This is a genomic window from Streptosporangium amethystogenes, from assembly GCF_000721075.1.
In the GTDB taxonomy this organism is placed as follows: domain Bacteria; phylum Actinomycetota; class Actinomycetes; order Streptosporangiales; family Streptosporangiaceae; genus Streptosporangium; species Streptosporangium amethystogenes.
The window spans coordinates 1-57,671 of the sequence record NZ_JOEQ01000005.1 but is presented as its reverse complement, the minus strand read 5'-3'; the positions used below and the strand labels follow the sequence as shown (position 1 = coordinate 57,671).

Genomic DNA, 57,671 nt, shown 5'->3' with positions numbered 1-57,671 from the left:
TCTTCTTCACCCCCTTGTTCAGCCGGTCCAGCGCCGTGACGTGCCGTTTTTGAGGTCGGCGAGGAAATCGGCCGGATCGCGGGGCTTGGAGAGCGCCTCGTAGTGCACATCTCGATTGTCCTCAAAGTCGGCGGGCAGATCCCGGTCGGGGTTGCGCCGGCTGTTGCCGCCCTCCACCCAGATGAAACCTCCGCCCGGCCTTTAGAAGCTCTGGTGCCCCCGGTCCTTCTGCTCACTCCCCACTCTGCTGGAGGGAGTCGAGACGGGTCATCTCGTCCGCTGAGAGTCGCAGGGCGCCGGCGGCCACGTTGTCGGTCAGGTGGTCGGGGTCGCCGGTGCCGGGGATGGCCAGCACGTGTGGTCCGCGCTGCAACGTCCAGGCCAGCCGGACCTGCGCGGCCGTCACGCCGTGCGCGCGGGCGATGGCGAACACCTCCTCGCTGTCGGTGACGCCGGCACCCGCCTCGCGCCCGGCACCGGCGATCGCGAAGAACGGTACGAACGCGATCCCCTGTTCCCCGCAGGTACGCAGGAACTCGTGGTCCTCGGGCCGCGCGCCGATGCCGTAAGCGTTCTGCACACAGACCACCGGCGCGACGGCCTGGGCCTCGGCGAGATGTGCGGGCGTGACATTGGAGACGCCCAGGTGCCGGATCAGCCCGGCGTCGCGCAGCTCGGCCAGCGCACCGAAGTGCTCGGCGATCGAGCTGGGCGCCAGGCTCCGCGAAATGCGCAGGTTCACCACGTCGAGGTGGTCCCGGCCGAGCTGGCGCAGGTTCTCCTCGACCTGGCCGCGCAGCTGCTCCGGCCTGGCCCACAGCCACTCACCCGACGGATCCCGGCCCGGCCCGACCTTGGTGACGATGACCAGATCATCGGAGTACGGCGCCAGCGCGCGGTTGATCAGCTCGTTCGCCGAGCGCAGCGCGGAGAAGTAGAAGGCCGCGGTGTCGATGTGGTTCACCCCGAGCTCGACCGCGCGGCGCAGCACGCTGATCGCCTGGCCGCGATCGCTCGGGACGCTGTTCCCGAACACCGTGCCGCGCTGCGCCAGACGCATCGCGCCGAACCCGATCCGGTTGACCGGCAGGTCGCCGAGCTTGAAGCTGCCCGCGGCCGCGGCGGTGATCGTCTTTGCGGTCATCGAATCTCCTTGAGCGTGGAGACCCCCGCCTCCAGGTGTGAGGAGAAGGTCAAGGTCGAAGTCTGCCAGCTCCATCGACGGGACAGGGCTTCGCTGATCCCATGCTCCCGCTCATCTTGGCGCTGCGGGAGATGGCTGTGTCCGCCCCCAGATGCGGTGGGAGTCCGGTACGGGATAAGCGGTGTCGGTGGGGGTGATGTCCCAGATGCGGGTGGAGCCGAGCCGGGTGTCGAAGGGCGGCCAGCCGGGATCGCCGGTAGCGGCGAAAGCGGTCCATGCGGTGCGGATCCGATGGGACAGGGCGGCGAAGCCGGCGGGGGGCGGGGTGCCGAGGAAGCGGGCGGCGTAGCGGGTGTGCGGCAGGCCGAAGACGAACGGAAGGTCGATGCCGTGGGCGGCGCCGATCGGTCCTTGCCAGGCGAAGTCGTACAGCCAGGTGCGGCCGCCCGTCCTGGCGTGTGCTTCGGCGGTGAAGGTGGTCGGCATGCGCACCAGGGCGTCGGACATCAGCGTGGTGAACAGTTCGGTGATGGTGCTGTCGGGGTAGGCGGCCCGATAGGCCGGGGCGGCGTCGGGGGCGAGGCCGAAGCTGGTCGCGACGGCCGCCAGGTCGATCCGCGCCGGGTCGGCCGGGGACGGGAACCCGCGGTATTCGTCGTGGGTGAAGCCGCAGAGCAGGTCGATGTGGCGGGCACGCCCGTCGGCGAGAGCCTGCCAGGGAGGTGCGGTGACCAGGTCACCGTCGATGACGGGAGCGAACGCGCCGCCGGGGCGCCCGCCGGTCAGCTGGGCGTCCGGCACTTCCAGGAGGGTTTGGGCGGGCAGCGCGGCCAGAGCGTCTCGGGTAGGGGCGGTGCCGACGGCTGCCGCGAGCCGTTCGGTGACCCGCTGGGCTTCGGGGGCGCCGAGGTGGCCCGCGGGAAGGCTCTGCACGATGCACCGCCGGAACAGGCCGGCGGCGGCCGGCGCTGCGGCGAGCAGGGCGGCGGACGCGCCGCCGGCGGACTGGCCGAAGACGGTGACGTTGCCGGGGTCGCCGCCGAAAGCGGCGATGTTGTCCTGGACCCAGGCGAGCGCGGCGAGCTGGTCCAGCAGGCCGCGGTTGTCGGGTACGCCGGGCAGGTGACCGAAGCCCTCGAATCCGGTGCGGTAGTCGAAGGTCACGACGACCACTCCGGATCCGGCCAGGACCGAGCCGTCGTAGTGCGGCATCGCCGCGGCGCCGTGAGTCCACTGGCCACCGTAGATCCACACCATCACCGGCAGGCGCGTGTCCCCGGGGGCCGGGGTCCAGACGTTCACCGTCAGGCAGTCCAGGCCGTCGCCGGGCTGCCACACCGCCGGAGCCCCCGGCGCCGGCGGTCGTTGCGGTGGCGCGCCGCCGAAAGCGTCGGCCTCCCGTACTCCGTTCCAGGACGCGGCCGGTCGCGGCGGCAGGAAACGCCGCGCGCCATCGGGTGCGGCGGCGTACGGGATGCCCTTGAACGAGACGACGCCCTCGCGGGTACGGCCGCGGACCAGACCTTGCTGGGTCTGCACCGTGTCGTGCATGTGTTCCTCCTGAGCAAGGCCCCAGGCATCGATCGGTTCTGGGGCATGGTCGGCATCGAGGCGTTTTCCGTCAGCGCAGGGACTGCCAGGCGCCGGTAGGGCCGTCCTTGGCGAGCTTGGTGAGCAGGCAGTGCAGGGTCTGCTGCTCCTCAGAGGTGAGCGGGCCGAAGAACTCCGCCGAGGCCTGCTCGCTGAGCCGCTCGACTTCCCGGACCTTGTCCAGGCCGGCAGGAAGGATGTGCACCTCCATCGCGCGGCGGTCGCTGATGTGCGGCCGACGCTCCGCCAGATCCATTGCCTCCAGCTCGTTCACCAGGGTGACCATGACGGGCTTGAACACCCTCAGCCGGTCGCTCAGCCGAGCCTGGATCATCGGGCCGTGCTGAATCTGGGTGAGCACGCCCAGGTGCTGTGGTTTCAGCCCCACCTGCGCCGCGACCTGCTCATAAGCCTCGCGAGCGTGGGCCGCGACCCAGTTCAGCAGGAAGCCGGTCCACCTGGTCAGAGATTCGGGCGGTCCATCCGCGGCTTCAGCCTCAGATTCGTTAACGTTCATAACGTTAATCACTTTAACGTTTTTCGCGAGGAGCAGCCAAACCGCACTGAGGCCAACGCCGGCCCGGCCAAGCTGTGGACCAAGCAGACCCCCGTGGTGATCGAGGCCTCGCCAACCCCACCCTCCCCGCAAACGGTCGCCCCGGGAACGATCTTGGACTCAAGGGATCAAGCCGCCGGCGGCACGATCCGCACGCCGTTCAAGCGCCATCGCCATCGCCGGGCACCCCGGAGCTGTACACCGACGCGCAGGTCACAGCCTGAACCTGCCCCAAGATCGCCCGAACCTGAACGGCTCAGGGCTTTGGCGTACCGGATCGGTCTGCCGCAGCCTGTGCGATTCGACCTTCTCCCACGAGCTACAGTCCGGACCTTGCCAGGTGGTTCGATCGCTACGAACAGCCGTCAACGCGCGTGCGGGATCACGAAGCACTCATGCGGGGAGTCCAGCCAGGCCGCGCGGATCTCCTCACCGGTCACCCGGCCCGCCAGGACGAACGCCGACGAGATGCTCGCCTCGATCGACTCGCCGTTCTCGTCCAGCTCGAATCTCAGCCCACTCATGAAGGGATCCAACGCGGTGATGTCCGTCCCAGCGCGGAGTTCGGGGAAGGTGAAGGTGAAGGTGAGTCTCACCTTCATCGCGCCGTTCACCGCGTAGCCGATCTCATGATTGCCGCCGATGTCCCAGCTCACGCTCAAAGCCCGGCGGCCGTCCGCGGAGAGTCGCATGAGGTTTTCTTCGAGCACGACGGCAAAACCCGCCACCTGAAGGATCAGCGTCCACGCCCCGGCCCGCCCGGCCAGGATCACGCCGTCACCGTACTGGATGTCCAGGTCGTCGCAGACCCCGGCGAGGAGGCATGGGGAGGAAGTCAAGGTCGAAGTCCGCCAGCTCCTGAGCCGTGGCCACACCGCGACCGGAGTTCGGGCAATCCCGGACCGCGTGAAAGGGCCTATGCGGCGCAGAACTCGTTGCCTTCCGGGTCCAGCATGATCCACCAGTGTCCGGCGGGCCCCTTGTTCACTTCGCGGACGCGGGTGGCGCCCAGGCCCTCCAGCCGTGCCGCCAGCGCGTCAAGACCACCGGGCTCGCTGTGTACGTCAATGTGCAGACGGTTCTTGCCGGATTTACTCTCGGGTACGTCCTGGAAGAGCAGACGTCGCCCGCGGCCGACGCCGCTGGTCTTGTCGAACGGGTCCTCGGGGTGGCGGATCGCGGCGTAGCCACGGAAGACCTTACGGCCGTGATGCTCGGTGACCGCTTCCTCGCCGATATGGCCGGCGGCCAGCAGTTGCTCGATGAGCACGCTGGGATCTTCCACTTCGTAGCCCAGTGCAGCGGCCCAGAAGTCCGCGAGCGCGGGTGCGTTCGTACTGTCGATGACCAGTTTCCAACTCAATGCCATGTAACCATTAATACTGGTTACATGGCATTCACCGCAACCCAGGGCCATCCGGCCTGCCGCTCAGCCTCGGCGAGCATGTCTTCATCGGGGCCGGTGCCCGGCCGCCTCGGTGAGGAACCGCGCCATAGCGAGCGTCACGGCGCCCGGCCCGCAGCCAACGTCGAGGAGTCGGCCCCGGCCGTCCAGGGCCGTGGCCGGCGTGCCGAGACGTCCGCACCTGAGCCACCGTAGACAATTGGTAAGTTTCTTTACAATAATGAGGGACCGCGCACCCCCCATCATCGCGGCCGCCAGTCCTGCGCCGCGCCCGCCAGAGCCCGGTCTCCGGGCTGGAGAAGGGTTATCCACATGACGCGAATACCGCGCCCGCTCGTGCTGGTCGTCTCATTACTGCTCGCGGCCCTGGGGGTCCTGGTCATCCAGACCTCGGCCCGCGCGGCCAACCTGCTCGCGAACCCGGGCTTCGAAACCGGCGCCCTGTCACCCTGGTCCTGCACCGGCGGCCTGGGATCCGTGGTCGCCTCCCCCGTCCGCTCCGGCACGAAGGCGCTCGCCGGCGCCGCCGACTCCTCCAATACCGCCCGGTGCAGCCAGTCCGTGTCAGTCCAGCCGAACACCGCCTACACGCTGACCGCCTGGGTCCGTGGCGGCTACGTGTACCTCGGCGTGAACGGCGGCGGCTCCACCTGGACCTCCTCGCCCTCGGCGTACAGCCGGCTCACGGTCCCCTTCACCACCGCGGCCAACCAGACCACCGCCGTGGTCTACCTGCACGGCTGGTACGGCCAGGGCACGTACTATGCCGACGACGTCAGCTTCGACGGTCCCGGAGCCACGCCCACTCCCACGACCTCGCCCACGGCCAGCCCCACGCCGACGGTCAGCCCCACGCCCACGGCCTCTCCCACCCCGACGCCGACGGGTGACACGACGTGCCCGGTGAAGTCGAAGCCCGCGGGGAAGGTCCTGCAAGGTTACTGGGAGAACTGGGACGGCGCGGTCAACGGCGTGCACCCGCCCTTCGGCTGGACGCCGATCACCGACCCCCGCATTCGCCAGCACGGCTACAACGTGATCAACGCGGCGTTCCCGGTCATCCGCTCCGATGGCACCGTGCTGTGGGAGGACGGCATGGACGCCACCGTCAAGGTCGCCACCCCGGCCGAGATGTGCCAGGCCAAGGCGGCAGGCGCGACGATACTGATGTCCATCGGCGGTGCGACCGCGGGCATCGATCTCAGCTCCAGCACCGTCGCCGACCGTTTCGTCGCCACCGTCGTGCCGATCCTGAAGAAGTACAACTTCGACGGCGTCGACATCGACATCGAGACCGGCCTCACCGGCAGCGGCAACATCAACCAGCTCTCCGCCTCCCAGGCCAACCTCATCCGCATCATCGACGGCGTGCTCGCCCAGATGCCGCCCGACTTCGGCCTGACCATGGCACCCGAGACGGCCTACGTCACCGGCGGCAGCGTGACCTACGGCTCGATCTGGGGCGCCTACCTGCCGATCATCAAGAAGTACGCGGACAACGGCCGCCTGTGGTGGCTGAACATGCAGTACTACAACGGCAGCATGTACGGCTGCGCCGGCGACTCCTACTCCGCCGGCACGGTGCAAGGCTTCGTCGCCCAGACCACCTGCCTGAACGACGGGCTGGTCATCCAGGGCACCACGATCAGGATCCCCTACGACAAGCAGGTCCCCGGCCTGCCCGCCCAGCCTGGCGCCGGCGGCGGATACATGTCGCCCTCACTGGTCTCCCAGAGCTGGAACAGCTTCAGCGGCAATCTCAAGGGGCTGATGACCTGGTCCATCAACTGGGACGGCTCGAAGGGCTGGACCTTCGGTGACAACGTCAAGGCGCTGCAGGGCCGCTAGGGTGCGCCGTCAAAAGGATCCAGGTCGTACGAGATCATGTCCGGGTGATTCGCCGTCATGAACTGACCGATGAGAGTTACTCCCGTCAGGGCGGTCGAGCCGCCCTGACGGGAGTAACGATCGCCGGGTACTGAACGGCATCGCGTGGAAGATCCGTACCGGTTCGCCGTGGCAGGGCTGCGGTGAGACGGCGGCGAGGCTCCCGGCCGGAACATCGGATCCTGGTTGACCACGGCCATGATCTCAGCCGGCACCCGGTGGTTCCGGGTGAGGTTCTCAAGCCGCCAGCGCCCAGCCGCCGGGTGACGCCGTGGACGTCTGACCGCTGCCGTTGGCATGCTTCACCCCGTGACCACGCTGGAAATGGTGGCCGAGTTCGGTTTGACCGGAAAGATCGGGCCGCTGCGGTCGCTAGATCCCCTCCGCGGCTCTGGCGGTGGCGGCAACGTGCTCATCGGCGGTCATACCGAGGTTGGGGTCGTGTCGGTTGAGGTCGTGCTGGTCGTCGGCCCACCGCCGGTAGTCCCGCCGGACGGTGAGCTCGTCGGAGTCGACAGTGCGGGCGATGTCGGCCCAGGTGACCCCGGCCAGCAGCGCGTGGTGGACGTTGGCGGGATGGCGCACGGTGCGTGCGATGCACTCCGCCAGCGCCAGCAGTTCGATGTGCTCGGCCACGGTGAGCGAAGGACGGTCATCGGCTCCATGCCGGGCGGGGTCATAGATCCCTCGGGCCACCAGCTCGATCCGGGCGCGAGCCGACGCGTGCCTGGCGGCCAACTCGTTGTAACGCTCCAACTGCCGGCTGACGGGCATGTCGTAGCGAGCGTCGCGCCAGGTCGCGATGTGCTCAGGCATGGTCATGACGACTCCTCCAGAACGGTCGGGTGTCGGCTTCAGGGGGTCACCGATGCGGCGAGCCACACTTCAGCGATCATGCCTCAGGTCTGTGGGACGAATGGGCGGATATCTCAGATCGCTGGGACTGCCTCGCATCCAGCGAGACCGGCTTCCGCCCGTTTGCGGACGGCTCCTCGTCATCCACCGACAGGACGGAGCCCCGGCCCCCCTTTTCTGTGGGGGGCCGGGGCTCCGCTGTTTCGTTTGGTCAGTTGTTCGGGTTGTTGTGGTAACCGCTCCCGCTGCACACGTCGGCCACGCGTGGTTCGCTGCCATGACCGGTGGTGGACTGTCTTGCCCAGCAGCGAGGGATCGGCGATGCGTCGCAGGTCAAGAAGTACGCCGAGCGGCCCAAGACCGAAATGATCGTGAGCCGGGCCAGGCGGCCTGTCAGTCGGTCGCCTACCTCAGCGCGGCGACCTCGTCGTCGTTTCAGGGTGTGCCGAACCAGGTGGAGAGCGCTTCGCGCAGCGCGGGCGCGGCGGTGTCGGCAGGTTCGTCGAGGGTCGCGGCCCAGGCGATGTGGCCGTCCGGGCGGATCAGCAGGGCGTCGGTCGGTCGATCATCGGTTTTGGCGGTGTGGATGTCGACGCGATGCCGCCAGTCCCGGGCGGCCTGGCGGAGGTCTGGGCGGTCGGCGAGGTCGAGCAGAACGGGCCGGGCGGGGTGCATGAGTTGCGCGATGCCGGTGATGCCCTGGTCGGTGTGCAGGGGGAGGCTGGGGGCGAAGGTGCCGGTCAGCGGATGGTGGCCGGTGCCGGGCATCGGGTAGCGGATGTCGGTGCCGGCGACCAGGGCTCCCATCCGGCGCAGCGGTTGTTCGTCGGTGAGCAGTTCGGAGAAGACATCTCGCAGTGCTTCGGCGGCCGCGTCGTGTCCGCGCCGCAGGGCCACCTGGGCGCGGGTGTGCAACATGGTGCGGGCGCCGGCGAGGTGGCGTTCGTCGTGATAGGTGTCCAGCAGGTCGGTCGGCGCCCAGCCCTGCAGGTTGGCGGCCAGCTTCCAGGCCAGGTTGACCGCATCCAGCATGCCGGCGTTGAGTGCCACGCCGGTGGCCGGGAACAGGTGCGCCGCATCGCCGGCGAGCAGGATCCGCCCCTGGCGGTAGCGTTCGGCCTGCCGGGCCTTGAAGGTGAAGCGCGACAGCCGGATCGCCTCTCCCACGGGCAGGTTCACGCCGAGCACGCGGCGGATGCTGTCCTGGAGTTCGGCGACGGTCGTCGGGATATCGTCGTCGTAGTCGGTGCTCTCGTCTTCGATGGTGTAGAGGGAGACGACCCTGGAGTCAGGCGAGGAGCCGACGCCGAACAGGCCGTGGTCCGTCCGGGTGAAACCCGCGCGGATCATGCCGAAGCCGGGCACGTCGAGATCGCCATTGCCGAGCACGGTCACCGTGTCGGGCAGGCTGACCTGGGCCAGCCGGTTGACCTCCGGATAGGTGGTGCCGGGGAAGCCGATGCCCGCCCAGTCACGCACCCGGCTGCGCGCGCCGTCGCAGCCTACGAGGTATCGGGCGCCCACCTGGTACGGCCCGTCGGGGCCGCGCACGTCCACTCTCACTGCGGCGTCGTCCTGGCTCACCCCGGCCACCTCGTGTCCCCGGCGGATGTCGACACCGAGTTCGGCGGCGCGGTCGTCGGGCAGCCGCTCAAGTTGCTGCTGCGGTAGCGGCAGAGCATGCAGTGGCGGATCTGCCAGCTGGGTGAAGTCCAGGTGCACCCCGCCGAACGGGAAGCGAGGAGCCGGAGCAGGGCCGGTGCAGGCGGCTTCGAATCGTTCCAGCAAGCCGCGATAGCGCAGCAGCTCCAGGATCTGCCCACCCAGGCCCCCGGCCTTGGGGATATCCCGGCGCCGCGGCTGCCGCTCCAGCACCAACGGCCGCACCCCGGCCAAACGCAGTTCAACGGCCAGCATGAGACCGGTCGGCCCGGCCCCCACAATGATCACATCGGCGTTCGTCACTGGTCACCCTCCTCGCAGGCTTTCGTCGCGTCCTCGCGCGGCCTGATCGTCAACAACATGTCCAAAGGTGCCGGCCTCGACCGGCGACCGTGCGGCAGGACCACCACCGCCGGTCCGCCCGTGCCCGAGCGGTGCAGCGGCAGGCGGCGTCCGCCCACCTCGTGAAGCTCATCCAGCGGCGGCGCTGCCAGGCTGGGGTTGCGATGCCTCATGTCGAGGTCCCTCAGCCTGCGATGTCGGCCACGGTGGAGGTCGGGGTGCTGAGGATGCCGTCGAACGCGTCGAGGACGGGGGTGTGCAGGTAGGCGCTCTGGATCCGGATGCGGTCGGGGCCGGGAATCTCGTGGTGCGCCTGGCGGAGGTCGGCGATGCTGATCCCCAGGTCGGCGTCGGCGAAGGCGGCTTCGATGCTGCCCGGCTCGGGCGGCTGTAGCGGGGTGTTGTCGATGGCGAAGCCGAAGCGGGCGTTCTCATCGGGGCGCATGTCGGCGGTGTGTCCGGTGATGCTGGTCAGGGCGAGGGCGACGTAGTCATCGCCCAGGGAGTTGTGCAGGTGCTGTCCCATGGGGAGCCCGGTGAGGTGGCCGTTGAAGGAGACCGGCGTTTTCTGGATGTGGGCGTTGTGGGCCGCCAGCACGATGCGGGTCCCGGGGTCCAAGCGCTCCAGGTGCCACAGGATCGACTCGGCCATGTAGACGTCCCGGGCCGAGGTGTCGGCGGTCAGGCCGTTGCCGGCGTACAGGCCGGCCATGGCGCGAAAGCCGTAGTCGGCGTGGCAGGCGGCCTCGAGGCGACGCCGGGCGATGTCATAACTGTGCTGGTCACTCCGGGAGACGTACAGCGGTGCGACGGCGCGGAACCGGATGAGCAGGCGCGTCAGGGTCGCGCTGAGGGCGTCCTGCTCGACGGTGGCCAGGCGGGTCCAGGCCGGTGCGGCCGCGGCCGCGGAGGCACCGGCGAACGATTCGGCGATCCGCATCGCCGTCTGGATCGCCGGGAGGGTCTCGGGGTCGACCTGGCGCAGGTAGTCGGCGACCGGGGCCAGGGCGGGAAGCAAGGATCCACCGGCCGCCGGGATGTCGATCCCGGCGAAACGGACCGGCATCGCGGCTGTGGCGTTGTGCCGGCGCATCCAGCGCAGCGGCTCATCGATCCCCACCGGGATCGCCGCGGCGAGATGGGCCGACAGATCATCGTTCGAGCCCTCCCCTTGAGCCCAGGCGTCCAGAGGGAAGCCTTCGCTGAGGCCGTACTCGAAGGCCAGGACGGTGAAGCCGCAGCGTTCGACCAGGAACCGCAGGATGCGCCGGCGCATGAGCGAGAACTCGGTGATGAAGTGGGAGTTCTCACCGATCGCGACGACGCGCGCGTTACCGACGAGCTCGCGCAGCGGCTCCAGGTCATCGAGCGGCGCCTCAGGGTCGAGGTGGGTGAGCGGGGCGGCATGGGCGCCAAGCCAGCCGGCGAATGAGGCGTGGTGGGACGGAGCAGGCATGCTGACAGCTCGATTCTGGTGTCGAGGGTGAATCAAACGACGGGGTGGGAGCGCGGATCACCGCACGCGGGGCGCCACAGGAGCTCGGCGGCACAGCGGTGAAGCCGCCGGGCCGCCCCGGGCTGCCGACTGTCCGGCGCCAGGACTGTTGAGCGGTCCGTCGCCCCGCCTGACGGCCGGCCTGACGTACCCCTACACCTGCGCGGAGACCGCCTTTTCCAGCTCGTCGACGCTGCCGGACATGATCGTGCGGACGTGCTCGGTGATGAGCTGCAGCGGCCAGTCCCACCAGGCCAGGGCCAGAAGACGGTCGATGTCGGCCTCGCTGTGGCGGCGGCGGATGAGCCTGGCCGGGTTACCGCCGACGATGCCGTAGTCGGGCACGTCGTCGACGACGACGGAGCCGGAGGCGATGATCGCCCCGTGGCCGATGCGGACACCGGGCATCACCATGGCCCGGTAACCGATCCAGACGTCGTTGCCCACCACGGTGTCGCCCCGTCCGGGCAGGCCGGTGATGAGGTCGAAGTGCTCGGCCCAGGAGCCGCCCATGATCGGGAAAGGGAACGTCGAGGGGCCGTCCATGCGGTGGTTGGCGCCGTTCATGATGAACCGCACGCCCTCGCCCAACGCGCAGAACTTCCCGATGAGCAGTTTCTCCGGCCCATAGTGGTACAGCACATTACGGGTCTCGAAGGCAGTCGGATCGTCCGGATCGTCGTAGTAGGAGAACTCCCCGATCTCGATCAGCGGCGAGGTGACCAGCGGCTTCAGCAGCACCAGACGCGGCTGCTCGGGCATGGGATGCACCACTGCCGGGTCGGCGGGAACGGGCATCACAAATCATCTTCTTTCCGGAGAAGTGGGGTTGGGAACGTCAGGTCTCATTGCCTTGACATCGTGCACGTTGAGGCAGGACACGCCGCCCTCGGCGGCCGCTCTTCATCACATCGGCACGTACCGTGCCGATGTGATGATGCCCAAACGGGCTTTTACTGTCAAGTACGGCACGTACCGTACCGATAAGGTGACGGCATGACGGACACACCTCATCGTCGCGGCGCCGACCGGACCGAGGCCATCATGCGGACCACACTGGAGCTGGGCCAGGAGATCGGCTACGCCAAACTGAGCATTGAAGCGGTCGCGGCCCGCGCCGGCGCCGGCAAGCACACCATCTACCGCCGATGGTCATCCAAGGGAGCCCTGCTGCTCGACTCGCTCTTGTCGCTGAACGAACCTGGCCTGAACTATCCCAACACCGGCGACGTCGTCGCCGACCTGCGCACGCAGATCTACGCGGCCGTCGACCTGCTCGCCGGGCCGCCCTTCGGTCCCTTGTTCCAGGCCCTGATCGGCGAGGCCCAGCACGATTCCCAGGTCGCCGCCGCACTCAACGAGCGCTTCATCGTCCCGCAGGCGGACAAGACCGTCGCCCGGCTGAAGGCGGCCCGCGAACAGGGCCAGCTGTCGTCCGGCTTCGACCTCGACCTGGCAATGGCGATCCTGTCCGGCCCGCTGTACTTCCAGCTCCTGATCACTCAGGAACCACTGACCCATGAGTATGTCGACCGGATCCTCAACGTCCTCTTCGCCGGCATGGGACCTCAACCACAACCCTGAGATACGAGTGCTTGTCCGGCCCGCCCGCTCTGCCGGACCGGCCAGGGCAAGGTGGCCTGATCGGCCTGCGGCATCGGCTTCACCCGCACGGCGATCTTCACAGGGAAGATCGTATGATCGATGTCACCACGCTGGGAGCCGGCCCCCGACGTTCGCAGGGGCCGTACGGTCGTTTACCCCCTCTGCGCACACGTGGTCTTCACACCCGGGTGCCGGGCCGTTCACCGACGAAATCCTCACGTGGTGCGAAGAGGTCATGCGGGCCTTCTACGCCGACTTCGAGACCGAGCCGGTCGAGTTCAACGGTGAGCGTGATCACGTGCACCTGTTGGCGCGCTGCCCGCCGAAGGTCTCCCCCTCCAGGCTGGTCGGCTCCCTCAAGGGCGTGTCCGCCCGGAGATCGCGATCCGCGAACGGCCATGCGTCCAGCGCGCGCGGCATGGCCGGTGGCGTGAGCTCCGCGGTGTGCAGCACGCCCAGCCGCCGGGTGGCACGGGTCAGGGCGACGTACAGGTTGTTGAGCCCGCGTGGCGACTCGGCGACGATCAGGCCCGGCTCGACCACCAGCACCTCGTCGAACTCCAGGCCCTTAGCCTGCCTGACGTTCAGCACGACGACGGGGCGGGGCGCGTCGGGGTCCTCACCGACGGACGCTTCCGGCACCCCCGCCGTGATCGCGAGGCCGAGCGGTTCCAGCAGCGAGTCCGGCGTGATGACCGCCAGCCGCCGGTCGGTCAGCCCGGCGGCCTCGATGGCGATGACCTCGATCAGCCGGTCGGTGAGTTCCTCCGGCGGCACGCGGAGCCTCCAGGGCTCGATGCCGCTCTCCCGTACCGAGACGGGCGCCTCAAGGCCTGCGCCGATCTCCGCCAGCACATCGGCGGCGACGGCCATGATCTCGGCCGGCACCCGGTAGTTCCGGGTGAGGTTCTCAAGCCGCCAGCGCCCCTTGACGTAGGGGTCGAGCACCCGTCCCCACGACAGGGTGCCGGCCAGGTCCCCGCTCTGCGCCGTGTCTCCGACGACGGTCATCGACTTGGTCGGGCATCTCCGCATCAGCAGCCGCCAGGCCATCTCCGACAACTCCTGCGCCTCGTCGACGATCACGTGGCCGAATGTCCAGGTCCGGTCGGCGGCCGCGCGCTCGGCCGAGGTGCGGTGGTCCGCCTCCTGGTGCCGCTCGGCGAGCGTGTCCGCGTCGACCAGGTCGTTGACCGTGAGTATCTCGGCCTCCTGGTCGTCCTCCAGATCGGTGGCCCGCGAACCCATCGCGACGTCCAGCACCCCCTGGGCGTAGGAGACCCGCTCACGCCGTTCGTACTCCTGCCGGATCCGCTCCGTCCAGGTGTCCTCACCGAGCAGTTCGGCCGCCTCGTCCAGCAGCGGCACATCGGCGGGCGACCAGCCGCCGCCGGGCTCCCGCAGCAGCAGCGCCCGATCCTCGGGGGTGAACCCCGGTGCCGCGGAGGCGATGCGATCTGCGGAGCCGAACAGGTCGGTGAGCAGCCGCTGCGGCGTCAGGTCGGGCCAGAGCTCATCGAGTGCGGCCAGGACCGCCTCGTCGGTGAGCATCTCCCGCCGGATGCCCTCCACCTGGTCGTCGTCCAGCAGGAGCTCACCGTCGAACGGATCGGTGCCGACGCGTTCGGCGTACTGCTCGGCGAGGGCCCTGCTGATCTCCCGGACCACGAGCGGTCTGGCCGGATTGTGCGGGGACAGCGAGCCCCGCGCCAGATCGCGCGCCCGCTCGCAGGTCCGCCGATCCAGGCGCAGCGTCTGTCTCTCGTACTCCACCTCAAGATGGTCCTCCGGTACCCACTCGCGGTCGCGTACGGCGGCGGCGACCACCTCGGCCATCGCCAGCCGCCCCTTCACCTCGGCGGTCTCGGGCGTCTCCGATCGTTCCGCGGTCACCCCGGGATACAGCCCGCCGACGGTCGACAGGAGCACGCTCGTCTCGCCCAGCGCGGGAAGCACGTTCCCGATGTAGCGCAGGAACGTGGCGTTCGGTCCGATGACCAGCACCACCCGCCGCGCCAGCTGCCGTCGGCGGGTGTAGAGCAGGTAGGCCGCACGGTGCAGTGCCACCGCGGTCTTTCCCGTCCCGGGTCCCCCCTGCACGACGAGCACTCCGGTGTGCTCGGACCGGATGATGCGATCCTGCTCGGCCTGGATCGTCTGGACGATGTCGGACATCCGGCCGGTCCGGCCGGCGTTCAGGGCGGCCAGCAGGGTGGCCTCGCCCGCCAGCCCCTCGTGCCTGGCCCCTGCCGCGGATTCGAGGTCGAGCAACTCGTCATGGATCTCGATCACCGTGCGGTCGCGGTCCTTGATGTGCCGGCGCAGCCGGACGCCCTCCGAGGTGACCGCGGTGGCGAGGTAGAACGGGCGGGCGGCCGGTGCCCGCCAGTCGATGAGCAGCGGGGTCGTGTCCTCGTCGTCCTCGGCATCGCCGAGCAGGCCCATCCTGCCGATGTGGCGGCGCTCACCGTCGAGCATGTCGAGTCGTCCGAAGCACAGGCCGTGTTCGGCCGCGTTGAGCCGGGCGAGGCGTTCGGCGTAGGCGGCGTGCGCGGCGTCCTTCTCGACACGCGCCTGAGCGGTGCCACCGGAGGCCGCGAGTACCTGCGTCAGCCTTCCGGTGACGTGTTCGCGGAGCTCGTCGAGCCGGTCGTACAGCATCGACACGTACTCCTGCTCCGCACGCAGCACCTCGTTTGACAACGACACTCCTCATGGTACAATGAACCGACAGATGTGTGTTTTCTGTGGCTACAGGTGGCCAGTAGCGTAGCCTCTGTCGGCACACCCGTCCAACCTCTCCCGCACACGTCGTCAGACAGCGCCCCTTTCCCGCGCCCATACCGCGACCACGCGTGGACGATCAAAACGGCTTGAGTAATTGGACTGTTTGATATTCGGTCGCATTTATTCCGCTAATCGCATTCAGCCTCTTTGGGAGAAAAGAGGCCAAGCTCTGGGCGGAGTCTCCGCAGGTTGCCACCGAGTTCGTTGACGCGTCCGGGCGACAGGCCGGTGAACAGGGACACATTCGGGCCGGGCGGCTTCGAACCGGCCGAACAGCTGGGACGCGGCGGGTGGTGCGGCCGGCTCCAACCGGACGCGACAGCCGGGTAGCCCGAGGGGATCGCCCCCTCGGGCTACCCGGTCAGCGGCCTCAGCCCCCGATCGCGGGCATGCTCTCGGGAACGGTCTCCGCCGCCGCGTCCGGTCTCGGAGCCGCGAGAAGCTTCACCAGGTGGTCCGCGATCGCGGAGATGGTGGGCTGCTGCCACAGCAGGGTCGCGGGGAGACGGCAGCCGAAACGCTTCTCCAGGCGCCGCCGGACCATGATGGTCATCACCGAGTCCAGCCCCTGCTCGACAAGGGGACGCCGGATCGCCAGATCCTCAGGGGACAGCCTCATCACGGCCGCGATCTCCGCCCGGATCTCGGGCAGGACGCGCTCACGCAGGTCCTCGGGCGCCAGGCCGGCGAACGACTCCGCGGGCCCCCGGAGATCCTCCTCGGCCGAGGCGGGCGCGTCGATCACCGGATAGCGGAGTCCCGCGAGGTGTCCCACCACCCGGCCGTCCACGTCGGCCAGGAGCACCCGGACGGTGTCGTCGGCGGCCGGGTCCACGGCCGCGTTGATGATCATCGTCAAGGGTGGCGTGCCGGTCAGCACCACCTCGTCGATGTGCACGACCATGCGCAGCACCGGATCGCCGGAGAAGACGCAGGGCGCCACGGACATCGCCGCGTCCAGCGCCGGCGCCCAGCTCCCCGGTTCCCCGGTGCGGGCGGTGCGGACAGTGGCCCGCAGCACGCCGTCCCCGCTCAGCAGCGTCTCGATCGTCCAGCCGAAGCCCGTCGAGGGCACGCCGACGGTGGCCAGCCGCTTGTGCACGAACCCGGGATCGATCGGGGTGAGAGCCCCGCCGTCCGGCAGCACGTCGGGTTTCACCTGACCCGGAGCGGCCACGTCCGCGGTGACGTGCACCAGCCAGGCGGGTTCGGGCTCGTCGGGGCCGGCCGGTGTACGGGCCGCGAGCCGTACCGCTGGAGGCTCGTGCACGACCTGGATCTGCCTGCGCTCCGCTGTCATCAGCGGATGCATCATCTCCAGGTCGGTGAGCGTGACGTCCTCGTCCTCGACCGCGTGCAGGAACGTGTTGACCAGCACGGCGGCGGGCACGATCTCGACCCCGTTGAGGGCGTGGCTGCCCGGGTAGGGCCGGTTGGCGTCCTCCAGGCTGGTCCGCCACACCCGGGTCCGGCTGCCCGCGAGGCTGGCCCCGGCTCCGAGCAGGGTGTGGGAGTGCACGTCGTGCCCTCGGTTGTCGTCCTCGGTGTACGCCTCGCGCCAGTGACGGCGGTGCTGCCAGGCGTACGGCGGCAGATCGGCCAGGCCGCCGGACGGCTGCAGCCGGCTCCAGTCCACATCGACGCCGTGACAGTGCGCCGTGCCCAGCGCGATGAGGAAGGTCGGCGGCTCCGGCTGGTTCCGGCGCAGTGACGTGCCGACGAACACGTCCTCGAACCCGTTCTCCGAGAGCGTCTCGGTCACCGAGTGCGCGACCACGGGGTGGGGGGAGATCTCCAGGAACATCCGGTAACCGTCCTGTGCCGCGGCCGTCGTCGCCGCGGCCAGCCGCACGGGATCCCGGAGGTTCGCCGCCCAGTACGCGCCGTCCAGGACGGGCGTCGACCGGGGATCCGCCAGCGCGGTCGTGTACATGGGGATGCGAGGTGCCCCGAACGAGAGATCGGCGGTGGCGGCGGCCAGTTCGACGGCCAGAGGGTCCATGTGCGGGCTGTGGAAGGCGACATCCGACGCCACCCGCCGCACCACGATGCCCTCGGCCGGCCACTCGTCCAGCACCGCCTCGACCGCGGCGACGTCACCGGACAGCACGGTGGAACAGGGGGCCGACGAGATCGCGGCCACCAGGTCGGTACGGCCGGCCAGCCTCTCCGCCGCCTCCTCGAAGGACACCTCGACCATCACCATGGCCCCCTTGCCCTCGGCCTGGCGCAGCAGCCGGGAGCGGCGGCAGATCAGGCGGGTGCCGTCGGCGACACTCATCGCGCCGGCCGTCACCGCCGCCGCGATCTCGCCGACGGAGTGGCCGATGACGGCCTTCGGAGCGACCCCGTACGCGTTCCAGAGCCTGGCGAGGCCCAGCTGCATCACGAAGATCATGGTTTGCACGCGGTCGATGGTGTCGAGATCGCCGTCGGCGAGGACCTGCCGGGGAGAGAAGCCGATCTCCTCGATGAAGATCGGCTCCACCTCGTCGACCAGGGAGGCGAACTCCGGCACGGCGAGCAGTTCCCGCCCCATCCCGCGCCACTGACAGCCCTGCCCGGAGAAGACCCAGACCGGCCCGGGACCGAGCTCGGGCAGCACGTCACCGGTGAGGACGGCCTCGGCCGGCACGTCCTCCGCGAGCCTGCGCAGGTTGGCCGCCAGCTCGTCCCCGTCCGCCCCGACCACGACGGCGCGACGGGCCAGATGGGTGCGCCGGAGCGCCAGCGTGTGCCCCGCCGACGCCAGGTCGAGCCCCGTCCCGAGATGATCGGCGAGCTTGCCCGCGTACTGCCGCAGCGCCTGCTCCGACGCGGCCGACAGCGGGAACAGCCGCTCCCCCGTCCCTTCGCCCCGGGGCGCCTCCCGGGTAGGAGGCGCCTGTTCCAGCACGATGTGCGCGACCGTGCCGCCGTACCCGAAGCTGGAGACACCCGCCCGGCGGGGGTGGTCGCGCTCCGGCCAGGCCGATCGTTCGGTCACCACGCGAAGACCCGAGGACTCCCACTGGATGGCCGGGTTCAGGGTGGTCAGCACGCTCGGGGGGATCTCACCGCGGTCGAGGGCGAGCACCGCCTTGATGACGCCGGCGATGCCGGCCGCGCCTTCGAGGTGACCGATGTTGGACTTGACCGAGCCGATGAGGCACGGGTCGCCTGGGGACCGCCCCGTGCCGTACACGGAGGAGAGCGCCCCCGCCTCCAGCGGGTCGCCAAGCCGGGTCCCGGTGCCGTGCGCCTCGATGTAGTCGACGGTGGACGGCTCGACGCCCGCCTGCCGGCAGGCCCGGACCATCACGTGTTCCTGAGCCTCCCCGCACGGCGCCATGATGCCGTTGGTGTGCCCGTCCTGGTTCACGGCGCTGCCGATGACGAGCGCGAGGACACGGTCGCCGTCGCGCTGCGCGTCGGACAGCCGCTTGAGCACGACCACGCCGCAGCCCTCGCCACGTCCGTAGCCGTCGGCCGACGCGTCGAACGACTTGGACCGCCCGTCGGGGGCCAGGGCTCCGGCGGTGCCGAGCGTGAGGGTCTGGCCCGGGGTGACCAGCAGGTTGACGCCGCCGGCGAGGGCGACGTCGCTCTCCCCGAGCCGCAGGCTCTGCGCGGCCAGGTGCAGCGCGACCAGCGACGCCGAGCAGGCGGTGTCGATCGCCATGCTGGGTCCGCGCAGGTCCAGGGAGTAGGAGATGCGATTGGCGACGGCACAGGTCGCGGCACCGATCCCGGTCCACGCCTCGATCTGGGGCAGGTCCTCCAGGAGGCGGCTTCCGTAGTCGTTGGTGCAGACCCCGACGAACACCCCGGCGTCGGTGCCGACCAGCTCGTGCGGCGGCAGGCCGGCGTTCTCCAGGGCCTCCCACGCGGTCTCCATCAGGATCCGCTGCTGCGGGTCCATCAGCTCGGCCTCGCGGGGCGACAGGCCGAAGAACTCCGCGTCGAAGCCCTCGATGTCGCTCAGGAAGCTGCCGTGACGCACGGCGTCGCGCAGCGCGGCGGCGTATTCGGGGCTCCGGTTCTCATACCGGCGCCAGCGTTCGTCGGGCAGCGGCCCGGTCGTGTTCCGGCCGGCGCGCAGCAGGTCCCAGAACTCGTCCGGTGAGCGGACGTCGCCGGGAAGGCGGCATCCGATTCCGACCACCGCCACTGGTTCCACCCGGACTCCGCGCGGACTGTCGACCATCTGCGTTCGTTTCCCTTCGGTTCAGGCCCATTGAGGATTGTCGATGATCTTGATCACGGCACTGGAGACGGTCACCCCCGGCCCGGTGCCGAGCATCAGCATGTGGTCGCCGGGGCCCAGCTGCCCGGTCATGAGCAGGTGGTCGAGGGAAAGGACCTGGTCGCTGGCCCCGCAGTGGCCGATGGTGCGGCCGTAGTCCCAGGTCGAGCGGGACATGGGCAGGTCGAGCATGGCCATGCACCGCTGTTCGACGATCTCTTCGGAGTAGTTCATGAACGCCACCCGGGCGAGAGCGCGGGCCTCGATCCCGCTCTCGTCCAGCGCGCGCTCGACGACCTCCATCAACGCCCGCTGGATCTTGAACAGCGCCGCGGTGGCCTCGCCCTTGGGCATGACCTGCTGCCGGAACTGCTCGTTCCTGGCCGCGAAGCTCATCTTGCGCCCGAGCGTGACGCCCGGGGGGAACAGGGGTTCGCTGCCCCGGTGCAGTTCCTCGGCCTCGGTCACCGTCGTCGTGCAGACCGACAGCAGGCGCGCGAAACCTGTCTCCTTGGTGAGCACGAGCGCGCCGGCTGCGTCCCCGCCGATGTAGCCGGGGCCCATCCGCCACCGGTCCATCAGCGGGGTGCCGTAATTGTCGGCGGCGACCAGCAAGGCGGCCTGCCGTCCGGGAGCGGCGTCCAGGTGGCCGGCCGCGAGTTCCAGGGCGATGAACATCCCGTTGCAGCCCTGCCGGATCTCGGTGGCCAGGACGTCCCCGCCGACGAGATGACGCTGCAGGTAGGAGTGCGGGGGCCAGCCATCCGGTCCCTGGTGCCACGTCGAGGCGTACAGGAGGAGATCCAGGTCGGCCGGCGCCCGCCCGCTGCGCTTGAGCGCGCTCCGCGCCGCGTGCAGGGCCATCTCCGGAGCCGGTACGTCACCGGCCACCGCCGCCCCGGCCAGGTTGTGCAGCTCGGCCTCTTCGGCCGGGTACCAGCCTTTGGCGACGGCTTTCTCGACGCTGACGACGGTCCGGGGGAGGAAGGCTCCCACTCCGCTGATGTACGTGTCCGCCCACTGCATGACTCTGCCCTTGCCCCGGCTAGACGGATTCGAGTTCTCTGACCATCGCCACGATGGTCACGACGTCCCGGAAGTTCTCGGGGTCGAGCTTCGCGGCGGGGATCGGGACGCCGATGTCCCTCCGGAGGAAGTTCAGCAGCCGCGCCGTCCGCAGGGAGTCCAGGAGACCCGACACGAGGAGCGGGGTCGTCTCGTCGACCTTGATGTCGTCGCCGCCTGGGACGAGGTTGTCCTGGATGAAGTCGACCAGCCTTCGCGTGAGCTCGGTCACGCGCGTGCCTCTCTCGTGACGGGAGAGGTGGCCAGGACCCTGAACACCGCCGCGGCGACGGACGTTCCGGAGCCGAACCCGACCATGAGCAGGTGATCGCCGGCCACCAGCCCGCCGGTCGCGATCAGGTGCTCGAAGGCGATGAACTGGTCCACCGCGCCGCAGTGGCCCACGCGCCTCCCGTAGTCCCAGGTCGTCTGATCCTCGTCGATGCCCAGCCAGGACATCTGCCCGTCCAGGTCCTCGCGGCGGCCGTGCGGCAACGCCACCCGCGTGATGTCGGCAAGCCCGATCCCGGCCTCGTCCAGGGTCTGTTCGACCTGCTGCATCATCGTTTTTTGGATCGTCAGGTGGATCCCGGTTCCCTGCGCTTTGAGCAGCCGCTGGCGGAATTCCTCGTGCCGGTCTCCGAAGTTCAGCCCTCTGCCGATGGTGGCGTCCGGGGGGAACAGGGGGTAGGCGCCGTCGTTGACCGCGTCGGCCTCCGGGATCACCGTCGCGTTCACCGACAGGAGCTCGGCCATGCCGTACCCCTTGCCGAGGACGAGCGCGGCCGCGGCGTCGCCGATCAGCGCCCCGGGGGTCATCCGCCAGCGGTCCACCAGCGGGGTGCCGTGGTTGTCCGAGGAGACGACCATCGCCGTCTCCCTGCCCGCGTCGGCCTGCAGGTAGCTCGCCGCCAGATCGAGCGAGCTGATCATCCCTACGCAGCCGCTGCGGATCTCGAACGCCGGCACGTTCCCGCCGAGGAGGTGCATCTGCAGGTAGTGCTGGGGCTGCCAGCCGTTCGGGCCCTGGTGCCAGACCGACGGGTAGAGCAGGAGGTCGAGATCGCGCGGGGAGGACTCACCCCAGCGGTCGTACGCGTCCAGGACCGCGAGCCGCGCCATCTCGGGCGCGGGCATGTCGCCGGCCACCGCCGCGCCGATCTGCTGGAACTTCTCGACCTCCTCGTTCGGGTACCAGCCCTCACGAACCGCCTGCTCGACGCTCACACTGTCAGGCACATAGACGCCGAGACTCCTGACAAACATATTGGATGTACGCACACGTCCCCTAACTCATGGGTGATCCCGGACAACGGCCTCCAGGCAGCGGAAGGCGGTTTATCCGATTCATTTCGGGTCCCGGGATATCGAGCGACCCCGGCCGGTCAATGAAAACAACGAAAAATAGGCCGGCGGACCGCCGGAGGCAAGAATAGGGGCGGATCGTCGAATAAAGCAATATGAAGGCGAGCGCCCCGGTCGGCGACATTCCGTGATCAGGATTCGACGGAACGTGTTGAATTTTGGAAATGCGTCTTTACGTGCCGCGTCGCGATTTTCCCGAATGTAATTCCGGACGACGAGAGAACGGTGCCGGGCCGTCGCCATTCGGCTCAGGCCCGGCGCGTCGTATCAGGCGGGCACTCTCGTGCAGACGATGTTGTTGAGTTTGAACTGGGCTGGAATATCGTTCGTCCCGGTGGCGGTCGCCGAGAAGCCGAGGCTCTGACTGGAGCCGGGGCCGATGTGGGAGTTATGGCCCGCGTCGCGGGCGGTCACCTGGGCGCCGGTCTGGGTCACCGTGGCGTTCCAGGCGGTCGTGATCTGCTGGTTGCCCGACCAGGTCCACGTCAAGGTCCAGCCGTCGATGGAGGTCGTTCCGGTGTTCCTGATGGTCACGCTGCCGGTGAAAGCGCCGTTCCAGGCGCCGGTGGCGTAGGCGACCTCGCAGGAGGTGCCCATCTTGAGCCCGCCGCGCAGGAAGGTCGCGAAGTTGGGCCAGGTGGGGTTCAACGTACCGGTGCCGACGGTCTCGGCGCAGCCGGTGGTGGTGTGGACGGTCTGCATGCCGTACCGGGCGGGGTCCATGATCTGGGGCATCATGTGATCCGCGCCGGGTACCGAGACGAACGTGGCGTTGCCGCACTGAGCCTTGATCCTGTTGTAGAGCAGGACGCTCTGCCCGTGCGGTACCAGGAAGTCGGCCTGGCCATGCAGGAACATCAGCGGCGGGTCGTTGCCGTCGACGTAGGTCATCGGATTGGCCTGGGCCACCTGGGCCGGGCAGGTCTGGATCGGGCAGCCGACCAGGAGGGATTCCGGAGAGGCGGGAGAGTCGTGGTCAAGCCCGCCGGTCGGCAGGTTCTGTGCGTTCATCTGCAGGAAGTCGGTCGGGCCGTAGAAGGCGAGCCCTGCCTGCACGGCGCTGGAGACGCCGGTCGTGCCGACGGTGCCCTCCAGCGCCGCCACGCCGCCGGACAGGGTGGCCATCTCCGTCAGCCAGCCGCCCGAGGAGTCGCCCATGATCGCGAAGCGATTGGGGTCGAGCTGGTACGTGGCGGCGTTCGCACGCAGCCAGCGGATGGCCGCCTTGATGTCGTGCACCTGGGCCGGGAAGATCGCCTGAGCGCTGGACCGGACGCTGACGCCGACCACGGCGAAGCCCAGCGGGGTGAAGACGTCCGCGATCGCGTCCGCGCCGGTCTTGCCGTCGTCGCTCGTCCACGCTGAGCCACTGTGCCAGATCAGCAGCGGCCGGGGCGTGATGCCGGTGGACGGCAGGTAGAGGTCCAGCAGATGCCCCCTGCTACCGGCCGGTTGTGCGGGCGCGTAGGCGATGTCAGTGATCACCTGCGTGGCGTGAGCCGGCGGCGCGAAGGCCGCTGACACACCGATGGTGGCCAGCACGGTCATCACCATGCCGACAATCATGGCCGTGCGGATTCGAGCTTGCATGGTGCGACTCCGGTTGGTCGGATGATCGCCACTTCCCCGGTGACCGTCCGTGTCTTCTCCTGTGCCGGGGCAGCCGCGATCAGCACGCCGACCGTAGCGCCTGCGAGAACAACGTCCTGCTCGAGTGTCGCGGCTCACATCGATATGGGCGGGGAGACGATATGACACACAAGTGACGATGGTCAAAGTTTTCCGCGTAACGTTCCAATCGAACAGGAAGAGCGGCATAAATCGTACTTTATAGATCACACAGTGCGAAGGCAGTCCAGATGATCCATGGCATGCACAGGCAGTCTGATACGCACCCACGAGGTCTTTCAAGGCCGCTATGTCTGGAATTGGACAGCGGCTGGAACCTCTCGAGAACAGGCGACTCGGGAAGCGATACCGGCTTTACCTACGGTAAACACCCGTGAAACATGCGCCACCCACGACAACGCCGGTGAAAGTTTCAGCTCCTTCCCACGACTGATTCGAACGTGACAATCGTCCTGGCGCGTGGCGAGTGATAATGTCCACCGTCATGATCTCCCCAGTCACAGGAGGACGAATGCGAAAGGCACGCGCTGTTCTCGTCTCGGCCGTCATGGTCCTCGGAGCGTCGCTGACGATCGGCGCCACCCCGGCGCATGCCGAGAGGCTGGCCGGCGTCTTCAAGGACTACTCCGAGTGCGAGCGGATCGGAACCCATGGCATCACCCAGGGCTGGTGGGACGGCTATTCATGCGAGTGGGAGGGCCAGTACCGCTATTACTTCCTCTACGCGTGACCCCGTGAAACACATGCACCCCCGGCTCCGAAGGGTCGAACCGGGGGCGCGTGCTCATGATCCATCACAGGAGTGGCACGCTACCCACCGAAGATCATGAATTGATGCTGGAGCGACTCCTCCCACCCGGTACGAGGGCACTGTCGCTACCGGCGGCCGCGGAAGGTTCGTCGGAGGTCGTCAACCCACTGGTCGGGGATTTCCCATGGGATGAAGTGGCCGCCATGGTCGTGGGCGTTGAGGTTGACGTGGTTGTACCAGGCGGCGCGGTCACTGTCGAGGAAGTTCTGGACGCGTTGGTCGGTACTGACACCGGGCGGGTTCTCGTAGCCGACGAAGGTGATGCCGGTGGGCGCCTCGACGGCCGGTTGCCGGTCGTGGGACGGGGTCCATGGGTAGCGGTTGTTGTTGGCGTAGGTGCGAATCGAGGTACCGATCGCGTTGCTGACCCAGAAGATCATGGCGTGGGTGAGCAGGTCGTCCTTGGTGAAGACGGTCTCTATATCGCCGCCGTTGTCGCTCCAGGCCACCCAGCGTTCCAGGATCCAGGCGAGCATCCCGGAAGGTGAGTCGGACAGCCCGTAGGCGAGCGTGCTCGGGTCGAGCACGTGCGCGGCGAGATGGACGGCGAACCGCTTCTCCCGCGCGACGAGCTCGGCGTGGATGTCGGCGGGGAGACCGTCAGGGATGGGCCGGCCACCGCTGAGGTCCCAGGCCCGGTCGCCGTTGAACAGGGTGAGCTTCTGGCCGGAGCCGATGTGGATGGCGTGGAGCTCCTCGGCGTACTTGTGCCCGAGCTGGCCGGTGACCAGGGCTCCGACGTCACAGCCGGCGGCGGCGTACCTGTCGTGTCCGAGAGTGCGGGTCATGAGGGTGTGCCAGAGGTCGGCGACCTTCCAGAAGTTCATGTCCGGGTTGTTCGGCAGCGGGGTGGAGAATCCGAAGCCGGGAAACGAGGGGACGATCACGTCGAACGCTTCAGCCGGATCGCCGCCGTACGCGCCCGGGTCGGTCAGCGGATCGACGACCTTGGACCAGTGCCAGAACGTCCAGGGCCAGCCGTGCGTGAGGATCAAGGGCGTCGGTTCGGGGCCGACTCCGGGCTTGCGCATGAAGTGCACCGGCACGCCCTCGACCTCGACGCGGTAGTGCTCGTAGGCGTTGATGGCGGCCTCAGCCTTGCGCCAGTCGTAGTCGGTGCGCCAGTACTCGATGAGTTCTTGCAGGTAGACGCGGTTCACTCCGTAATACCAATCCTGGTTGCCCGCGTCATCCGGCCAGCGGGTCAACTCCAGGCGCCGCTGGAGGTCGGCGAGCACGTCGTCGGGTACGTGGATCGGTGTCGGTTCCAACGGGAACGGCCGGGCCTTGGCACCGGGTGATGGGGTGGTTTCGTGGCTCACTCGTCGTCTCCTGCAACTGGTGTGATCCCGTGAACCGATCCAGGGATCGTGGAAGCTGATTATCTGTGGGTGCGGACGGGACGTGGTAGGTCAAGGTGGCTTCCTGAACGCACACGTCCGCGTCCTCGGACAGTGACGATCGGTCTATCCGAGGGGGTGGGCGGCGACGTAAGATCAACGCCGATGCTCAGCCGCCCGGTCCCCTGTCGGCTGCCGCGCACCGCCGGTGCGGGACCGCGACCGGTGCGGCGAGGACAACGTCTTCAGGAGTGGTCATGCGGAAGGCAGTCGTCACCGGCAGCACCAAGGGAGTCGGTTTCGCGCTCGCCCGCGAGCTGCTCCGGCGCGGGCACTCCGTGATCGTCTCGGGCCGCACCCAGGCGGCGGTGGACGACGCCGTCGAGCGGCTGCGCCCGGAGGCGTCCGGTGATGCCACGGTCCACGGGCGCGCCGTGGACGTCACCGATCCCGAGCAGGTCGAGGCGCTGTGGAGCGCCGCGGTGGACGCGCTCGGCGGGGTCGACCTGTGGATCAACAACGCCGGCGTCGCCCACACCACCCGCCCCATCATCGAGACCGCACCCGACGACGTCCGCGCGATGGTCACCACGAACATGCTCGGCACCGTGTACGGCGCCCAGGTCGCCGTCCGCGGCATGCTCGCCCACGGCGGCGGCCAGGTCTTCAACATTCTCGGCGGCGGCAGTGACGGCAGCATCCGTCCGGGCATGGGCGTCTACTCGGCCACCAAGCGTGGCCTGGACTCCTTCACCCGGTCGCTGGTCAAGGAGGTCGCCGGCACCGGCGTACGGATCGGGCAGGTCAGACCCGGCATCCTCATCACCGAAGGATGGCTCCGGGAGGCCGCCGCCGCCCCGGAACAGGTGGACAGACAGCGCAAACTCCTCAACATCCTGTGCGACCACGTCGACGACGTCGCGCCCTACCTGGTCGAGCGGATGCTGGCCAGCACCAGGAACGGCGACGCCATCGCCTGGCTCACCACCGGCCGGATGACACGGAAGTTCCTCATCCCCCGCAGGCGAGACGTGCTCGGCCGCTACGGACTTTGAGGCTCGCCGCCGCGCTCTTCCCTTCCACAACTCCGCGATGAAAAGTGCTGCTTGGGCAGATCGTGCTCATCACCATGAAAAGCAGCCCACCAAACGATACTTTCCTTGATCTGGGTGATTCAGGACGTCATCAGCGTGCTGAACCACCCAGCAAGCACGAGCTGCGGCTGGAGTCCCTGTCGTTGCCCTCGCCGCAGTGGATCTTTACCCCGTATGCGTTGCTTGAAGGGGCCGCCGACGGCCTGGAGACCAGCAGAGGAGATATCGACGGCGCCGTCCATCCCGGGCACAACGGCCAGACCAGCCTGGTGATCTACGACGCGGTGCCGGGCGAGGCGGGCTCGATGACGCGAATCGCCGACTCATTGGACTTCGTCGTGGAGACCGCGCTGAAGCGGATGTCCAACTGCGACTGTGGTGAGGAGACCTCTTGCTACGGTTGCCTGCGCGACCGGCGTAATGAACGAAACCACGATGCGCTGAGCCGCAGCGAGGCGGTCAAGTTCCTGGAACTCCAGGCCAGAGGCGGCCCCTCAAGGTTGGGGGTAATCCGTATGCGGCCTCGGACGGAACATATCCAGGCTTGGCAACTACCGAGAACCAGGGAGAATCACACCTCGCTGAGCATCGGACAAAAGACCGGCTGCTCCGGCAGCCACCTTCGCTACCCCGGCCGGCTGAATTGACACGATCCTCCCCTTTCGCTGGTCATCGGCACCTGTTCTCCTCGGACGAATCCAGCGGAAGCGAACCGTTCCCTGGGCGGACATGTGATCCTGATTCGTACCCCCGCCCTCGCCCCTCGCCCCAAACTCGCAGTAACCCCGGCTGCCGAGCACTGCGCCGGCCAGTACCTGCGATAACGCCACTGCCACCCGATTTACGACCACGCGGAAGGTTGTCCTGTGGAAGCAAAAGCACTGACCCCACGTGACCTGTTCGACGGCAAGGTGTGCTTCGAGATCCCGCCCTTCCAACGGCCGTACGTGTGGAACGAGGAAGATCAGTGGCAGCCGCTCTGGGATGACCTGGAGCGCGTGACGGCGGCCTTGCTCTCCCCGGACTATGACGGGACACAATCCGGACGGACACCTGGGCACTTCCTCGGCGCCGTGGTGTTGAAACAGCTTCCGAGCACCGCCGGAGACCCGTCCCGGCTGTCCGTGATCGACGGGCAGCAACGGCTTACCACTCTGCAGATCCTGCTGGATGCCGCTCAATTCGTACTGTCGGAGGACGGCGATGAAGAGGACGCCGAGTCCCTCGAAGAACTCGTCCTCAACGCGTCGAACCGCTTCAAGAAAACCCCCAAACGGTTCAAGCTGTGGCCTTCGCGCATCGATCGGGCGGCTTTCGAGCACGTCATGGACAACTCACTGGCGGTGAATACCGGCCTGTCCGAAAGCCGGATCACGCAGGCTCACGAGTTCTTTCTCGGGACAATCAGGGCTTGGGCGAACACCGCAAGTGATACGCATGACACTCGTTCACGGCTCAGCGCACTGGCTCAGGTCCTACAGCAACACCTGAAGATCGTGGCGATCGACCTGAGCGACAACGACGACGACCAGTTGATCTTCGAGACTTTGAACGATCGCGGTACGCCACTACTGGCAGCTGATCTGATCAAGAACTATGTGTTCCAACGAGGCGAGGATCTCAACGCTGATGTCGACGCATGGGGTGAGACGTACTGGAGAGACTTCGACGACGACTGGTGGAGAGATCAGGTGCCTCAGGGGCGCCTGATGCGCTCGCGTATCGACCTCTTTCTGCAGTACTGGCTGACCATGCGTCTCCAGGAGGAGATCTCCACCGATGAGATATTCTCCGGTTTCCGTTCCTATGCCGACCACTCCCTGGCCACGACACATGAGGCCGAAGATTTCCTGGGGGCACTCCGCAAGGACGCGGACACCTTCCGCGAATTCGCCCAGATGGGACCAGAGACAGCCCGGGGCCGGTTCTACTCCCGGGTAGTCGAAACGCTGGAGATCGGGGCGACCATCCCGCTCCTGCTGTGGTTGATCAGTGACAACCATCAGGTACCTCCCGCCCAGTCCGATCGTGCTCTCTCTGCCATGGAGAGCTGGGCAGTCCGTCGAACCCTGCTGCGAATGACGATGAAGGATGTCAACAGATTCGTCGTGGCCTTGCTCAAGCACCTGGACAAGCAGCCGATGGAGTCAGCGGGAGACGCTGCGGTCGAATTCCTTTCGCAGCAGAGTGCCGACGCGCGCACCTGGCCCACTGACGATGACATGCGAACACAACTTCCACATGTACGTGCTTATGGCAACATTCGCCAGCAACGACTCCGCGTTGTGCTGGCTGCGATCGAACAGCGATGGCGCACCGAACGCCATGAGAACGTGTCCCTCCCCACGGGGCTGGAGATCGAACATGTGATGCCGCAACAGTGGCAGAGCTATTGGAACACACCAGATCATCACGATCCTCAGCGCGCCGCCCAGCGCGACCGGTTGATCAGCACCCTCGGAAACCTCACTCTCGTGACCCAGAAGCTGAACGGTACCCTTTCTCATCGCCCATGGACCGATCCGGCAGCTCTGGAAATAGCAGCGACCGGCAAATACAAGGGCATGGGAAAACGATCCCTACTTGCCCAGTACAGCCTGCTCGTACTCAACAAGAAAATCGTGGACCACCACGAAGCCGAATGGACCGACGACGACATCGTCGCTCGCGGCCAGGAACTCACGGAAAGCATCGTGGACATCTGGCCGCACGCATGACAGATGTCCCCTGGCGCCCCGGCCTCAATGCCCAGTACGCCGAACGTACGAGGCCAGCACCATGTACTGACGATCAAAGGCGGACGTTACCCGGAGACTGCCTGTTGCTGCGGGTCAGATACATGAGCGCGTGTCATGTCGAGCTTCCAGGTTCAGTACTGCCTCGTAGCTGAATCATGGTCGAGGCAGACGGGCCATAGCGTTTACTTCCAGGATATGGGATCTTTTCCCAATGGGTGAAGTGATCATTGAGTCGTCGGGGACGTTGCATGGGCAGTTGCAGAGAGGGCGGGGGGTTGGTGCCCAACGAGCATTGCGTCAAGCGGACTCCGGAGAGCTCGTCTATGACTGCATCATGCGCGACCCACGTGCGCCAAGAGGTCAGGATCAACGGAGCCTGTTCTACGCCAGGCTCGTCAACGATCTTCGGCTTCCGTTTGGCCCCCTTGTCGAGCATCTCCTCGTCTCGGAGGACGCGGACGATCACGCCGTCGAACTGACCATCTCCGTATTGGGCACCCTCGCAGAGATGGGGTACCGGACAGCAGCCAAAACGCTTAGAGAGTACTGCGCGGAGGGTGTGCACTGGGAGGTGGCCTTCAGTGCTCTGCAACTCATCGACGATCCGACCCTCATGCATGGTCTTGACGAGGTGCTCCTTGACCGCGTCGAAGACGACGAGGAAATTGCCGATCTCGTTTCTTCGGAGTCTCTTGTTACGAAGGAGTGGATCGAAAAGCAGCCCAGAATCGCTGCCGCTCTGAGAAACAATGCCGTCGCGTGGGAGAAGGCCCGTAGCACGAACTCCCGCCACAGCGAGTACACCGACGCCCAACTGTTCTCGATGATCCGATCGAACACCCCTCTCGCCGATACCGCGATCGGAATACTCGGTCGCCGCGGCGACACCCGCGTGCTGGCTATCGTCGAAGGGGTTCCAGAAGATCGCCGCTGGCCCTCGGCCGCCGGGATCGCCAGCGCCGTCTCCCATCTCGGCCCGCCGGCCCTGACTCATGCACGTGTCTGGGTGACCGGCCCGCATCCTTTGCGAGATGTCGGCTATCGCCTGCTCACCAAACACGGGACAACAGAGGATGCCCCTGTCCTGTTGGAACAATTCTCGGCTCAGGTTGAGCGCCGCTCCTGGCCCGGTTTGATAGACCTGGCGATGACGATGGCCCGTCTCCAGGTCAGGGAAGCGGGTCCCGCACTTCGTGAGGCCTGGCATGAGACGCCGAATTCTTTCGATCGGGTTTTCCTGCTGCGGGCCATCCACGAACTTGCCCCTGGTGAAGTGGCCCCCTATCTGACCGAAGCGCTGTGGGACTGCGAACGGGCGACCCGAGCTTTCGGAGCGAAAGTCGCTCCGATGGATAGGGTGGTCCGCGCCAGGATGGAGTTCCTGCACGACGACGAGGCGGAGGAGATCGAGGTCAAAAAGGCCGCCTCTGAGCGGCTGGCCGAACTCGATCACGAAGTCTGACCTGGGTTCGCCGACTTCTCCCCTGCCTCTCCGGGACCTCCCGTCTCACCCCTAACCCTCCACCGCGTGTCGTTTTTAGCAGCGGCGCGACTGGTCAGCCGCGAGCGCCACCGCCCGGCTGCTGCTTTCGACATCCTCGCTCCCACCATCCCGGGGACACCTGCGACAGGGATGACTCCCCAGGTGCAATGACCCGGCTGTCAGATCCACCATCGCGCCGCACACCTACTGGATGCCCGGTCCCTGCCCACTACCCAGGTCCAGTGTCTACCTGTTGGGTTCGGCAACGGGATGAGTGACCATGGGAAGCGGGATCTGATCAAGCCGCACCACGACTGGTTCACCATCCGGGCAGGGGAGTAGGAATCGCCGATCATTCGTGGGGGTCGGGTATTCCGGTAGCCCACGCACGGCCTCCACCAGTGCGGCGGCCCGTCTGTGTGGAATCAGCCGGACTCTCTCCTGGGATAAGGAATCCGCCAGGATGGTAACCACCGCAGAGGCCACATTGATACCTCGTCGGCGGTATTCGGTGGCGTCGGCGCGCGGCACGGGATGGTCCAGTAGGGCAAAGGTTGTTTCCAGCGGCGCCAGCGTGTAGGTCAGTAGCACGTTCTTTCGTCTGACTTGGATTCGCCCCCCTGCGCTGTCCGAGATATGGGCGGCGATGACCGGGCCTTCATCAAGATCTGCGATCTCTGAAAACTGCTCTGCAGTGACATCGATCAGGTGTCCTAGGGTTGGCAGCCACACCACCGTGTGACCGTGAATCATATTGTCTTCCCAGTGCGGGGTTAGGTTACCGTGGGTGACTCTGGCCTTGGCTGAGGCGATTGTGATTTCCGCAGCACGGACCTGAGCGGGGATGCCGAGGTGAGCGTAGGCGTGGACGAGCGTCATGCAGTCGTCAAGACAGCGTTCGGGCGGCAGAAGGTACTCGGCCGCGACCATGTCGATGAACAACGGCAGGAGAGACGGTATCTGCATCGGGTCGGACGGAGCCAGATAAGCCATTAGCCCGCCTACTCGTGCGGCGGCACGCTGCACCGGATCAATGTGTTCGTTCACTCTCTCGACCATGGCCCGACATCGGGGATCACCGGAACGACTAACGGCTCGGGTGTCCGACCGTGACTTGCGGCCCCGCGATTTCGCCACACTCGAAACGTTATCTTCTTGGAAGCTGTCGCAACCGTTAGACATCGCTTTCGATCATCGTTCTCAGTACAAGGACGGTTCACCCGCACACTTGCGGTTACAGGCCCTAGTCTTTGAGCGTGAACGTGGCTGCGCAATCTAAGTTTCCGATGTCTCCCTACGAAGAACGTCGTTGGGCTGAGCTACAGCACCGCTGGTCGCGCAAGGCCGAGGGGCAACAGATGCTTCCGCCAAAGGCGCGCGCGGCTTTCAATGCTGCCGGGAAGACAAAGGGCACTGTATTGAAGGCGGGCCGAGCGATCTCAAACGCCACGTCGGAGCCGGTCGAGGAGCGACTCGAACTCATCACCGACGCGGCGTTCGTTGCTGCCGCTAAGCGCTGTGCAGCGCACCTCCTTGAGTTGGTCACTGACCGGACCACCAAATTGATGGATTGTGAGCAGGTGCTAAAGCACCATCGTTCCGCAGGCCGCGATGTCGAGTCGCTCGCCGACTTAAAGACGCTCGACCTTAAGGACCTCGACGACTACACCCGAAGGATGGCACTGAAGTGGAGCACCGGCGGGGCACTCCAAGGTGGCGTGAGCGGCAGGGCTAAGGTGGCCGAGCCTGCTGTGTCGTCTGTTCTCTGGGATATTGAGACGATCACAAGTATTGAGATTTTCCGGAGATCCCGCTGGTCCGCCTGCCACTCCAGTAGGGACGACTCACCTTCTAGTCTTCTCAAAAGTCCCAGAAGTTATGATCGACTCAGTACCTCGGAATGAGACCCAGCGCGCATAGGAGTCGAGCACGGCATCGCGTATATTGCACAGGGCTGCGAGGACATTGGACTTGCCCGACGCGTCCGTACCCAAGATACCAACCAGGGGATGCGCCCGTACCAAACGCTGCAGACCAGCGGTACCTCGTCGTCGTCAAGAGTGACGATCTGCATGAGCCTCCTGGCCGCGACCTACTCCTTCAGCGGGGCTCGGGCTTCAGACATGGTCAGGTTTTTCGTACGAGGGAAGATGACGGGATCAAGCCGTCGGGGATCGACAGGCCGACGTGCACTTCTCGCCATTCACGTACCGTCTGACCTACCAGGTCAAGCAGGAGTCCGAATTCGTAAGCACGGGGTATCACGCTGACGCTGTGGAAGGTGTGCCGGTCGATGACGGCTCCGACCGCGATCCGTTATGCCTCTTCGGTCTCTCCCGCTTGGGCGGGCACGGAGATGTATGTAGCAATAATCAGTCTTTACAAACCAGATGATCTCGCAAGTTCAGGGACGTCGGAGTTCGCCGCGTTCGATGCCGCCGGTGAAGGCGTCGTACTCGGCGTCGGTGAACAGGTGCGGGGCTTTCTCCGGGTTCTTGGAGTCACGCAGGGCCACGATGCCTCCGTCCAGGAAGGCGATCTGAACGCAGTTGGTGCCGCCGCTGCTGAGGCTGCTGGTCTGCCAGCGGACGTTGCGGAGCTGGGTCTCGATCCAGTCGGGCTGGAGGGTGTTCTTGTTCACGAGAGGTCCTTGGCGATCGTGGTGAGAAGCGGGAGGGAGGCCTTCGGTGACAGTGCGTCGGACTTCAGCAGGTCGCCGGTCGTGCGATAAAGCTCAACGGTCTCAGGTTCGTTCAAGTGCAGGGAGGCGCGCAAGGACTCGACGCACACCAGATCGCGGCCCGCAGGAAAGGACATGAGCATGAACGGGCCGTCCATTCCCGCGTGGGCTCCTGCGGAGAACGGCAGGACCTGGATGGTGACGGTGGGGTTGGTACGGGCGAGGTGGATCAGGTGCTCGATCTGAGCACGCATGCAGGATCGGCCGCCGACTTCCTGTCGCAGCAGGCCCTCGGGGAGCACTGTCCAGATCTTCAGCGGAGGTCGACGCTCCAGCATGGTGCGCTGATGCTCCAGTCGCAGGGCCACGAAGTGGTCGATGTCTTCGGGGGTCTTCCAGACCCTGCTTCCTTCGGTCACCGCTCGGGCGTACTCGAAGGTCTGGAGCAGACCGTGGATGGCGAGTGGGTTGAAGACGAACAGGCCATTGGCGGTTTCAACCTGGGAAAGGTAGTCGCCGAGTGGGTCATCGACCACGCCCTCGTAACGTTGCCACCAGTCGGCTTCGCCGGCACGGCGTACGAGGTCGCGGAGTTCTTCTCGTAGAGCGGCGTCGGTGATGCCGAAGACCTCGAAGAAGTGCGGAAGCTGCTGAATCTTCAATCCTTGTAGCCCGTTTTCGATCTTGCTGACCGTGGAGAGGGACTGGTAGCCGAGGCGACTCGCCGCTTCTTCCTGAGTCCAGCCGAGAGCTTCACGGATGCGCCTGAGCTCTGCGCCCAGACGTCGGCGCCGCGGGGTGGGTTCGACGGGCATGGCCACCTCCTTCCTCGTGGGGAGCGTAGTGCTCGGAACAGCGTAGGGAAGCGTCATCCCCTGAGGAAAGACTTTCTTCTAGGAATGACTTGCCCAAGGGCAGCTTGCACTGCATCATCTAGGCGCGACAGCAGTGAGTGTTTGCGCAATCACAGAAAGACATGACCGCTGGCCCTGTCAGTCCGCCTTCCTGGAGACGTCCCCATGCCTGCCATCGGTCCTGACACCGCCGTTGACCTCACGCTTTCCCACCGGGGCGAAACACAAGCGAGCCCGCCGAGCATCTGCCGACCTGATCGCAGAACTGCCCCCAGTCCCACCCGTTAGGAGCAACGATGCTCATCGAGCACGTTCCCGTCCCGGACCCCGGCGAGTACGGCAGGGCCCAGAACCGCTTCCGGATGACCGCCTGGTGCCTACCGCCCGGCAACGCGGCTCGACGGGCCCGGGAGTTGTTCCGCGACCAGCTGGCCAAGCTGCCCCTCTCCACCGACGTGCTCGACGAGCTGGAGATCGTGGTCTCCGAACTGGTCACCAACGCCACCCGCTACGCCCCCGGCCCTTACGAACTCCGCCTCCTGCACGACCACGGCCTGCCTGTCCGCGCCGAGGTCGTCGATGCCGGAGCCGGAACCACCCTTATCGACTACCTCCTGCACCGCCCCCGGCCATCCCTGAGCGCGTCGACGACCTCGAACTCGGCGGCCGGGGCCTGCGCATCGTCACCGAACTCACCCACGGCCACTGCGGCACCCAGTGGACCCGCCTGTGCGGCACCGGCCAGCTCGGCACCGGCGTCTGGTTCGACCTGCCGACTCAGCGGCACCGGCCCTGACCTCTTAGACCTCCGGGCAGCCGGGATCGCCCCCCGATCCCCGCCGACCCCGGAGCCGGTCCACGCCTACGGCTCCCCCGTGCCGGGCGTGGACCGTACAAAAAGGCCGGCGTTCCCGGATCTGGTCCCCCCTCGTCCGGGACGCCGGCCTCCCCACCCCACGGTGACGTGGCAGAAAGCGATGGTTCCCATGGTCACACCGGCAAACGAACCCCTCCGCCCCAAAGGCCGCCGCCGTCGCGGCGCAGACCCTGCCCGTACCGACCCACCCGCGGCGAGCGCGGACAACGCCACCGAACTGGCCCGCGACCTGGAAGCCCGCCATCCGGGATGGGTCATCCTCTGGCGCCACTGGGCCCGCCGCTACTGGGCCTTCCCCACCTGGGACGCCAACGCCTCCGGACCCATCGAAGCCAGAAACGTCCAAGACCTGCTGGTCCAGATCAACGACGCCGAGCTCCAGTACTCACCACCAAGCGGCAACAACTAACCCACACCCCACCGACCGGCGCCCCGACCGCGAACGTTCGCCGGGTCAGGTCCCCCGGGATTAGCCAAAACGAGGTGGCTCGCCGATCCTCACCGACAAACACCTGAGAACCGGCGAACGGTGTTAGGCGATGGCAGCGATGTCACCGTCGTCGAAGTAGATCGACTGATGGAGCCGACCGCCCAAGGCGGTGGCGTACCGGGCGAGAACATCCTGCCCAGAGATCTTGCCTTGCTCAATCTGCGAAATACGGCCCTTGGTGACCCCCATGCGCTGCGCGATGTCCTGTTGGGTCATCCCGCGGCTGTGGCGGATCTCGGCAAGGCGGTGTCCCTGTACCTTGGCGAGAAGTTCTTGGTCACGACCATGGCGAAGGGCTGGGGCGTTGCCGAGGTGACGCCATCGGGTGCGTAGTAGAAGAACGTGTCGCCCCAGCTGACCTCCGGCGAGCCGTCGCCGGGTGCCGGCCTGAGAGTCAAGACGCCGTCGACGAAGCTGATGATCTCGTCCATGATCATGTACTCCAGCATGGCGTTAAAGTGCTTGTGGAGACTTTGCGACTGAGATCGAGAGGCTTCGCCAGGGGCGACCATCTATGCGACAGGCGTGACGACCTCTTGTTCACTGCCAGAAGAAGTCGTCGTAGGCACAAGCCGCGGCAATAATTCGGTTGGGCGAGGTGGGCGGGTAGGTTAGGCTCTCGCGCGTGATCTATTTCATTCGCCTGCGCTCAGCCTGACACGGCGCGACCGCCGGGCCTGCCCGCCATCGGGCGGCCCCCTTTGAGCGACCCTGTCCTTCGGGTCTTCTCCTGCGCGCCGTCGGAACACCTCGTTCGAGAACCGACAGGACATCATGCGTACGCGCGAACACATCGCCATGATCGGCTGCACTGCGCCGAGTCACATCTATCCCTCACTGGCCGTCATCACCGAACTCGTATCCCGTGGATACCGGGTGAGCTACGCGGTCGGTGAGGCCCTGACCGGGCTGGTGGAGCCCACCGGCGCCGAAATCGTCGCCCACCCCTCGCTGCTCCCGACCAGCGAGGCCGACTGGCCGGACGATCCGGCTTCGGCCATGCACGTCTTCCTCGACGAGGCGATCGCGGTGCTGCCGCACCTCATCGACCGCTACGACAACGACCGACCCGACCTCCTGCTCTATGACATCGGCGGGCTGCCCGCACCCGTGCTGGCCGTGCGGTACGGCATCCCCGCCGTGCAGCTTTCCCCCACGCTCGTCGCGTGGGACGGCTACGAGCAGGATCTGGCCGAATACGTCGACGCGATGCGGACATCGGAGTCGGGCGAGCGCTACTACACGGCGCTCACCGCCTGGCTCCGCGACAACGGCATCGAGCGGGACGCCTGGGACTGGCAGTCACGCCCTGACCGCGCCCTCTCCCTGATCCCGCGCGTGATGCAGCCCAACGCCGACCGGGTGCCGTCGAACGTCCGGTTCGTGGGGCCGTGCCTTTCTCCCCGGCGGCTGGCGGAGACCGGTTGGACGCCGCCCGGCGATGACAGACGGGTGCTGCTCGTCTCGTTCGGCACCACCTACAACGACAGGCTCGACATCTACCGGGCGTGTCTCGAAGGTTTCGCCGGTTCGGACTGGCACGTGGTACTCGCGGTGGGCGGATGTGTCGACCCTGCGGATCTCGGTCCGCTCCCGGACGGCTTCGAGGTGCACCGCACCGTGCCGCAGCTGGCCGTACTGGCCGAGGCCTCGGCGTTCATCACCCACGCGGGAATGGGCGGATGCGTCGAGTCGCTGTGGTTCGGCGTGCCGACCGTGGCGATCCCCCAGGCCGTGGACCAGTTCGGCAACGCGGCCATGCTCGAACAACTCGGTGTCGGAAAGCATCTGCCCACCGAGGAGGTCACGTCGGCGACCTTGCGCTCCACGGTCGAGGAGGTCGCGGGATCGGCGGAGGTGGCCGCCCGCCTGGCGGAGATCCGTGCGACCGTACGGGCTGACGGCGGCGTCGACCGCGCCGCGCAAGCGGTGGAGTCGTTCCTGAGCTGAGCCCTCGTCCTCGCGGGGCAGGCCCCCTGCCCCGCGAGGCCGGTGTCACGACGGTGCGGTGACCCGGAACATGTAGCAGCCGAACACCTCCTCAAGGTGCGACAGCTCGGCTCCGCTTCCGTGACCACGTGGCGCCCGCCTCGTCCTTCCCGGTCAGCCGGACCTGCCCCGGCGCCAGTAGGCGCTCACCGCTCGGACCGCTCAGCGCGTCGTACGCGGCACGCCGGGCTCAGCTCCCGATGATCCGCTCGACCAGTTCGGGTACCCACTCGACGTACTCCACCTCCGGCCCGCCGGCGTGCCGGGCGTAGAGGAACCGTCCGGTGGGGCTCGTGCTCATCGCGGTGGTGATCTCGGCACCGTGCGCCTCCAGGGCGCGGACCTGCTCATCGAGGTCGGAGACGATGACGGTCGCCGAGGCATGGGCGTACCTCGCTCGCTCCTGCTGCGGTCCGGCCACGATGAGGAGGTCGCCGATGGCGGCCAGCTCGACGCCGTCGAAGGCGAACCGCAGGTCGGGTTCGGCCCCGACCATCTCCCGCAACAGGGGCAGCGCCCGGTCGAGGTCGTCGGCCCACAGGCGGCCATAGGTCTTCAGGATCGTCATGGGACCTCTCCCGGTCGGCGTGCCTTCCGGCCACACTCTCTTGTAGTTACCCGGTAACCGTAGAAGAGTGTGCGTTGACGTGGAAGAACGCACTTTCCGGAAAGGGAGGCACCTCGCGGTGACCGAGCAGCTCAGCCCCGTGCCGCACCGGGCGGACCTGACCCGTGCCGACTCGCTGGCACGCGAGATCTTCATCGGGATCGCCAACAAGTGGGCCCTGCTGATCGTCAACGTGATGGGCGAGCGCACGTTGCGCTTCACCGAGCTGCGCACCGAGATCGAGGGCATCAGCCACAAGATGCTGACCCAGACGTTGCGCGGACTGGAACGCGACGGGCTCGTGGACCGGGTGGTCCACCCGACGGTTCCCCCGCGCGTGGAGTACACCCTGACCGCCGCGGGCCGGGAACTGCGGGACACCGTCAACGGCATCTGCGGCTGGACCCGCCGGCATCTGGACCACATCGAGCAGGCCCGCCGCCGCTACGACGCCACAGCCCGGCGGTGACCTTCGGACAGCGGGCGACCGCCGCGGAACTCAGCTGCTGTGATCATAGGTCGAGGTCAGGGAGGAGCTTGACCTTGACGCGACGTCAACGTCTGTAATACAGGCATGCGAATCGGAGAGGTCGCGGCGCTGGTCGGCATCACCACCCGCGCCGTGCGTCATTACCACCATCAGGGACTGCTGTCAGAACCGCCGCGGCGGCCCAACGGCTACCGCGTGTACGGCCTGCGGGACGCGGTCGAGCTGGCACGGATACGGCGGCTCACCGAACTCGGTCTGGCCCTTGAGGAGGTACGCGACGTCCTGGCCGACGACCGAGGCCGTGACCTGCACGAGGTGCTCGTCGAACTGGACGCCGACCTCGCCCGCCAGGAGCGGGCGATCCAGGAGCGCCGGTCCCGGCTGGCGGTGCTGCTGGAAAAGGCCTCCGGCGCCGATCTCGCCCCCGACGACGTGGTCTCCCCCGGGCTGGTCGGGTTGTTCGGCGCGATGTCGACCTCGGCGGCCGAGCTGCCGGAACCCGCGCTGGCGGCCTGGGACCGCGAACTGCTCGCGCTGATGGACACGGCAGCCACTCCCGAGGATCGGGAGCGGCTGTTCGCCGCCATGCGGCCGATGGCCGCCGACCCCGACGCCGTGGCCCGCTCCTACGAGCTCTACCGCAGGCTCGGCGAGCTGACCGAGGCGAGCCCCGACGATCCGCGGATCCCCTCGCTGGCCGCCGAGTTCACCGACCACATCCCGGCCGACCTGCTGGCCCTTCTTGGGCCCGATCTCCCGGGTGCCTCCACCGACCCGCTCGGTGCGGCCTTCCTGGCGGATCTTCCCTCGGCCCAGGCCGAGGTCGTACGCACGACGCTGCGGCTGCTCACCGAACGGCTGTCATGACTTCCTCCCCACGGCTGAAGCCCGGGGTCTCCACGCTGGGGGTATTCAGATGAAGCGGCTGGTCCGCACGATCGCCTACGCGGTGCTCCCCGCGGAGCTGGCCACGGTGGTGTGCCTGGTCGCGGGCGTCCCCATTCCGATGCCGGTGATCCTGGCGGCCGAGGTGGCCGTCGCCACTCTCGTCGGAGTGGAGGCGTTCCTGCTGGCCGGGGCGTTTCGGAGGCATCGGTCGGCGGGCCTGACGGCCGCCGAGGCGGCCGGGGCGGCGCTGCGGGAGCTGGTTCCCGAGCCGATCCTGCGGTTGACGGCGTATGAGGCGCGAGCCATGGCGAGCATCGGATACCTGGTCGCCGGGTGGCGGCAGGGGGTCCGCGGCGACGCCGTCGCGATCGGCTACGCCCGCGAGCAGACCCCCATGATGATCATCCTGACCGTGGTGTGCGTGATCGAGACGGTGGTGCTGGCCATCCTGCTGTCCTGGCCCGTCGTCCACGCGATCGTGCTGGTCCTGGACGTGTACGCCGTGGTCACGATGCTGGCGATGACGGCCGCCGGCATCGTCCGGCCCCATGTCGCCGCCCCGGACGAGCTCAGGCTCCGCTGGGGTGCCCTGTTCGACCTCCGGGTGCCGATGGCGCTGGTCGAGTCGGTACGGGTGGACCGGCGCTACAACCACGAGGGGCTCCTGCGGGTGACCGGCGACGAGCTCTCGCTGGCGGTGTCGTCCCAGACGAACCTGGTCGTCGAGTTGGCGGAGCCGGTGACCGCGGTGCGCCCGCTGGGAGCCGTCGTCACGGCCCGGCGCCTCCGCTGCTATGCCGACGATCCGGACGCCGCCGTCGCCGCGATCAGCCGGGCCCGCGACGGAGCACGGGCGACCCCATCGGCCGCCCAGCCCGACTGAGGATTCGGGCCGACCGGACTCGCCGCTCCCGCCGCCGCGGACGAGCCGAGGCCCGGTGTCCACTTTTGGTCAAGCGACTTCAGCGGCGAGACGGTGTCCTACCCGTCCTCGGTAACCGGCTGCACGACCCTGCCGTTCATCGCGCACTCCGAGTACAACAACACCGGCAAGACCCTCAGGGTGTACCAGACGACGGACTGCTCAAGCTGGTTTTACTACTTCCCGACCAACGACATCCACAGCTTCCTGAGCTTCGACGCCCGCAGCTTCCAACTGGTCGACTGAAACCCCGGGAACCCGGACGGTCGTCTCAGCCCCGGGGACAGCGGCGTTCACCTGGCGGCGGCCTATCGAACCGAATTCGCCCGGCCGGGCAGCCCGCTCATCCCCCGGTAGCGGATCAGGCCGAGTTCGGTCAGGTCGTCTGACCAGAGCCAGCCCTCCTCTTTGGCGATCCTGACCGCCTCCACACGTGTGCGGGCGTCGACCTTGGCGAGGATCCGTGCCAGGTAGTTGCGCACCGTACCGCCGGACAGGCAGAGCCGGTCGGCGATCTCGCCGACCGGTGCGCCCTCGGCCGCGGCCCGCAGGACCTCCAGTTCGCGCGCGGTGAGCGGGTTCGGCTTCGCGTTGAGGGCGGCGACGGCCAGCTCGGGGTCGACGACCCGCTGGCCGGCGGCCACCCGGCGTACGCAGTCGGCGAGCTGGCTCGCCGGGGTGTCCTTGACGACGAAGCCGCGTGCCCCCGCGTCCAGCGCGCGGTGCAGCGCGGCCGGGGTCGCGAGCCCGGTCAGGATCACCGTGGCGCACTCGGGGAGCCTTCTGTGCAGTTCCGCCGCGGCGGTGAGGCCGTCGGTGCCGGGCAGGCCGATGTCGAGGAGTGCGACGTCCGGCCGGTGCTGCAGGCAGGAGCGGACCACCTCGTCACCGTGACCGACCTCCCCCACGACCTTGATGTCGTGCTCGATGGAGAGCAGGGCGACCATGGCCCCCCGGACCAGGTGCATGTCCTCGGCGATCAGGACGCTGATCATCGATCGTCTCCCCGTCGTCTCACGGTGTGCTCGTGCCTGGCCCGGGGCCACTACCCACACCCGAGGAGACTACCCACAGAATTCAGTCGATTACTGCGTACCAGAGTTAAACACCGAAACGCCCGACATGAGGTTATCGTCCTCACCAGGGAAGATTGCCGTCACCGGCTACGCTCCGTGGACCCTGTAATGGTGTGGACATATAACTCGAATAAGTGCCGACTGTTTAGCGCCCCGTCGGGTCGCCCTCCGCTGACGCCTCATAACGACCTCACCATTTGCTCCGTTGAGGGTGTTCACGGATGCGGTGCGCGGGCATCCGGATCCGGTCGGGTGGTCATCGGCTCCCGGGCGATACCGACCCGGATGGAGGACCGAGGAGGTCGACCTCGATGCCGAGACCGCGGTGCTCGGCTTCCCGGTAGGCGAGCCGGGCCAGGGCGAGATCCTGCCACGGCAGCCCGACGGGGCCGTAGATGACGCGCCGGGACGGGGCGCTCCGGACGAAGCCCTCGCACAGAGCCTCGATGCAGGCGTCCGGGTCGAGCAGGGTGATCAGGTCATGGTGGGCGAGGATCCCAGTTCACCGCGGATCGCCCGGGTCCGGATCCCGTCCTCGCCGGTAAGCCGATATGCCGACAACTTTTGCCTCATGCCCCTAGATCACGCTGATCTTGTGCGCAACACCCCCTATGGGACATATACAAATATTTCAACTTATAAAGGATGCGCAATACCCGGACGCCTCAGTCGTGAGTTGTGAAGTTGAGACCATTAAAGAGCCCTCATCCCTTAAGAGACGCGTCTAAATTGACGGCAGGCGGAAAGGCGGTGACGAATCGTGGACGTACTCGTACGGGCAGAGGCCGACCAGCTTCGCGATCTCCACTCGTGGCTGATCGAGGAACCGGAATTCCGCGGACATGTCCGAATTCTCGAACGGGACAGGGCACCTCACGAACTCGGTCCGACGACCGACCTCCTCCAGGTGGCCCTCGGCTCGGGAGGCGCGGTGGCAGCCCTCGCCGGCATCGTCGTCGCCTGGTTGAACAGCCGCCCCGGCGAGGTCTCGATCCGGATCTCACGCGGTGACCAGGAGGTCGAGGTGACCGCCAAGGGGGTCAAGTCGCTGACCCCGGAGGGCGTGCGGGCGCTCACCGGCCAGATCTCCGAAGCGGTCGCGGACCGCCCTTCGGACGGAGCTTGAGCGGTGAGCCTGCTGTCCCATCGGGCGGCTACGTGCCCGGTTCACGCCCGTCCCCCGTGCCGGCGAGCCCGTACCACGGTTGCCGACCTCGGTGACGGCACCGACGACACCCGCCGGGTGCTCATCGACGACATGTCGCCCGAGCCGGACGGCCCTGGGTACCCGGTCGCCCGCCACGTCCTCGACACGTTTCCACAGGCACGCCTGGTGATCGTCGACGACACCACCCGAGTACGGGACGCGCGGAGTCCTGCCAGGCCGACCCTCACCACGATCCTCGGACTGCACTCCTCCAGGGTCGCCGCATTGGCCTTCACCCCCGACGGCCGCGGCCTGGTGACCGGCTCGCACGACAACTCCGTCCGGCTCCGCGTGATCGACATCCCCACCGTGGTCAAGCGCATATGCGACACCACGGGTATGGCCCTGACGCGGGAGGAGTGGGAGCTGTACATACCCGACATCGGCTACCGGCCGCCCTGTCCGGCCCGCTGAGCGGAGATCCCGGCGGCGTCAGACCGGGGCGACGGCCACGTGGTGCTCCAGCAGGACGTCGGTCAGCAGGTAGCCGCCGCCGATCAGGTGGGTCAGCGGGTGGGCCCGTATCTCCCGGTAGTGGGCGGCGATCCGGAACGCGGCCGCGACCGGGGTGGCGGCGCTCGTCCACAGCGGCCGGTGCCGGTCGGCGGAGGCCGGGACGACCCACCAGAAACGGCAGGCGTCGTCGAGGCGGGCGACCAGCCCGTAGTAGACGGAGACGACTATCTTGCCGGACGGCAGCCGGTGGACGTCCGCCGGGATGTTGTGGGCTCGGGCCAGCAGGGCCGCCAGTTCACGGGCTCGGAGTTCGGCCGGGTGCGGCGCGAGATCTTCGGGGGATGTGTGATCAACGGTCACGCTCGCGAGGTTAGAGATCATCAGATGCTCGCCTCAACGGTGTTGCGCGATGTTGCGGGTTCACTTCTCACCGAACGCGGCGGCCGCGGCCCGCAGCAGGGCCCGGGCCTCCTGCCCGTAGACCGCGGCACCGCTCAGGGCCCGGAACGCCTTCTCGTACACGCCCACGTCGCTCGGGGCCTTGTGCTGGATCTGGCCCGGCACGGTGTCGACGCGGACCCGGTTGGCGTCGTATATCCAGAAGTTCTCCGGCGGCATGAGCGGCGGCCTGATCATCGAGGGGACGATGCCGAAGGACACGTTCGCGACGCCCGAGGTCAGCTCCGCCAGCCGGTCGAGCTGGATGGCCATCTCCCCCGGGCCGACCAGCGGGGTGCGGAGTGCCTGCTCGCCGACGACGAACGCGAACCGCTTGCTTCCGTTGCGCAGGATCTCCTGCTGTTTCAGCCTCGCCGCGACCGCGGCGTCGATGTCGTCGGGGATGCCGCGGAAGTCGATGATGGCGCGCAGGTGGCCGCGGGCGTAGTCGCCGGTCTGGAGCAGGCCGGGGACGGCCGAGTGCTGCCAGACGCGGAACTGGTGGGTCCTGTCGTACAGCGGCTGGAAGGAGCGCTGCACGTGGCCGAGGCCGCTCTCCTCAAGACGGCGCCAGTCGGTGTACATGGCGTCGATGTTCTGGGCGGCCGCGATCAGGTCGACCACCTGCTCGTCGGCGTCGCAGGCCTCGCACCACGTCCGGATGTCGGCCTGGTTGGGCATCTGAACCGCGTTCTCGATCTTGGAGATCTTGGTGTGGTCCAGGCCGGTCTTGGCCGCCAGTGCCCGCCCGGTCAGCCCGGCGTCGGCGCGGAGCGCCCTGAGCCTGGCGGCGAGAATGCCCTTGGCCTCGTCGATGCGTGCTGTGGAGGTCGCCATCTCCGTCACCTCGTCGCCGCGGGGGGTTGATCCTCCGACCGTACGTCGGATGTTGCGATCTGTCCTGAAAGTTGCGAATAGTTGCGGAATGCTGATGAGCGCGCTCCCACTTCGTTATCCGGGAAGCCTGCGACCGGCCGCCAGAAGGTCGGTGCGAGGGCTGCGATCAGCCGTCCCACCTGTGCTTTCCGCTGATGCGGGTCGGGGATGTCGGATGCAAGCCTTACGGTAGGGCGCGTGCCAGAGACGAACCATGAGCTCACGCTCGACTCGGCCCTCACCGAGGAGGCCGTGCTCTCGACCTATCGCCGCATGTTCGCGGCGCTCGCTCGCGACAGCGGCGCGGTGGTGGACGACCCCGCGCTGGTCGACATCGCCGAGACCCTGTTCGCGGCGTTCGCCGAGGCCGGCGAGGAGTGGCTGACCCACGAGCAGATGCGCCACGTCTGCCGGGCCTATCCGCTCGACCGGTTCGAGAACCGGCTCCGGGTCCTGCGGGGCCTCGGCGCGATCCGCGAGGTGTTTCCCAAGCCCAACCAGCTCCGCTACCGCGCGTCGTTCACCAGCGTGGTGGGGCTGATGTTCATCCGCCGGATGATGGACGACGGCGGCCAGTCGGAGATGCACCGGCTGCTCGCGCTCGAAGACCTCAACGTGGCCGATCCCCGCACGACGATGGAGGAGGCCCGCACCAGCGCGCAGAACCTCTCGCGCGCCTTCCGGCTCTGGGCCCTGGAGCTGATCACGCTGACCGGCGGCACCATCGAGGAGTTGCGCGAGCAGGCGCCCAAGCTGTGGGGCACCGAGGAGATCGCCCGGCGGGCGCAGAACCTGCACGGCACCATCCTCACCCGCTGGCCCGACCTCGACCGCACCTGTACCGAACTGCGCGCCGCGATCTACTCCTACAGCGACGCCTCGCGCCGCGCCGCCGGGCGCCTGGCCGACTCCGCGGGTACGACGAGGAACCTGACACTGCTCCCCGCGGAGCTCTGGCGCACCTTCGCGCAGACCGCGAGCAAGGAGCGGCTGGCCTCGGTGCTCGACGGCTTCGTCTTCGACGCCCCCGCCCCCTGGCACGACCCTGCGGCGATCGTCAGGGCCGTGGACGAGAGCCCCCGCCCGGCACCCGCCCAGCCCACTCCCCCGCGCTCGGCCCTGCCCGACACCGGCCCCTCCGACACCCACGCCCCTGCCACCGACGGCCTCGACCACCTGACCGTCGTGGCCGAGGCCGCCCTCGCCGGGCGCTCCACCGCCCGGCTGGAGGAGCTGCTCACCGCCGACGGCGAGTGGGTCTCCGCCCGTCGCCTGCTGGCCGACCTCGTCTCGGCCGACCTGCGCCCCGACTCCCCCTATCGCCTGCGCTGGTCCGACGGCCTCACCGCCGCCCCTGGCGCCGAGCCCGCCTGGCTCTCCCACGGCCGCCTGGAAAGGACCGGCGGTGTCGGCTGATCCGCGACACGTGCCGGCGCCGGCGACCGAACCGGCGAGCACCCGCTCCGAGACACCCGAGCACTCGATGACGACCGGGGAAGCCGACACCGAGACGTACCCGCGGCCCCCGGAGACCGGGCCCGAGCCGTCCGCGACGGCACACGTCCGGGCCAGGTCGGGCGGACCTCTCGCGCTCCGTGCCGGGCAGGCGGCTCCGGCGGGGATGGCTCGGCTGGGGCGCGGTGACGGGACGGGCCTGGCGCTGCCGGTCTGGCCCGACGGGGCGACCCCCTCGCTCCTGGAGGAGTACCAGGTCGCGCCGGTCCCGGTGGAACGATCCGGCGAGACCCGGCGGGTGCTGGCAGCGGCGCTGCGATGCTGCTGGAGCGACCTGACCGCCGACCCGTGGCCCGGCACCCCCGCCTCGGTGGACGACGTGCTGTCGACGTACCGTGCCCTGATCGGGCGCGGCGACGATCTGATGCGCAACTGGGCGATCGGCGCGCTGCGCCGCCTGCACGATTCGGCCTGGCTGGAGGTCGCGGACGGGTTCGTCCGGCTCGGCCCCCGGTGCGCGTCCTGGCCCCCCGCGTCCCATGCCCAACTGCGGGAGCTGATGCGCCGCCTGCCCACCGCGGAGGAGACCCCGGGCGGCACGGAGGTGCTCCCGGTCGTCGACGACCGTCTTGACGGTGCCCCTGAGAACGCCGAGGCGGGAGCGAGCGTCACAATCCCCGACGAGGTGGACACCGATCTGCTCGGCCCGTTCGACGAGCGTCGCAGGGCCGAGATCGTGGCGGCGTTCATGGCGGTGGAGCACGCGGCCGAGCCGGTGCACGAGGCCCGCTTCTCCGCTCTGCGCGACCCGGTACTGCGCCGCACGCTCACCGAGATGCTGGAGCGCCGCGGCCGGGTCCTGATCCATGACCGCGAGTCGTGGATCTCCGGCTACGCGGCCGAGACACTCGCCACGGGCACGGCTTCGGGAACGGGCACGGTGTCGCAGGCGGGCTCGGTGCTGGACGAGGCCGAGCGGGCGGTGCTGGTGCTGGTGCTGATCCACTCGGTGGCGATTCCCAGGGCCGACGGCCTGCTGCCCACCGACAGCTGGCTCTCGCCGTTCCCGGCCCAGATCGACGAGTTGCGGCGACACACCAAGCTGCCGATCGGCGAGCTGGAGGCCGCGCTGCGCACCCTGCGTCACGCGGGCCTGGTGACCCAGGTGAAGGCCGGCGAGGAGGCCGGTGGGTACGTGCCGGGACCGCAGTTCCACCGGCTGACCTCGCAGGCCAGGCGGCGCCTGCAGGAGGAACTGATCCTCGCGGCGGGGCCGCACACCCCGCTGGCCGCGGCCGTACGGGCCAACCGGCGGTGAGCGAAAGTGGAACGATCACACCACGCGATGAGTCGACCCCGGTGCGGAGTACCGAGGACGCGGTGCTCCCGGTATCGGGAACGGGATGGAAGAAAGGAACGACGGGGTTGACCGACCAGCGGAACCAGGCCGCGAAGAGTTCACGGGGGAACCGCGGAGGCGCCGCCGACACCGGAACGGGCGCAGCCGTCCAGGCCGAAGCCGGGAACGCCCGCACCGGGAACACCTCGGCCAGGGGCGGCCGAGGTGCGAACGCTCGGACCGGAGACGTGCCGGCCAAGGGCGGTCGGGCCGCGCCCCCTCCGGCCGGAGACGTGCCGGCCGGAGGGAACCGGGCCGAGGCCTCTGTCGGGACACAGGCGAGTCTGGTCCCCGTGGAGATCCGTGCCACCGCTCCGACCGAGAACGTGGTGGGTGACCGGGTGCTGGTCGCCGTGCAGCCGGTCAACATCTCCCGGCTCTCGACCCACCCGGTGCCGACCGTGCCGGGCACGCTGATCGTGGTCGCGGGCGCCGGTCCGAAGGACTCCAACGGCGCGGGCAAGTCGTCGTTCATCGCGATGATCACAGCGCTGCTCGGAGACGAACAGTGGCGTTTCGCCTCGGGCGCCAAGTCGGTGTCGGAGCTGCTGTTCAACGCCGAGCTCGCCGCGGGCGGGGGTGGCCGGACCTGGGCCAGCGCCGACCACGGCTACATCGTCGGTGTCTTCGCACCGACCGGTTCCGTGCACACGAGCTCTCCGAACACAGGCTCTCCGAACACGGACTCCGCGGACCCCGGCCTTCCAGACCCCGGCCTCCCGGACGGCACCTCTCCGGACAGTGATCCGGCGCGCACCGGTTCCCTGGGCGACGCGGTGACCGTGTGGCTGCGGGTCAACCAGGAGGCCCCGCACCTGGAGATCAGGTGGGCCCCGGGAGTGCACCTGGCGTCGGCGGCCTCGGAGGCGGAGCGGGTGACGCGGGCCGACGCGCTGTGGGCGGCGCTGCCCCGCTCGGCGGGACGACGTGACGTGGTGGCGCGCGACCTGACCAGGTTCCTGTACGGCGACCGGGTCAGGTGCGTGTCGTTCCTGTCCACCTCGGTACGGAGCAAGGTCGCCACCAACCTGCTCTCCCAGCCGCTCAACGAGATCTCCCCGGAGCGGGTCTTCGAGGCGATCGCCGCGCTGACCGGCCTGGACGCCGAGCTCGACCAGGAGCGGGAGGCCCGCCGCGACGAGCACGCCAGGCGAGTGCGCGCGACGCGGGCCATGGAGCTGCTGCGGGAGTTCGAGGACGAGTCCCGTACGCTCCTGGAGACCTTCGACCGGCGCGACCGGGCCCGCGTCCGGCTGGCCGAGGCGATGCGCCGCTGGCGGGGACGGCTGGCGCGCAGGCTCACCGACGCGGGGCAGCGGGACGAGGCGCTGGCGGTGGAGCTGGAGCGGGCCGGCGCGGCGGCCGAGCGTGCCACGGAGGCGATCGGCGAGATCAGGGCGGAGATCGCCACGCTCAAGGACGACACGCTGGAGCGCGGCCTGGCCGAGGCTCGCAGGGAGCTGACCACCCTGCAGGCACGCGCCGCGAAGCTGGACGCCGACCGGGCGGTGGCGGAGAACTCGGTGGACGACCTGCGCGGCTGGATTCCCGGGCTTGAGGAACAGCGCCGCCTGGCCGACGGACGCGACGTGGCGGCGGCGGGCGCGGAGCTGGCCGAGGCCAGGACGCGGTTGACCGAGGTGCTGAAGGCGCTGGGCGTGGCCGACCGCGAGGTCGAAGGGGCGAAAGCCGCACTGGACGACGCCGAGGGCGGACCGGCAGCGGCCCAGCTCAACGCGCTCGCCGAGGCGAATGTCGGAGCGACCGGCCTGCTCGACGCGATCGACGTCGCCGAGCAGGCCCGTGAGGACGAGGCCGGGCGCAAAGCACCCGCGCTGGGATCTCGTGGGTGGCCGCACGAGCACGCGGTGATCGTCGACGCGGCCGATCTGGAGGCCGCGGCGCGGGCGTTGAGCGCACTGCCCGGCTCGGTGCTGGTCAGCGCGGCGGGAGTCACCGTCGTGGGGTCGTTCGAGGTGGCCGTCACCGGCAGGGAGGCCCGGATCAAGGCCGCCGAGCAGCGGCTGCACCGGGCGCGCGACACCCAGGAGAGCGCCGCGGCGGCCGTGCGGGCCGCCGAGGACGCCGTGGCCGAGGCGGGCAGGCGGCTTGAGGGAGCCAAGGCGTCGGTGCAACTGGCCGACATCGAACGGCGGCTGGCCGAGCGGCGGAGCGCGCTCGGTGAGCTGATCGAGGCACTGGCCGAGGTCGCGCCGAAGGTGGGTGAGGCCGAGCGCCGGGCGAGCACCCTGGACTTCCGTGCCCGTACCAGGAGCATGGAGGTCGAGCGCCTGGAGGGCCGCAGGGCCAGGCACGAGTCCGACCGAGACCAGGCCACCGGGCAGGCGGCGAGAATCACCGCCGACCGTGAGGCGCTCAGGCTCGACGCGCTGGCCGGCGACTGGGGCGGCCCCCTCGACGGTGCCCGCGAGTGGCTGGGTGCCCTGGACGAGCAGGAACGCCCGCTGACGGCCGAGGAGTGGTGGCGGGCCGCCGAACGCAGCCTGGACGAGGCGCTGCGCGACACCTTCCCCGGCGAGGACGAGGAGATGCCCGAGGAACTGCGCTTCCTGGTCCGGGAGCGGACCGCGCCCGGCGCCGGGCGCACCGTCCGCGAGCAGGCGACGTTCCCCGGCGTGTGCTCGGCGCTCGCCTCCTACCTGCGCGGCCAGGAGGAGTACGAACGGCACCGGCGCCGCCAGATCGAGACGCAGATCACCACCCGGCAGCGTGACCTGACGGCCGCCGCCAAGGGTGCCGAGGAGGCCGCGCAGTCCACCGCCGTGCACCGGGCCGCGCTGACCGCCGCGATCAAGGTGCGGCTGACCCGGGTGGCCGAGGAGTTCGACAAGCTCGACACCTCCTACGGAGGCTACGGCGCGACACTGGAGTTCCCCGTACCGCCCGCGCCCGCCGACCCCGAGCAGCGCTGGGCGTGGCGGGTGACGCCCAAGTGGCGCAGGGGTGAGGGGCAGGGGTTCGTGCCGTACAACCGGCGGGCCAACACCGCGTTGATGGACGAGAAGGCGGTGAAACTGGTCTGCGCGGCGGCGATCGCGTCCTCCGGTGGCGGGCACCTGTGCCTGGTCCTCGACGAGCTGGGCCGCAACCTCGGCAAGGAGCATCGCAGGGAGGCCGTGGCACTGTTCCGCCGGATCGGCGAGACGTACGGGATCACGGTGATCGGCGCGCTCCAGGACGACATGGAGCCCTACGCCGTCGACGCCTGCGGCCAGTACGTCAAGCTGCGCCGCTCCTCCGACGCCATGCCGTACAACGAGCCACCGGTCGTCATCGGCCACGACCAGAACGCCGAGCGGGTGCGCGCCCTGGCTGCCGCGGTGAGCAGGTGAGCGGGGAAGACCAATGAGCGGAAGGACCGGTGAGCGGGGTGAGCCGATGTTCACCGGTCCGGTGTGACCGCGGGCCGGCCTCTTCCTCGTGCCGCTACGCGGGAGGGCTCACGACGCTGCGCATCGTGAGCTCCGCGTCCTGGAGGGAGAGGGAGACCCGTACGGAACCCAGTTCGGAGGTCCGCGAGACATGCGTCCCGCCGCAGGGGATGCGCGCCTCACCTTCGGGCAGCGAACAGTGCCACATCCGCCGCGCGGACAGGGACGGGGACGGGCTGTCCACCGTGATCGGCGCGTCGGCCGCGATCCACGCGCCGAGCCGGTCGTCGATCCGCCGGGTGAGCTCGGCGAGGTCGAGGCCCTCGGCGTCGAACCCCTTCCTCCGCAGCGACTTGCCCAGGCGGTAGACGTCGTCGCTGCCGTGTTCCACGATCCGTGACGTGGTGATCGCCGCCTGGTCGAAGTCGGGCCTGCCGAGTGAGTCGGGCGTCACCTCCTTGCGCCACCGGTCGGCCAGCGCCGCGTTGAGAGCCAGGGCGGCGAGGTGGCACGCGCTGTGCCCCGCGGAGAGCGCCGACCGGTACGTCTCGTCGACGGCCAGCTCGGCGTCCCCGGCGATCGGCTCCTTCAGCACGTGGACCACGAGCCATTCCCAGCCGTCGGCGCCGCGGCGTACCGGAATCTCCTTCCCCAGGTAGAGCCGCTCACCGTCCGACGCGCCGGTCACGCAGTCGACGACCGGCAGCCCGTTCACGGTTCCCCGGTCGGCGGGCTGGTCGGGCCAGGTGTGGTCCAGGGGATGGAACGGTGTCTGGGCCGTCACCACGCCGTAGCCGCCGTCCAGCGGTGTGGCCGAGAGCACCCGCGAAACCCCGTGGACGCCGCCGCGTGGATAGGTGACCTGTGTGTCCATAGCTGATCTTTGCTTCCCATCGTTCCATGTCAATCCGCAAGCGACCGAGAGGACCGCGCCGAACACGATCCCCTCGCTCCGGACTTCGCCGATCAGGCGGTCCTCGCGGCAGCGGTGCCGGACGCTATACCGTCCCATAGGGTATGGCGCGCCTCCAGCGCCACCCGCAGCGTGGTCGCGCAGTCGTTCCACTTCCGCCGGTCGTCCCCGCAGAGATCGACCAGCATCTGCATGGCCATCGGCGTGTGCTGCTCGCCGTCGACCTCGATGTGGCGGGAGAGGTAGTCGCGGAACTTCTCCAGAGCCTCCGCGTGCCGGTCCGTCCGCAGCACACGGTCGAACATCTCCGGGATGAGGTCCTCCCTGCCGAAGGCGAAGGTCGCCGCCTGGGCGTGCGGGGGAGCGGACTCGATGATCTCCCAGGTGGTCCTGACGAAGTCGGCGGACGCCGGTGGCACCCCGGGGAGCTCCAGTCCTCGATGGACCGTTCCACCGTCTCTCAGGTGGCCGACGAACGACTCGATGGGCCGCACGTCGGCACCCGCCTGCCGCATCCCCTCGACGTACAGCTCGAAGTGGCTGATGTGGCCCTCCCCGAGTTCGTCGCTCTCCTCCACGAGCACGATCTCGTTGATCAGGCGCCGACTCGTCCGGGGCCCCTGCGGGACCCAGGGGACCCGCACGCAGGTGAGCTGCCGCTGCAGGTTCTTCAGCAACGACATGAAGTCCCAGACCGCGAAGACATGGTGTTCCATGAAGACGACCACGTCGTCGAGCTCGTTCAGCGAGTTGTAGACGTCGTGGGCGAGGATCTTCTCCCGGATCGGTTCGATGGTTCTTTGCAGCTCGTGGAGACCGGGGTGGGAAACGCTCCACTTGTAGCGCGATTCCGACATGTTGCGACTCCTTAGTGAACGGGGAAACACTCGTCGTGTTTCCACGACGTCGGCGTGTCGTACTCCAGGAGATCCGCCTCGGTGAGCCATTCCTCGTGGCGGGCCGGCTCACTCCGTTTGAGCAGCCGAAGGCACGAGGTTAGGCGTTCGCCGAGGATCCGCGGATGGAAATCGTCGGACTCGAAGGCCGCGAGTGCCTCGCGCGGGGGGCTCGGGCAGCGGATCGAGGGCCTCCGGGCGGGGAGTGGAACGCCAAGGAGAGCCGGAGTACGGCGAAAATCCCTCCTCGGGCACTCGTATGTCAAAGGTCGTCGGACCGCCCGTTCCAAGTCGATTGCAAGATCGTGCATCTAGTGTGACCGGCGTGCGAGAAGTGATCGTCGTGGGTGTTCTCATCGCGGCCCTGAGCGGCTGCGCGATCGAAGGCGGGGAGCGGATGACGGGTACGGTTGACGCCGGGCGGGAGACCACCGCGGAGCGGCAGGCCGGGGCGGGGCAGTTGGAGGCCGGGGTGCTCAAGGGGCGGGTCGTCGACGCGGCGGGCAGGCCCGTCGCGGGCGCGGAGATCGTCGCCGACAACCAACTGCTGTACAACAGCAACCTGGTCGTGGCGACGGACAAGGACGGCCGCTACCGGGTGAGCACCGACGTGGCCGCGGCCACGTTCCGGGTGACCGGCACCGTTACCCGCCGCTTCGAGGACCGTGCCTACACGATGGAGCTGACCCCCCACGACGACGCCCCCTTCGCGGGTTCGGACGGCGCGATCCGCGACTTCACCTGGCGGCTCACCGGTGAGCGGTCCGACGGGCTGGGCTTCTACGGCAGCATGGTCCTCTTCCATCTGGAGTCCTACGACCCGCAGAGACCGGAGGCCTTCCTGCAGGACGAGGACGTCACGCTCACCCTGACCCCGCAGGGACCGCTGATCGACGGCTCGGCCGGTGAGGTCATCACCCGCCGGGCCGAGCGCGGCGGCGACGGCCCAGGGGTGCTGGACGTGCCCATCGGCCGCTACCGGATCACCGCCGAGCATCTCGGGCGACCTCTGAAGATCCGGATCCGCGACACCGGTGAGTACGGCGAGGCGGTCGTCACCGGCTTCGAGCGCTTCCTGAACACCGTCCACCGCATCCAACTCGACCTCAAGCCCTAGTGACCACGTCCTGGCGGGAGGGGTGACCCGCTCACCGGTCGCCGTCTCCGGCCCAGTGGATCGTGCTCCATACGGCGCCGCACTGGCAGCGTTTCAGCTCGACCAGCTCGCTCTTTTCGTTCATGGTCAGGCCGTGGTCGAGACGGACGTGAACGTGTGCACTCATGGTGGATCGACTTCCGATTGATCATTCGATGCCCCGGCCAGACGCCGGGCGCCGACACTCCGGCGCCCACCGGGCGAAGGCCGGCCGACGAGATGGGCCGGACGGGGGGCCTTTCTTACTGTCTACTTGAAGTAAGGACCGGTTGATACGGCTCCCGCGATGTTTTACCCGAGGTCAAGGCCTCACCCGCACGGGAGGCGCGAATAGGACGGGGTTCACGTCACGGTAAAGGATCGGCATGGTGAGCCTTGGGCCGGCCTCCTCTGAAGAGGGTCAGGAACCTCGCGTTTCCCGGCTGCATCCGTAGGCTCACGGAGATCCTGCTGAACCGATGGCACCGCCGTACGCGGCGCGCCACCGCTTCGCGAGGAGGCCGTCCGTCCACGGCGGACGATGAGGGGAAAGGGGAACACCCACGCCTTTCCACTTTCAACGTATAACGCACCGGGGGGCTTGCGGCAAGCCCCGGGTCGTGCCGCAGAATCGTCGGCCGAGGCCAGAACCTGCGGAAACGGGGACCGCGAAGTGCGTGTGTCGTTGTGGAGGTATGGGTCACGCGGGGTGTCGAACCACCGATGGGACTCACGGTGCGGTTGCGGGCACCCGGCGCGGAGGTGCGGGTGTGCGCGCCGCCGGACGAGGAGTTCGCTGAGCTGCCGGCCGGTGTCGGCGTGCCCCCGGTGCCGGTCGGCCCGCCGACGGGCCCGATGGTGCGACCGTCGTCGGCACGATCTCTCATTCTCATTTTTAGCAGAGTCCAGCCGCGCTCATGAGCGCCGAAATTTGGATCTAAGGTTGCGAACCTCAGATCGGAGCCAATGACGTGAACCCAATGACCACCAGCGCGTTCGACCTTCCCGACCACCTCTCCCCCAAGGCCGACCCGAGGCTGATCGCCGGCGACGAGCAGCACTTCGTGGCCATTGCGCAGAGCCTTGAGCAGTCGATCGCCGACCTGTCCGACCGCCTCGACGCCGAGCGCAGGGCGCCCGGCGGCGTAGGCCGGCAGGCGATGGACCGGGACCTGCAGATCCACCGGCTGACCGCTCGCCTGCGCACACTGCGTCGCTTCGGCTTGGATCTGTGCCTCGGACACATGGTCGGCGCGGACAACCCCGAGCCCGTGTACGTCGGACGACTTGGCCTCACCGACAGCGCGGGCCGCAGGCTGCTGGTCGACTGGCGCTCCCCCGTGGCCGAGCCGTTCTTCGGAGCCACCCACGCCAACCCGATGGGGCTGGCAAGCCGTCGCAGGTATCGCTGGACCCGCGGCCGGATCAGCGACTACTGGGACGAGGTGTTCACCTCCGACGGGTTCGAAGGACACGCCGCGCTCGACGACCAGTCCGCCTTCATCGCCAGCCTGGGCGGCAACCGGTCACCCCGGATGCGAGACGTGCTCGCCACCATCCAGGCCGACCAGGACGCCATCATCCGCGCGGGATCGCGCGGCGCCCTCGTCGTCGACGGCGGTCCCGGCACGGGGAAGACCGTCGTCGCTCTGCACCGCTCCGCCTACCTCCTCTACTCCGACCCCCGTCTCGGTCACCACCGGGGTGGCGTGCTGTTCGTCGGCCCGCACCAGCCCTACCTGGCCTATGTCGCCGACGTCCTCCCCAGCCTCGGAGAGGAGGGCGTGCAGACCTGCACCCTGCGAGACCTCGTCGCCGAGGGAGCCGAGGCCGCGATCGAGACCGACCCGGACGTGGCCCGACTGAAGTCGTCCGCGAACCTGACGAAGGCGATCGAGCCGGCCGTCAGGTTCTACGAGAACCCGCCCGCCAAGGGGATGACGGTCACGACCCAGTGGTCCGACATCTGGCTGAGCGCCGACGACTGGGCAGAGGCGTTCGAAACACCGGACCCCGGTACCCCGCACAACGAGGCGCGTGACCAGATCTGGGAGGCACTGCTCACGATCCTGGCGGACAAGCACGAGGGCGAGGTGCAGGCCGATCTGCTCCGCAGGTCGCTGCTGCAGGACAGGGAGCTGCTCATCACCTTCAACCGCGCATGGCCGCTGATCGAAGCGGCCGACCTCGTCGGAGACCTGTGGTCGGTACCCGCCTACCTGCGCAAGTGCGCTCCCTGGCTCAGCTCCGATGACGTACTGAGGTTGCAGCGCGCGGACGCCCAGGCCTGGACGGTGTCCGATCTGCCGCTCCTGGACGCGGCACGGCAGCGCCTCGGCGATCCGGAGGCGTCGCGACGCAACCGCCGCCAGGAAGCCGCTCTCGCCGCCCAACGCGAGCGCATGGCCCAGGTCGTCGACGCCCTGATCGAGGCCGATGACGACGGCGAAGGCCTCGTGACGCAGCTGCGCCGAGAGGACCTCCAGCGAAATCTGATCGACGAGTCCGAGCTGCCCACCCTCGACCCGGACCTGCTCGCCGGCCCGTTCGCGCACATCGTCGTGGACGAGGCCCAGGAACTGACCGACGCGGAGTGGCAGATGTTGCTGCTTCGCTGCCCCTCCCGGAGCTTCACCATCGTCGGGGACCGTGCCCAGGCCAGGCACGGGTTCACCGAGTCGTGGCAGGAACGGCTGGAGCGGGTCGGGATCGACCGGACCAACCTGGCCTCCCTGAGCATCAACTACCGGACGCCGGAAGAGATCATGGCGGAAGCCGAGCCGGTCATCCGGGCCGTGCTCCCGGACGCCAACGTGCCGACGTCCATCCGCAGCAGCGACGTCCCCGTCGTACACGGATCCGCTTCGGATCTGGGCTCGATCCTCGACACCTGGCTCGCCGCGCATGCCGACGGGATCGCCTGCGTCATCGGCGATCCCACGTTCCGGGCGACGCCCCGCGTCCGGTCGCTGACCCCGGAGTTGTCGAAGGGGCTCGAATTCGACCTGGTCGTCCTCGTCGACCCGGAGGCGTTCGGCAACGGCATCGAAGGAGCGGTCGACCGCTATGTCGCGATGACCAGGGCGACCCAGCGACTCGTCATCCTCACGAGCTCCTGACGTCGGCCGGAACGAACGCCTGCTCCCGGCCGAGTCGGTGACACCGCCGGGCAGGACGGGTGAGCGCCCGCACGCCCGGCGGTGACCGGCAGGTCAAGCGCGTACCGCGCCGTCGAAGTTGACGAGTCCATCCGGCTGTGGGACGCTGAAGGCGGCACCGAGGTTGACGCTCATAGTAAGTGTGGACATTCGTTTCCAATTTGCGTTATGCTGCTCCCTCGCACTGCCTCTCGACGCCCCGGATTCTGCCGGGGCGTTTGGCGTGCGCGCAGTTCGATTCCATCCGTGCCCTCCGGAAGGACATCTGTTGGCAGTCTCGCGCAACGTCTCCGCCATACCCGCCGGTCCCCGTCGTGTGTCTTTCGCACGAATTCAGGAGCCGCTCGAAGTTCCTGATCTTCTCGCTCTTCAGACCGAGTCCTTCGACTGGTTGC

Annotated in this window: 51 protein-coding genes and 2 pseudogenes; 23 read left to right on the top strand and 30 right to left on the bottom strand. The window is 68.2% G+C overall.

Annotation, left to right across the window (positions count from 1 at the left end; genetic code table 11):
- Positions 1-18: 18 nt before the first annotated feature.
- The 6 genes from IG98_RS50205 to IG98_RS0108180 all read right to left on the bottom strand — a co-directional run bounded on the left by IG98_RS50205 (position 19) and on the right by IG98_RS0108180 (position 4,659).
- Positions 19-177, bottom strand: a complete 159-nt coding sequence (locus IG98_RS50205; protein ID WP_157594219.1) for a hypothetical protein — start codon at positions 175-177, stop codon at positions 19-21.
- Positions 178-232: 55 nt separating this feature from the next.
- Positions 233-1,144, bottom strand: coding sequence for an oxidoreductase (locus IG98_RS0108200; RefSeq protein WP_030907964.1), 912 nt, complete (start codon positions 1,142-1,144; stop codon positions 233-235).
- 111 nt (positions 1,145-1,255) lie between these two features.
- Entirely contained in the window at positions 1,256-2,695 is a 1,440-nt protein-coding gene (locus tag IG98_RS0108195) for a carboxylesterase/lipase family protein (protein WP_030907961.1), read from the bottom strand.
- Between the two features lie 70 nt (positions 2,696-2,765).
- Entirely contained in the window at positions 2,766-3,251 is a 486-nt protein-coding gene (locus tag IG98_RS0108190) for a MarR family winged helix-turn-helix transcriptional regulator (protein ID WP_211263911.1), read from the bottom strand.
- 404 nt (positions 3,252-3,655) lie between these two features.
- Positions 3,656-4,129 (bottom strand): DUF6461 domain-containing protein, encoded by a 474-nt coding sequence (locus IG98_RS0108185; RefSeq protein ID WP_030907955.1) that lies wholly within the window; start codon positions 4,127-4,129, stop codon positions 3,656-3,658.
- A 77-nt stretch (positions 4,130-4,206) separates the two neighbouring features.
- Entirely contained in the window at positions 4,207-4,659 is a 453-nt protein-coding gene (locus tag IG98_RS0108180; protein WP_030907952.1) for a VOC family protein, read from the bottom strand.
- Positions 4,660-5,007: 348 nt separating this feature from the next.
- On the opposite strand from IG98_RS0108180, the gene IG98_RS0108175 reads away from it, so the two are divergent.
- Positions 5,008-6,543 carry a glycosyl hydrolase family 18 protein gene (locus tag IG98_RS0108175; RefSeq protein WP_211263910.1) on the top strand — a complete coding sequence of 512 codons (1,536 nt, stop codon included), beginning with the start codon at positions 5,008-5,010 and terminating at the stop codon, positions 6,541-6,543.
- Positions 6,544-6,619: 76 nt separating this feature from the next.
- Positions 6,620-6,715 (top strand): annotated as a pseudogene (locus IG98_RS54775) (IS5-like element ISRhru5 family transposase); the annotation flags it as partial.
- Between the two features lie 239 nt (positions 6,716-6,954).
- On the opposite strand, the gene IG98_RS0108170 reads toward IG98_RS54775, so the two are convergent.
- The 5 genes from IG98_RS0108170 to IG98_RS0108150 form a co-directional block, all read right to left on the bottom strand.
- Entirely contained in the window at positions 6,955-7,404 is a 450-nt protein-coding gene (locus IG98_RS0108170; RefSeq protein WP_030907946.1) for a hypothetical protein, read from the bottom strand.
- Positions 7,405-7,872: 468 nt separating this feature from the next.
- Positions 7,873-9,402 (bottom strand): FAD-dependent monooxygenase, encoded by a 1,530-nt coding sequence (locus IG98_RS0108165; protein WP_030907944.1) that lies wholly within the window; start codon positions 9,400-9,402, stop codon positions 7,873-7,875.
- A complete protein-coding gene (locus IG98_RS0108160; RefSeq protein WP_030907941.1) occupies positions 9,399-9,614 on the bottom strand; it encodes a hypothetical protein in 216 nt (71 codons plus the stop codon). Before IG98_RS0108160 ends, IG98_RS0108165 begins: the two co-directional genes overlap by 4 nt.
- Before the next feature lie 11 nt (positions 9,615-9,625).
- Positions 9,626-10,897 carry an erythromycin esterase family protein gene (locus tag IG98_RS0108155; protein ID WP_030907938.1) on the bottom strand — a complete coding sequence of 424 codons (1,272 nt, stop codon included), beginning with the start codon at positions 10,895-10,897 and terminating at the stop codon, positions 9,626-9,628.
- A gap of 192 nt (positions 10,898-11,089) precedes the next feature.
- Positions 11,090-11,734, bottom strand: coding sequence for a CatB-related O-acetyltransferase (locus tag IG98_RS0108150; protein ID WP_030907936.1), 645 nt, complete (start codon positions 11,732-11,734; stop codon positions 11,090-11,092).
- Between the two features lie 198 nt (positions 11,735-11,932).
- Here IG98_RS0108150 and IG98_RS0108145 point away from each other — a divergent pair, with 198 nt between their 5' ends.
- Positions 11,933-12,520, top strand: a complete 588-nt coding sequence (locus tag IG98_RS0108145) for a TetR/AcrR family transcriptional regulator (protein ID WP_030907933.1) — start codon at positions 11,933-11,935, stop codon at positions 12,518-12,520.
- Positions 12,456-12,878, top strand: a pseudogene (locus IG98_RS54770) (transposase); the annotation flags it as partial. The gene IG98_RS0108145 and the pseudogene IG98_RS54770, both read left to right, overlap by 65 nt.
- Here the strand turns inward: IG98_RS54770 and IG98_RS54765 are convergent.
- The 6 genes from IG98_RS54765 to IG98_RS0108110 all read right to left on the bottom strand — a co-directional run bounded on the left by IG98_RS54765 (position 12,836) and on the right by IG98_RS0108110 (position 23,573).
- Entirely contained in the window at positions 12,836-15,244 is a 2,409-nt protein-coding gene (locus IG98_RS54765; RefSeq protein WP_425427993.1) for a HelD family protein, read from the bottom strand. The pseudogene IG98_RS54770 and the gene IG98_RS54765 sit on opposite strands and share 43 nt — an antisense overlap.
- 454 nt (positions 15,245-15,698) lie before the next feature.
- Positions 15,699-19,487, bottom strand: coding sequence for a type I polyketide synthase (locus IG98_RS0108130; protein WP_245651443.1), 3,789 nt, complete (start codon positions 19,485-19,487; stop codon positions 15,699-15,701).
- Between the two features lie 48 nt (positions 19,488-19,535).
- Positions 19,536-20,579, bottom strand: a complete 1,044-nt coding sequence (locus IG98_RS0108125; protein WP_030907924.1) for a ketoacyl-ACP synthase III family protein — start codon at positions 20,577-20,579, stop codon at positions 19,536-19,538.
- Positions 20,580-20,598: 19 nt separating this feature from the next.
- Positions 20,599-20,850, bottom strand: a complete 252-nt coding sequence (locus IG98_RS0108120; protein ID WP_030907921.1) for an acyl carrier protein — start codon at positions 20,848-20,850, stop codon at positions 20,599-20,601.
- Complete coding sequence (locus IG98_RS0108115; protein ID WP_245651442.1) at positions 20,847-21,857, bottom strand: ketoacyl-ACP synthase III family protein; 1,011 nt, start codon at positions 21,855-21,857, stop codon at positions 20,847-20,849. Before IG98_RS0108115 ends, IG98_RS0108120 begins: the two co-directional genes overlap by 4 nt.
- A 393-nt stretch (positions 21,858-22,250) precedes the next feature.
- Entirely contained in the window at positions 22,251-23,573 is a 1,323-nt protein-coding gene (locus IG98_RS0108110) for a cellulose binding domain-containing protein (RefSeq protein WP_169750092.1), read from the bottom strand.
- A gap of 550 nt (positions 23,574-24,123) precedes the next feature.
- Between IG98_RS0108110 and IG98_RS0108105 the strand changes: the two genes are divergently transcribed.
- Positions 24,124-24,342 carry a hypothetical protein gene (locus tag IG98_RS0108105; RefSeq protein ID WP_030907912.1) on the top strand — a complete coding sequence of 73 codons (219 nt, stop codon included), beginning with the start codon at positions 24,124-24,126 and terminating at the stop codon, positions 24,340-24,342.
- A 146-nt stretch (positions 24,343-24,488) separates the two neighbouring features.
- Here IG98_RS0108105 and IG98_RS0108100 read toward each other — a convergent pair whose 3' ends face one another.
- Positions 24,489-25,745: an epoxide hydrolase family protein gene (locus IG98_RS0108100; RefSeq protein ID WP_051751813.1), complete on the bottom strand. Its 1,257-nt coding sequence runs from the start codon at positions 25,743-25,745 to the stop codon at positions 24,489-24,491.
- Between the two features lie 275 nt (positions 25,746-26,020).
- Here IG98_RS0108100 and IG98_RS0108095 point away from each other — a divergent pair, with 275 nt between their 5' ends.
- The 4 genes from IG98_RS0108095 to IG98_RS0108080 all read left to right on the top strand — a co-directional run bounded on the left by IG98_RS0108095 (position 26,021) and on the right by IG98_RS0108080 (position 31,057).
- Positions 26,021-26,818: an SDR family oxidoreductase gene (locus IG98_RS0108095; RefSeq protein WP_030907906.1), complete on the top strand. Its 798-nt coding sequence runs from the start codon at positions 26,021-26,023 to the stop codon at positions 26,816-26,818.
- Positions 26,819-26,862: 44 nt separating this feature from the next.
- Complete coding sequence (locus IG98_RS0108090) at positions 26,863-27,504, top strand: DUF1998 domain-containing protein (protein WP_030907904.1); 642 nt, start codon at positions 26,863-26,865, stop codon at positions 27,502-27,504.
- 219 nt (positions 27,505-27,723) lie between these two features.
- The gene (locus tag IG98_RS0108085; RefSeq protein WP_030907901.1) at positions 27,724-29,574 is read left to right on the top strand and encodes a DUF262 domain-containing protein; all 1,851 of its coding nucleotides are present in this window, start codon (positions 27,724-27,726) and stop codon (positions 29,572-29,574) included.
- 355 nt (positions 29,575-29,929) lie between these two features.
- Positions 29,930-31,057 (top strand): hypothetical protein, encoded by a 1,128-nt coding sequence (locus IG98_RS0108080; RefSeq protein WP_157594217.1) that lies wholly within the window; start codon positions 29,930-29,932, stop codon positions 31,055-31,057.
- Positions 31,058-31,324: 267 nt separating this feature from the next.
- Here the strand turns inward: IG98_RS0108080 and IG98_RS0108075 are convergent, their stop codons facing one another.
- On the bottom strand, positions 31,325-32,125 hold the full coding sequence (locus tag IG98_RS0108075; RefSeq protein ID WP_157594216.1) for a hypothetical protein: 801 nt from the start codon (positions 32,123-32,125) through the stop codon (positions 31,325-31,327).
- A 311-nt stretch (positions 32,126-32,436) separates the two neighbouring features.
- On the opposite strand from IG98_RS0108075, the gene IG98_RS50195 reads away from it, so the two are divergent.
- On the top strand, positions 32,437-32,982 hold the full coding sequence (locus IG98_RS50195) for a hypothetical protein (protein ID WP_157594215.1): 546 nt from the start codon (positions 32,437-32,439) through the stop codon (positions 32,980-32,982).
- 500 nt (positions 32,983-33,482) lie between these two features.
- On the opposite strand, the gene IG98_RS0108070 is transcribed toward IG98_RS50195, so the two are convergent.
- Positions 33,483-33,719, bottom strand: a complete 237-nt coding sequence (locus tag IG98_RS0108070) for a DUF397 domain-containing protein (protein WP_211263909.1) — start codon at positions 33,717-33,719, stop codon at positions 33,483-33,485.
- Positions 33,716-34,573, bottom strand: coding sequence for a helix-turn-helix domain-containing protein (locus tag IG98_RS0108065; protein WP_030907888.1), 858 nt, complete (start codon positions 34,571-34,573; stop codon positions 33,716-33,718). Before IG98_RS0108065 ends, IG98_RS0108070 begins: the two co-directional genes overlap by 4 nt.
- A gap of 335 nt (positions 34,574-34,908) precedes the next feature.
- Here IG98_RS0108065 and IG98_RS0108060 point away from each other — a divergent pair, with 335 nt between their 5' ends.
- A complete protein-coding gene (locus IG98_RS0108060; RefSeq protein ID WP_030907885.1) occupies positions 34,909-35,898 on the top strand; it encodes an ATP-binding protein in 990 nt (329 codons plus the stop codon).
- A gap of 123 nt (positions 35,899-36,021) precedes the next feature.
- Here IG98_RS0108060 and IG98_RS52375 read toward each other — a convergent pair whose 3' ends face one another.
- Complete coding sequence (locus IG98_RS52375) at positions 36,022-36,195, bottom strand: helix-turn-helix domain-containing protein (protein ID WP_211263908.1); 174 nt, start codon at positions 36,193-36,195, stop codon at positions 36,022-36,024.
- Positions 36,192-36,428 carry a DUF6194 family protein gene (locus IG98_RS52370; protein WP_211263907.1) on the bottom strand — a complete coding sequence of 79 codons (237 nt, stop codon included), beginning with the start codon at positions 36,426-36,428 and terminating at the stop codon, positions 36,192-36,194. Before IG98_RS52370 ends, IG98_RS52375 begins: the two co-directional genes overlap by 4 nt.
- A gap of 325 nt (positions 36,429-36,753) precedes the next feature.
- On the opposite strand from IG98_RS52370, the gene IG98_RS0108045 reads away from it, so the two are divergent.
- Positions 36,754-37,929 carry a macrolide family glycosyltransferase gene (locus tag IG98_RS0108045; protein ID WP_030907876.1) on the top strand — a complete coding sequence of 392 codons (1,176 nt, stop codon included), beginning with the start codon at positions 36,754-36,756 and terminating at the stop codon, positions 37,927-37,929.
- A gap of 229 nt (positions 37,930-38,158) precedes the next feature.
- On the opposite strand, the gene IG98_RS0108040 is transcribed toward IG98_RS0108045, so the two are convergent.
- The gene (locus tag IG98_RS0108040) at positions 38,159-38,536 is read right to left on the bottom strand and encodes a VOC family protein (protein WP_030907873.1); all 378 of its coding nucleotides are present in this window, start codon (positions 38,534-38,536) and stop codon (positions 38,159-38,161) included.
- Positions 38,537-38,654: 118 nt separating this feature from the next.
- Between IG98_RS0108040 and IG98_RS0108035 the strand changes: the two genes are divergently transcribed.
- The 4 genes from IG98_RS0108035 to IG98_RS0108020 all read left to right on the top strand — a co-directional run bounded on the left by IG98_RS0108035 (position 38,655) and on the right by IG98_RS0108020 (position 41,121).
- Entirely contained in the window at positions 38,655-39,044 is a 390-nt protein-coding gene (locus IG98_RS0108035) for a winged helix-turn-helix transcriptional regulator (RefSeq protein WP_030907871.1), read from the top strand.
- Between the two features lie 105 nt (positions 39,045-39,149).
- A complete protein-coding gene (locus IG98_RS0108030) occupies positions 39,150-39,932 on the top strand; it encodes a MerR family transcriptional regulator (RefSeq protein WP_030907868.1) in 783 nt (260 codons plus the stop codon).
- Positions 39,933-39,981: 49 nt separating this feature from the next.
- Positions 39,982-40,836 (top strand): hypothetical protein, encoded by an 855-nt coding sequence (locus IG98_RS0108025; protein ID WP_051751810.1) that lies wholly within the window; start codon positions 39,982-39,984, stop codon positions 40,834-40,836.
- Positions 40,837-40,929: 93 nt separating this feature from the next.
- A complete protein-coding gene (locus tag IG98_RS0108020) occupies positions 40,930-41,121 on the top strand; it encodes a hypothetical protein (protein WP_030907862.1) in 192 nt (63 codons plus the stop codon).
- 62 nt (positions 41,122-41,183) lie between these two features.
- Here IG98_RS0108020 and IG98_RS0108015 read toward each other — a convergent pair whose 3' ends face one another.
- Positions 41,184-41,870, bottom strand: coding sequence for a response regulator transcription factor (locus IG98_RS0108015; protein WP_051751808.1), 687 nt, complete (start codon positions 41,868-41,870; stop codon positions 41,184-41,186).
- 841 nt (positions 41,871-42,711) lie between these two features.
- Here IG98_RS0108015 and IG98_RS0108010 point away from each other — a divergent pair.
- The gene (locus IG98_RS0108010) at positions 42,712-43,077 is read left to right on the top strand and encodes an effector-associated constant component EACC1 (protein WP_051751806.1); all 366 of its coding nucleotides are present in this window, start codon (positions 42,712-42,714) and stop codon (positions 43,075-43,077) included.
- A gap of 3 nt (positions 43,078-43,080) precedes the next feature.
- Complete coding sequence (locus IG98_RS0108005; RefSeq protein WP_030907853.1) at positions 43,081-43,572, top strand: hypothetical protein; 492 nt, start codon at positions 43,081-43,083, stop codon at positions 43,570-43,572.
- An 18-nt stretch (positions 43,573-43,590) separates the two neighbouring features.
- Here IG98_RS0108005 and IG98_RS0108000 read toward each other — a convergent pair whose 3' ends face one another.
- Positions 43,591-43,974 (bottom strand): hypothetical protein, encoded by a 384-nt coding sequence (locus IG98_RS0108000; RefSeq protein ID WP_157594214.1) that lies wholly within the window; start codon positions 43,972-43,974, stop codon positions 43,591-43,593.
- A 60-nt stretch (positions 43,975-44,034) separates the two neighbouring features.
- Complete coding sequence (locus IG98_RS0107995; protein WP_030907847.1) at positions 44,035-44,889, bottom strand: helix-turn-helix domain-containing protein; 855 nt, start codon at positions 44,887-44,889, stop codon at positions 44,035-44,037.
- A 237-nt stretch (positions 44,890-45,126) separates the two neighbouring features.
- On the opposite strand from IG98_RS0107995, the gene IG98_RS0107990 reads away from it, so the two are divergent.
- The 3 genes from IG98_RS0107990 to IG98_RS0107975 all read left to right on the top strand — a co-directional run bounded on the left by IG98_RS0107990 (position 45,127) and on the right by IG98_RS0107975 (position 51,135).
- Positions 45,127-46,344 (top strand): hypothetical protein, encoded by a 1,218-nt coding sequence (locus tag IG98_RS0107990; RefSeq protein WP_030907844.1) that lies wholly within the window; start codon positions 45,127-45,129, stop codon positions 46,342-46,344.
- Positions 46,334-47,701 carry a hypothetical protein gene (locus tag IG98_RS53170; protein WP_245651441.1) on the top strand — a complete coding sequence of 456 codons (1,368 nt, stop codon included), beginning with the start codon at positions 46,334-46,336 and terminating at the stop codon, positions 47,699-47,701. Before IG98_RS0107990 ends, IG98_RS53170 begins: the two co-directional genes overlap by 11 nt.
- A 107-nt stretch (positions 47,702-47,808) precedes the next feature.
- Positions 47,809-51,135 carry a coiled-coil domain-containing protein gene (locus tag IG98_RS0107975; RefSeq protein WP_245651440.1) on the top strand — a complete coding sequence of 1,109 codons (3,327 nt, stop codon included), beginning with the start codon at positions 47,809-47,811 and terminating at the stop codon, positions 51,133-51,135.
- Between the two features lie 94 nt (positions 51,136-51,229).
- On the opposite strand, the gene IG98_RS0107970 is transcribed toward IG98_RS0107975, so the two are convergent.
- Positions 51,230-52,048 carry an alanyl-tRNA editing protein gene (locus IG98_RS0107970; protein WP_030907838.1) on the bottom strand — a complete coding sequence of 273 codons (819 nt, stop codon included), beginning with the start codon at positions 52,046-52,048 and terminating at the stop codon, positions 51,230-51,232.
- A gap of 92 nt (positions 52,049-52,140) precedes the next feature.
- Positions 52,141-52,944: a DUF3050 domain-containing protein gene (locus IG98_RS0107965; RefSeq protein ID WP_030907834.1), complete on the bottom strand. Its 804-nt coding sequence runs from the start codon at positions 52,942-52,944 to the stop codon at positions 52,141-52,143.
- 364 nt (positions 52,945-53,308) lie between these two features.
- Between IG98_RS0107965 and IG98_RS0107960 the strand changes: the two genes are divergently transcribed.
- The gene (locus tag IG98_RS0107960) at positions 53,309-54,100 is read left to right on the top strand and encodes a carboxypeptidase-like regulatory domain-containing protein (RefSeq protein WP_169750091.1); all 792 of its coding nucleotides are present in this window, start codon (positions 53,309-53,311) and stop codon (positions 54,098-54,100) included.
- Between the two features lie 31 nt (positions 54,101-54,131).
- Here IG98_RS0107960 and IG98_RS54220 read toward each other — a convergent pair whose 3' ends face one another.
- The gene (locus tag IG98_RS54220; protein ID WP_281178450.1) at positions 54,132-54,266 is read right to left on the bottom strand and encodes a hypothetical protein; all 135 of its coding nucleotides are present in this window, start codon (positions 54,264-54,266) and stop codon (positions 54,132-54,134) included.
- Positions 54,267-55,098: 832 nt separating this feature from the next.
- Between IG98_RS54220 and helR the strand changes: the two genes are divergently transcribed.
- Positions 55,099-57,237, top strand: a complete 2,139-nt coding sequence (gene helR / locus IG98_RS0107950; protein ID WP_245651493.1) for an RNA polymerase recycling motor ATPase HelR — start codon at positions 55,099-55,101, stop codon at positions 57,235-57,237.
- The last annotated feature ends 434 nt before the right edge of the window (positions 57,238-57,671 follow it).

Excerpts from the sequence above, each read along its gene's own strand:
- IG98_RS0108145 (WP_030907933.1), top strand. The coding sequence starts at position 11,933 with ATGACGGACACACCTCATCGTCGCGGCGCCGACCGGACCGAGGCCATC.
- IG98_RS0108160 (WP_030907941.1), bottom strand. The coding sequence starts at position 9,614 with ATGAGGCATCGCAACCCCAGCCTGGCAGCGCCGCCGCTGGATGAGCTT.
- IG98_RS0108195 (WP_030907961.1), bottom strand. The coding sequence starts at position 2,695 with ATGCACGACACGGTGCAGACCCAGCAAGGTCTGGTCCGCGGCCGTACC.
- IG98_RS0108040 (WP_030907873.1), bottom strand. The coding sequence starts at position 38,536 with ATGACGATCCTGAAGACCTATGGCCGCCTGTGGGCCGACGACCTCGAC.
- IG98_RS0108065 (WP_030907888.1), bottom strand. The coding sequence starts at position 34,573 with ATGCCCGTCGAACCCACCCCGCGGCGCCGACGTCTGGGCGCAGAGCTC.
- IG98_RS52370 (WP_211263907.1), bottom strand. The coding sequence starts at position 36,428 with ATGCTGGAGTACATGATCATGGACGAGATCATCAGCTTCGTCGACGGC.
- IG98_RS0108175 (WP_211263910.1), top strand. The coding sequence starts at position 5,008 with ATGACGCGAATACCGCGCCCGCTCGTGCTGGTCGTCTCATTACTGCTC.
- IG98_RS0107965 (WP_030907834.1), bottom strand. The coding sequence starts at position 52,944 with ATGTCGGAATCGCGCTACAAGTGGAGCGTTTCCCACCCCGGTCTCCAC.
- IG98_RS0108080 (WP_157594217.1), top strand. The coding sequence starts at position 29,930 with ATGCGCGACCCACGTGCGCCAAGAGGTCAGGATCAACGGAGCCTGTTC.
- IG98_RS0108200 (WP_030907964.1), bottom strand. The coding sequence starts at position 1,144 with ATGACCGCAAAGACGATCACCGCCGCGGCCGCGGGCAGCTTCAAGCTC.
- IG98_RS0108030 (WP_030907868.1), top strand. The coding sequence starts at position 39,150 with ATGCGAATCGGAGAGGTCGCGGCGCTGGTCGGCATCACCACCCGCGCC.
- IG98_RS0108045 (WP_030907876.1), top strand. The coding sequence starts at position 36,754 with ATGCGTACGCGCGAACACATCGCCATGATCGGCTGCACTGCGCCGAGT.
- IG98_RS0107970 (WP_030907838.1), bottom strand. The coding sequence starts at position 52,048 with ATGGACACACAGGTCACCTATCCACGCGGCGGCGTCCACGGGGTTTCG.
- IG98_RS0108180 (WP_030907952.1), bottom strand. The coding sequence starts at position 4,659 with ATGGCATTGAGTTGGAAACTGGTCATCGACAGTACGAACGCACCCGCG.
- IG98_RS0108190 (WP_211263911.1), bottom strand. The coding sequence starts at position 3,251 with ATGAACGTTAACGAATCTGAGGCTGAAGCCGCGGATGGACCGCCCGAA.
- IG98_RS52375 (WP_211263908.1), bottom strand. The coding sequence starts at position 36,195 with ATGACCCAACAGGACATCGCGCAGCGCATGGGGGTCACCAAGGGCCGT.
- IG98_RS0108060 (WP_030907885.1), top strand. The coding sequence starts at position 34,909 with ATGCTCATCGAGCACGTTCCCGTCCCGGACCCCGGCGAGTACGGCAGG.
- helR (WP_245651493.1), top strand. The coding sequence starts at position 55,099 with ATGACCACCAGCGCGTTCGACCTTCCCGACCACCTCTCCCCCAAGGCC.
- IG98_RS0108105 (WP_030907912.1), top strand. The coding sequence starts at position 24,124 with ATGCGAAAGGCACGCGCTGTTCTCGTCTCGGCCGTCATGGTCCTCGGA.
- IG98_RS0107995 (WP_030907847.1), bottom strand. The coding sequence starts at position 44,889 with ATGGCGACCTCCACAGCACGCATCGACGAGGCCAAGGGCATTCTCGCC.
- IG98_RS0108095 (WP_030907906.1), top strand. The coding sequence starts at position 26,021 with ATGCGGAAGGCAGTCGTCACCGGCAGCACCAAGGGAGTCGGTTTCGCG.
- IG98_RS0108125 (WP_030907924.1), bottom strand. The coding sequence starts at position 20,579 with ATGCAGTGGGCGGACACGTACATCAGCGGAGTGGGAGCCTTCCTCCCC.
- IG98_RS0108015 (WP_051751808.1), bottom strand. The coding sequence starts at position 41,870 with ATGATCAGCGTCCTGATCGCCGAGGACATGCACCTGGTCCGGGGGGCC.
- IG98_RS0108155 (WP_030907938.1), bottom strand. The coding sequence starts at position 10,897 with ATGCCTGCTCCGTCCCACCACGCCTCATTCGCCGGCTGGCTTGGCGCC.
- IG98_RS0108110 (WP_169750092.1), bottom strand. The coding sequence starts at position 23,573 with ATGCAAGCTCGAATCCGCACGGCCATGATTGTCGGCATGGTGATGACC.
- IG98_RS0108150 (WP_030907936.1), bottom strand. The coding sequence starts at position 11,734 with ATGCCCGTTCCCGCCGACCCGGCAGTGGTGCATCCCATGCCCGAGCAG.
- IG98_RS54220 (WP_281178450.1), bottom strand. The coding sequence starts at position 54,266 with ATGAGTGCACACGTTCACGTCCGTCTCGACCACGGCCTGACCATGAAC.
- IG98_RS50195 (WP_157594215.1), top strand. The coding sequence starts at position 32,437 with ATGCTTCCGCCAAAGGCGCGCGCGGCTTTCAATGCTGCCGGGAAGACA.
- IG98_RS0108170 (WP_030907946.1), bottom strand. The coding sequence starts at position 7,404 with ATGACCATGCCTGAGCACATCGCGACCTGGCGCGACGCTCGCTACGAC.
- IG98_RS0108025 (WP_051751810.1), top strand. The coding sequence starts at position 39,982 with ATGAAGCGGCTGGTCCGCACGATCGCCTACGCGGTGCTCCCCGCGGAG.